Genomic DNA, 57,671 nt, shown 5'->3' on the forward strand with positions numbered 1-57,671 from the left:
TCACTTCTATAAACAGTCATCATAACGTCATATTGAATTGCTTCTTCCGCAGCTGCTACTGACGTATAGCCTAAAATTAAAATCGGCACGTTAATTCCTGCTTCTCTTAACTCTATCGCTTCATCTACAAACGCAACTGCAAGCTGATTTATTCCAGCTTCAATAGCAGCTTTCGCAACTTCAACTGCCCCATGACCATATCCATTCGCTTTTACAGCAGCCATCATTGCAATATTTTCATCATTCACTCGTTTTTTAAATTCTTTTACATTATGTTTTACTGCATTTAAGTCAACTTCAACAATTGTATCTCTTCCATATTTCAAACTCATTGGTCTAACTCCTAACTCAATAATTGCATTCCATTCTATTTCACGTTTCATATGACCTTTTACAATATAATACTTTTCAATATGCTAGTCAAACTACTAGAATTTTCGGAATTTTGAGTATGATATAATACCCTCAAGAAACTATTATATACGGAGAAGAGGAGAATTACAATGTTTGTACAATCTGCATTACACCAACTACAAGTTGCTGTTGATACTTCTATTCAAATGCTTAACCGATATAAAGAAGACGAATTAAAAATACAACCAATTCACTCGAAGCGATCATTATTTGAAATGTGTGCACATTTTTCTCTTATTTGCCATGCTGATTTACTCATTTTAAATGGTATTACAGAAAAAGAGCTACATACTTTCTATAAAGAACAAACACCCGAAACAATTGCGCAAATGCAAAAAACGATGATACAGGGCTACGATTTACTTTCTAAAACTTTTTTATCTTATTCCAATGAACAATTAGCAGAAATTAAGACTGCTTATTGGGGTATTTCTTATTCACGCTTTGAATGGTTGCTGGAAATTGTTACACACTTTTATCATCATCGTGGACAAGTTCATATTTTACTATGTGAGCATATAAAAGATCCTAACATACCTTTATTTCAATAAAGGTATGTTAGACGATATGAAACTTCTCTAAGGCAAATAAAATACCACCTTCACTCGCCTTCTTTGTAACGAAATCAGCTCTTGTTTTTAACTCTTCTCCAGCATTCCCCATCGCAATACCTAATTCTACATACTGCAACATCTCAATATCATTTCTACCGTCGCCGAAAGCAATGGCTTCTGATTTGCAAATGTTTAGGTGTTCTAATACCTTTTGAATTGCAGTTACCTTTGATACTTTATTATCTTCCAACACATTCATAACGTAACCGTGAAAACGTTCAAACGTAAGTACTGGATATCTTTCAAGAAATTTTTGAGCTTCTATTTCATCTGCATACAGACATAAACAATAGATTTCTTCTGACAAATCTCTGCTTTTTTCTGGATACTTCTCTAAATTCAACGTCTCGCTAAGCGCTTGCATTACACGCTCATTATCCGAGGCTATTCCGTTCATTGCAAAATCCTCGGTAAAATAAGAAATACCGTGACCATGTAATTCTGCAAACTCTGAGATATCATGTACGATTTCACTTGAAAGTACTGACTTATGTATAACTGATTCCCCACACTTGATATGTGCACCATTTGCAGAAATAAACGTATTTATGCCTAGTTTCTTAAATTGCGAACATAAGCTATATGGTCTCCCTGTTGTAACAACTACGTGAATCCCTTTTTCTATTAATCTTTGTATTGCTTCTTTTGTGCTCTCATGCATACTTCTATCAATTTCGCTTAAAAGCGTACCGTCAACATCAAAAAATACTACTTTGTACATAGATCTTTACATCCCGTCCAAATGATTCGTATCATTAATGAAATGTACTGTTTTTTGTTCGCCATCCATTTCAATTAAGCTTATTCCCGTATCTCCCATTTTAAAATAATAGTCCATTGAAATGGGCATTTTGAAAAAAGCACGTAATAGACTATTTATTACACCACCATGTGCAACAATTGCAATTCGGTCATATGTATTCTCTGTCACGATTTTAGAAAAGATTCCTTCTATTCTCATTCTAAATTCAATAAATGATTCCCCGTTTTCAAAACGATCATGAAGGAACTTTGGCTCTGGGTATTTCTTTGCTTCTTCAAACGAAAGACCTGCTTGCACTCCATTATTAAACTCCATTAATTCCTCTTCTAATTGAATTGGGCATCCAATTCCTTCTGCTAACATTTCACCTGTTTCGCGAGCCCGTTTTAATGTACTTGCCCAAATGAAATCTGGCGGGAAATCTGCTTTCACTTTCTGTACAAGCCTTTGCACTTGCTGTCTTCCCTTTTCTGTCAATTCAAAATCAGCTCGTCCTTCATGTACGTTTAAGATATCAGCTTCTGATTCTCCGTGGCGTATTAGTAGTATTTGCATGTTTCTTCACTCCCCTTTTCTCCTTAAAACCAAGAATAAATTTTAACATATTATTAAAAATTTTCAAAACAACAAAAGCAACCCCCATTCATAAGAGAATGAAAATTGCTTTTATTACTAACTAAATTTCTTTTAAACACTCTTTAGACTTTCCTCCTACTCCCCAATGCGAACTTGGGATTTCATTCACTAAAACACGGACTCGTCCAACATCTACATCCAAATTTTTCGCGACTACTTCTGTAACATCAAATATTAGATTTTGAATTTGCTCTTGCTTTCTACCTTCTATTATTTGAATTTGTATAATGGGCATTTTTATCTCTCGCTTTACTATTTATTCACAAAACATCGCTACACTTCCCAAATCATCAAATTGTGCAATGATAGAATCTCCAGATTTAAATGCAATCGCTTCAGACAATGCTCCACTTAATACAATATCACCTTTTTTTAATCCTTCATTTTGTAAACCAAGTTTATTTACCGCCCAAGCGATTGCCTCTGCTGGATGTCCCAGCACAGCTGCTCCTGTCCCAGTCGTAGCAATCTTACCGTTCTTTGACATAACCATTCCTACATTTGCTAAATCTATATTCTTAACATCAATCCATTTGCTTCCTAACAAAAATTTTGAAGAGGAACAATTATCTGCTATTACATCAGGTAATGTAAATTTAAAATTCAAATATCTACTATCAATCACCTCTAAAGCTGGCGCAACATATTTTGTTGCCTTTAATACATCATCAGCTGTCACATTCGTTCCCTGTAAATCCTCACCTATTAAAAAAGCAATCTCTGGCTCTACTTTCGGATGAATCAACGTTTCATATTGCAATGGCTCCCATTCGAATACAAGCATATCGTGCAACAAATATCCGTAAATCGCTTCATCAATCCCCATCATTTGTTGTTTTGCCTTACTCGTTAATCCAAGTTTCACACCAACTCTTTTAGAACCTTCGCTCATTTTTTGTTCAATTAAACGTTTTTGCAGTTTATAAGCATCCTCTACTGTTAAATCAGGATGCTTATCCGTTACTTTTACTACTTCTTTTCTTTCCTTTTCAGCTTGAAGTAAATAGTCAATAATTTCTAAATCTGCCCCTTTCACTAAAGCCATATGTTACACCTCCATTTTTATCTTTGCTAATTCTGCAGCTACATCTAAAATCATATCCTCTTGTCCTCCAACTACTTTTCTTTTCCCCAGTTCTATTAAAATATCACGTGTGTCTACCTTAAAGCGTTGTGCCGCCCTTTCAGCATGTAATAAAAAGCTAGAGTATACCCCTGCATATCCCATTACTAGACTACTTTTTTGAATTTCTTGTGGTACTGGTAATAAAGGGGCAACTATCTCCTCTGCGATATCCATCATCTTATATAAATCTATATCTAGCTTATATCCCATACGATCCAAAACAGCGAGCAATACTTCTGTTTGGGCATTTCCAGCTCCTGCGCCAAGACATCGTACACTTCCATCAATACGTGTCGCTCCTTCTTCAATTGCAGTAATTGTATTTGCTACTGCAACCGAAAGATTATTATGACCATGGAAACCAATTTCAATATTTAAAGATTGACGCAAAGCACGGATACGTTCACGTACTTCATGAGGCAATAAAGCTCCTGCAGAATCTGTTACATAAACTGCTTCTGCACCATAACTTTCCATAAGCTTTGCTTGTTCTACTAACTTTTCAACCGATGCAGAATGTGCCATCATTAAAAAACCGCACACTTCCATACCTAACTCACGCGCAAATTGAATATGCTGAGCGGAAACATCCGCTTCTGTTACATGTGTTGCTACACGAACTAGTTTCGCACCAATATTTGCAGCTTGCTTTAATTCATGAATCGTTCCAATACCAGGAATTAACAAGACAACTATTTGAGCTTGCTTACACTCATCTACCGCAGCTTCAATGAGCTTCATTTCATTAACTAATGACTTCCCATATTGTAAAGTAGAGCCACCTAAACCATCTCCATGGCTCACTTCGATATAATGCATACCTGCCTCATCTAATGCCCTTGTTACAGATCGAACTTGCTCTTCTGTAAATTGATGTTTCATTACATGACTTCCATCACGTAAACAAACTTCCGTTATTCTCACTGGTCTTTCACTATTTCGCCTCATTCATTACACCTCTTTTCTTCTCTGAAATGATTTGCGTTGCAAATTCTTCACCTACTTTTAATGCTGCAGCTGTCATAATATCTAAATTACCGGCATAAGGAGGAAAATAATCTCCAGCTCCTTCAACTTCTAAAAATACAGTTACACGATTCCCATCAAACATTGGTTCTTGTTTCAAAGAGTAAGCAGGAACATACGTCCTAACCCGTTCTACCATTTTATGAATTGCTTCATAGATAGAAACCTCATCCATATCCTTAACTTCACAATAAATCGTATCTCTCATTAATATAGGTGGCTCTGCAGGGTTTAATATAATTATCGCCTTCCCCTTATCAGCCCCACCAACTTCTTCAATTCCACGCTTTGTCGTAATTGTAAATTCATCAATATTTGCTCTTGTACCTGGACCTGCACTTAAACTGGAAATTGTAGCAACGATTTCTGCATATGTAACATTCGCCACCTCATTAATAGCATGAACAATCGGGATTGTTGCTTGTCCCCCGCACGTAATCATATTAACGTTTTTCTTATCTAAAAAATTATTATTTCGAATAGCAGGACAAACAAATGGCCCATATGCAGCCGGTGTTAAGTCAATTACTATTTTTTCAAGCTCTTCTAACGTTTTCGCATGATAACTATGTGCTTTAGCTGAAGTTGCATCAAATACAATATCAGCTAAACTCGGATTATCAATAATCGCCTGTATTCCATTATCAAAAACCTCGTATCCGGCTTCTTTCGCCCTCTTTAAACCATCCGATTCTACATCTATTCCAATCATGGCATTGAGGTCTATGACTTCACTTTTTCTTAATTTATACATTAAATCCGTACCAATATTACCTGATCCAATTATGGCCGCCTTTACTTTCTGCACATCTATCCCACCTTTTCATAACATTTTAACCTATATGAATGTAACTGAAACCGAGCCTAGTGAACCGAAGTCAGCTTGAATGCTATCTTTACTATTCACTGAGACTGCGCCAGATAACGCCCCTGGTAAAATTAACTCTCCTGCTTTTAATTCAATATTAAATTCATGTAGTTTATTAACTAGCCAAGCAATAGCTTGTGCAGGATGCCCTAATGCAGCAGCACCAGCCCCCGTGGCAATTAAACTATTATTTTTATAAAGTGTCATTCCAGTTGTACGTAAATCTACTTTATCGATGCTAGAAAATCTGTTCCCAATTACAACTTTTGCTGACGAGCCATTATCCGCTACTGTATCGACCAATTTTATTTTCCAATCGGAAATACGACTATCAATTATTTCAAGTGTAGGTACAACATACTTCGTTGCCATCAGTACATCAATATATGTAATATTAGGCCCTTTTAAATCTTTCTCTAAAACAAATCCTATTTCTGCTTCTATTTTCGGAGATACAAAAGAACTTATTGCGATTGTACTTCCATTTTCTATTTTCATGTCATCTAACAAATGTCCATAATCTGGTTCATTTACCCCAAGCATCTGCTGCATCGCAACACTCGTAAGTCCAACTTTCTTTCCGATTACATAACGCCCTTTCTCCAACTTTCTTTCTACTACTTCAAGTTGAATATTATATGCATCCTCAATAGATAAATTAGCATATCTCTCAGTAAAAGGAGGTATTCCTACACGTGAATCTTCAGCCTTTAATAGTTCATTAGCTAATTCTTTAATTAACAATTGCTCTCACCTCATTTTTAAAAATTTATATATATGTCCAATCCACTACATTGTAACTAGCCCCCACCCATCGACTTATTTTCATAAACATTAAATGAGGGCTCTTTGTAATTAAGTTAAAATATTATCCTTATAATTTCATCGTTACCGTTTTAGCTTCCGTATAAAATTCGAAACTATGACGCCCACCTTCTCTACCAATTCCACTTGCCTTCGAACCTCCAAATGGCGTACGTAAATCTCGGACATACCAGCAATTAATCCATAGTAAGCCTGAATCAATTTGTGAAACCACTCGTTGTGCTCGTCTAAGATCATTTGTCCAAACAACTCCAGCTAGTCCATAAATAGAATCATTCGCAATACGAATGGCATCCTCCTCCGTTTTAAACGGAATAACAACTAAAACTGGACCAAATATCTCTTCCTGCGCTACACGCATACTGTTATCAACATCGTACAAAATAGTAGGTTCATAAAAGTTTCCTTCTACTAGACTCTCTACTCTTTTTCCACCATAGGCTAATTTTGCCCCTTCTGAAGTTCCTATTTCTACATAACGATTAACTGTTTCTAAATGAGATTTTGATACAAGCGCTCCCATATCTGTCTCTTCAGAAAGAGGATCTCCAACTTTTATTCTTTTTACAGCCTCTACAAATTTCTCTAAAAACTGTTCATATACACTTTCTTGCACTAGTAATCTTGAACCAGCTAAACAAATTTCTCCTTGATTCCGATAAATAGCTTCAATTGAGCCTTGTACTGCTTCATCTAAATCCGCATCTTCAAATACGATATTCGCTGATTTACCTCCTAGTTCTAATGAAACAGGTATTAAGTTCTCTGATGCATTACGCATAATTGTCTTGCCTGTATTACTTTCTCCAACAAATGAAATTCTTCTAACAGCTGGATGTGTTGTCATTTTTGTCCCAACAGTATTTCCCGGACCTGTAATAATATTAAGTACACCTGGTGGTAGTCCTGCATCATTTGCAATTTCACCAAGCATAATTGCACTTAATGGAGTATAAGAGGCCGGTTTGACAACAACAGTATTACCAGAAGCAAGTGCCGCTGATGCTTTCCATGTCATTTGCATAAATGGCAAATTCCAAGGAATGATTAAACTTGTCACTCCCGCAGGAGCATACTTTGCATATGACATAAAATTATGTTTGTCATAGTGCTCGTGCACCATATATTTAGCCATTTCAGCAAAGAAGCGAAAATTATGAGCCGAACGTGGTATATCGAATCCTTTACTTTCTTTAATTGGCTTTCCCACATCCAGAGTTTCTATATAAGCTAGCTCATCCACTCTTTCCATAATCAAATCCGACATTTTGCATAAAATATTTGATCGCTCTTCCACAGGCATTTTACTCCAAATGCCGCTTTTAAATGTGCGTTCTGCCACATCAATTGCTCTTTTGGTGTCCTCTTCATTTGCCTTTGCAATAGATGCAAGCTTTCTATTCGTTGCTGGATTGAACGTATCAAACGTTTCACCACATACAGAATCCACATACTGTCCATCAATAAACAATTTCGCATCTTTCACTTTCAGTTTGTCCGCTAATAATTCTTTGTTCACCTTCTTTACCTCCTACTCCTCAATTTCTAAAACCATCTCAATTTCAATTGTTGTATTATTAGGTAACTGAGCCATACCGACTGCTGAACGAGCATGTTTCCCCTTTTCTCCAAATATATCTACTAATACATCCGATGCACCGTTCATTACTTTTGGCTGATTAATAAAGTCTTCCGTACTATTTACAAAACCAAGTATTTTTACAATTCGTTTTACCTTATTTAAATCACCTAGTTCATTTCTCACAACACTTAACAAATTCAACATCGATTGCCTTGCCGCTTTATACCCTTCATCAATTGAAATATCTTTTCCTAATTTCCCGTGATACTCATCTACACCTTGTCCAGCAGTAAATAATAAGTTACCTACTCTTACACAACTAACATAATTTCCAACTGCCGGGCGAATAGCTGGTAGTGTAATTCCCAACTCACTTAGTTTATCCTCAGGTGTTTGTACTCTCTGCATATGCTACACCTCGTTTTTTTATATCAATATTTAAAAATTCCGCAGCATTTCCCCCAAGCATTGCTGCTTTTTGTTCCTCTGATAAACTGGCTGTTTCATCAATCACTTTACCCGGATCAACTTCTCGCAATAAAAACGGATAATCTGAACCCATGAAAATTTTTTCATGTCCAAATCTTTCAATCATATATTTCAAATTAATAGGATCATAATTTAAAGAATCAAAATAAAATTTCTTTGCATAATAACTAGGAGGATGCGTAGTCAATCGTAAATGCGGCCATACTTTCCAGCCTTGATCTAACCTTGGCAAAATATATGGGAAAGAGCCGCCGCCATGCGCAAAACAAACCTTTAGCAGTGGAAACTTCTCCATTATTCCACTCCATACTAATGTAGCTGCCGCAAGTGCCGTTTCACTCGGCATCCCAACTGTATACATAAAATTATGATGTGGCATTCTATCACGCCCTAATGTTTCCCATGGATGAATAAAAATCGGAACTTGCCATTTTTCAGCCATTCGAAAAAATTCAATAAACGATGGGTCATCTAAATTTTTACCATTTACGTTTGTGCCAATTTCAATACCGTGTAAATGTAATTCCGTTATACAACGCTCCATTTCACGAATCGCAGTTTCTCCATCTTGCATCGGAACCGTTCCTAACCCTACAAAACGATCTGGATATGCTAAAACTGTTTCTGCAATAAAATCATTTTGAATACGTGCCATACTTTCGGCTTCCTCTGGTTTTGCCCAATACGAAAATGTAACAGGGATTGGTGATAGAACTTGAATATCAACACCTTCACGATCCATATCTTCAATTCTTTTCTTAGGACACCATACTTGGTCTGTCACGTCTCGAAAATTTTTACCTCCAACCATAATACTTGCACCACATGTACAAGTCCGATTTAATATCGGCCAACGACCGCCACCAAACTTCTCTTCAAAATCTGGAAAAGTTTCAGGAATAATATGTGTATGAAAATCTATTCGCACTTCCATTCCTCCACTTCCTCTGGCATAATATGACCGCAGTTTTTACACGCTCGAATTTCTTTATTTGAATTAAAACTATGAATTGCTTCTTTTACTTGTTTTTCAATATCACTTAATTGGACGCGTACACGATGCATTTCATGATTACACTCATCACAGAACCAAACGAAATCCTCAAGTTCTCCTTGGCTACGTTTTCTTTCAATTACGAGCCCATATGTGTTAGCAACGCGATGTGGTGAATGCGGTACCATAGCTGGGAGCATAAATACATCCCCTTCTTTTACTGTGACGACTTCCCGCTTCCCTTCTTCTGTAATACATTCCACATAACATTCACCTTTAATTTGATAGAAAAATTCATCTGAAGGATCTACGTGGAAATCACGTCTTCTATTTGGACCACCTAATATCATGGCGATAAACTCTGAATCTTGCCAAATAACTTTGTTATTTACTGGTGGTTTCAATAACTCCTTATTCTCATCAATCCATTTTAGTAAATTAAAAGATTGCAATGTTTTAGACATACTATTTCCTCCTTATAATTCCTTTTTATTTATATCGTTTTAAAAGACCAACCGAGTAAAGAACTAGACTTTTGCAAATCCCCATGATAGACATAATCTCTAATTCTCGTTGAAGATATTCGCTCACCTTCATCACAGCAAATATCTTTCACTATAGAAATATTGAAGTGCTCTCTTAGCAAATCTATATTGCCCTCCCGATTTTTTCCAAACTTAAAATCTTGGCCAACAAAAATTTCTACAGGGCTTAGTCTTTTTATATCTTGAATAAAACAACTCGCACTTTTTGTTATATAAGACCGATCAAACCGAATTACAATCACATGTTCAACACCAAGACTTTGAATACGTTTCACCTTCTCATCAATGGGTGTTAATACTTTCGCCCCTTGAAAGTATGAGCGTGGTGGTGGATCAAATGTATACACAACATTTGTTATCCTTAATACCTTTGCCTTCTCAACTGCATTTTTAATTACAGCTTGATGACCTTTATGCACACCATCAAATGCTCCAATTGAAACAATAGATTTCGTTAATTCAGGTATACACTGCTCATGTATATAAATGATACTCATCTCTTTTCTTCTAAAATTAAATTTCTAAATAACCAAATTCCTTGGAAATCAAATTTGCTGTATTCATCACACTTTGAATTATGATTTCACGATTACTTCCCTGCATATACGATATAGGTCCAACAATATTAAGCGCCGCAATAGTTCTCCCAGTATAAGATCGAATAGGAGCTGCAATTCCATATAGTCCATGCTCATTTTCGTTATCACTAATTGAATAACCTTGCTTACGAATTTTCTGTAACTCTGTTTGGAATTGTTTGACACATGTAATGGTATTGGGTGCTCGTCGTAAAAGCCCTTTTTCTGAAGTATATTCTAAAGGTGATGAATGAAATGAAAGCAGCACTTTCCCTGTGCTCGTACAATATGCAGGTTCTCTTGATCCAACATGTGTTGAAATTTGAACGGACTCCTTCGATGAAACTTTCAATATAAATACAACATCACCACGATCAAACATACCGATATGCACAGTACCGCTAAAATTTCTTACTAGCTCTTCAACAAGCGGAATTGCTCCACTATAAATCTCTTGCTGAAACATGACTTGATTTCCCCACTCTAACAACTTCCAACCTAATCTATATTTTCTTTGCTCATCTTGTATGAGCATTCCTTCTGCACACAACGTACGAACAAGATGGTGAACCGTACTTGCATTCATCTTTAGCTTTTCCGCTATTTCCGAATTACCTAGCACAGGCTCATCACTCGTGAAACAATTTAGAATTTTGCAAATTTTACTGATAGAAGCGATCAAATCATATACCTCCCCTATTCCAGTTACAGTTCTCAAGTTCTAGATATTGTTAAAATTATAAGAAGAATTACATCCTAACAGTAAAATTCTTTTTATCATCTATTGCTCCTTCCTCTTCCAAATAAAAATGTAAGCGCAAACATTTTTATTTAACTTAAGGCCCCTTCAGATGAACTCGATTGCAACGCATTGTTCACAAGTGAAAAAGTTTGTTGTTTTTTGTACGCATTATAAAACATTCCCATTTTACGCACCGGATCTCCAGAATAATAACGCTCATATTGTAATAATCGTTGCCCAAAAGCTTCACCGCATAAATCCCACGCTAATTTAAACAAGCGAACTCGTTCCTCAGAGGATACGCCTTCACGCCCGATATAATACTTTTGCATATCATCATGAATCTCGGGATTCATAAAATCAGCACCTGTCGGTGACATTAATAATCCACCAGCACCTATAGTTTGAATAATCTCAATAGCCCGCGGATACATTTTAGGTAATAAACTGCGGATCGTATCAAGCGGCAACCTCGCAGGAATAACTTCTCCATATGAATTCGTTTCATACTCATATTCAGCTACTTGCAGGAGAGCGCGTATCGTTTCGACATCTTGCATAAGCTCTGCTAACTGGTTTTGTACATTTAAAAACCCATCTACGCCAATCGAATCTGCTACTTTCATAGCTACTTCAGCTGCAAAAGATAGTTTTACTAACCCTCTTACTCCAGATTGATGGGCTGGTTGATGACCAATTCCGGTTTTAGGATACAATTGATTCCCAGCTTCCACACTTTGATAAATAAATACTTTATCCCACGGGATAAACACATTATGAAATACTAGTAATGCGTCCATTTCCTCAAACCTTGATGCAAGTGGATGATCAAATAAAGAACGTTTCCCATCTTGCATTGGCTCACGACATAAAATTCTTAGACCTGGTGCATCAATTGGAACTGCAAAAGAAATTGCATGACGTTCATCACCTGGTTTAAAGCTTGGATAGGAATATATTATTACCTCATCCGTAATCGGCGCCAGTGTCGCTAACATTTTAGCACCACTCACATACATCCCTTCCGCTGTTTCACTTACTACCCCTAAATGCATTGTTTCATCTTCTTGTTGATGGGAGGCCTTACTCCGATCATTTTGCGGATTAATAATTGCGTGTGTTAAAAACAAATCATTATCCCTTATATGTTTATAATAATTTTTTATATTCGCTCCCCATTCTGGATTAAACTTCTCAAAAAACCACGAATTACTTGCCATTGAAGTAACCGTTACATTTAAAAAATCAGGCGTTCTACCCATTAAACCATAAGTAGCTTTTGCCCATACTTCAAATAATTCACGGCGTGCCTTTAAGTCCTCATAATTTTTAGGAACTAAAAATGCATTTGATATTCTTTCCCCTGTCTCTTCGCATATATGAGTAATTTTATCTTGATATTCTGGATGGTGCTGCATATCATATAAATTCGCAATTTGTAAAATCGGTTCACGAAAAACATCTTCATTTACTACATCCGTTACTTTTCTCCCGCCAATCCAAATTTCAGGATTTCTTTTTCTCAATCCTTCAATATACTGTTCCCCTGTTCTAATGCCCATTCTTTTCCCTCCAATTTCCCATAATAATATACTAAAAAGTTTAGAAACACCATTAGATGACTGAATTTTCAATCATTATACCAATTTTATTTCTTACACATTCTCCTTGATTTCATATTATGAAATCTTAAAAATTTTTTAGCGAATATAAGTAAGGAACGGTTTCCCGTCCCTTACTCATTTAATTTATAAATTAAAACAATGATAAAAAATAAAAAGAGAAATGCCACCCCATTTCTCTTTTCACTCCTATTATTCTTTTGGTGTATCTGAAGAAGGTAATCTCTTTGCCTGTTTTTCTTTAAAAATTTCACCAATTGCCCCGAGAGTACCAAGTGTTTCAATTGCATTAGACGGAATAAAGACTTTATTTGCTGGCCCTTTCGCAACTTCAGCTAATGATTCAAATGATTTGTAAGCAAGTATACGCTCATCTAAATTTGCTTCACGAAGTAATTCAATTCGATTTTGTTCTGCTTTCGCAATTTCCTCAATCGCTCTTGCTTCCCCTTGCGCTTCTAATTCTTTTGCTTCTTTAATACCTTCCGCTTCTCGAATACGTGCTTCTTTATCCCCTTCAGCCATTAAGATTTTACTTTGCTTCTCCCCTTCAGCACGAAGGACTTTATCTTGTTTTGCAGCTTCAGCTTCTAATATGATCGCACGTTTATTACGCTCTGCTTTCATTTGTTTTTCCATTGATGCTTGCACATCTTTCGGCGGATTAATATCGACAACTTCAACACGTTCAATGCGAACGCCCCATTTTTCTGTAGCTTCATCAAGTGCTAAGCGAATTTCTGTTGAAATTTTTTCACGACCAGATAACGTTTCATCCAGTTCCATTTTACCAATGATTTGGCGCATCGTTGCTGAAGTAATGTTACGAACACCATATTCATAGTTTGAAATACCATATGTCGCAAGTTCCGGTTCAACGACTTGATAGAAAATAATTGTATCAATTTCTACTTGTACATTATCTTTCGTAATTACCTTTTGCGGTGGTACATTCGTTTGTTGAATACGTAAGTCATGATATACACGAACGCGATCTACAATCGGGATTAATAAATTTAGTCCTGGCTGCATAACACGTTGAAACTTACCAAATCTTTCAACGACTCCAACTTTTTGCTGTGGAATAATTTTGATTGTTAATGCGATAAATGTAACAACAATTAATGCGAAAATAATCGTTAACGTTAATGCTACCATATTTATTCACTCTCCTTTTTTACTTGTAATATAGTACTATGCCTCTTTATAACAATAACTTTTTCTCCGGCATCAATTGGATCATCTGCAATAGCTGTCCAAGTATCTCCATCCACTTTCACAATACCGTTCGCTTCATTTGTAATCGCTTGCATAACAATCCCTTTTTTACCTGCAAGCATATCTACTGTATCAGTAAAACCTTTTGCTTCCTGAAAGTTTTTTGATATTCTTTTCGTAAAGAAAGTCAATGTTAAACTTACAATCGCGCCAGCAACAACTTGTAACAGTAGTGCTTCAGGAACAAACAAAGCAATAAGACCTCCGACAACAGCTCCAATTCCAAGCCAAAGCATGTAAAATGTAATCGACAGCATTTCCGCAATAAATAAAATACCAGCTATTATAAACCAAATTACCCAAGCAGCCATATGCAACCCTCACTTTCTTTCTCATTTTCTATATGTATATGAAGAAAAGAATGGTTTATCCGCCCTTTCTCATACGTGGGCGCTTACTACGAGCTATTGTACATATTCACTGTTATAATGAGTATTATTAAAATACTATATTAATATATTCTTCATTATACATGAATTTCCCTTTCAAAAAGTGACAAAAAATTTAATTCTTTCAAAATTTATTTTTTAAATTATAATTATTATAACTACTTTCATATTTTCCCAGAAAGGTTGTGTGCTTATTGCAAAAACGCTCATTGACTTACTATTTAGGATCGAAAATATGCATTACTCTAGCTGACATCGTATACGTAATGATTATTACAACTCATATGTATATCACAACGAAATCAGCTACATTAACTGCTCTTTTTCCATTATTACAAGTTATAACTAATCTTATAACAAATACATCTGCACCACTTATAATGAATCGTTTTCCATCTTATTCATTACTTTTTACACTGCAGTGGATAAAAACTGCTCTATTATTTTTATTAATGATATTATTCCCGATCCTTTCCACAAACATTGTAGTACTATTCATTTTCATTTTTTTCATTTCATTATGTAGTGGCTGGAGCGCTCCATTACTATACGGTATTCTTCCGCGCCTTACACCGAAAGAAAAATTAGTAAAAGTAAATAGCATTTTTTCCTTTTCCACACAAATTGCACAAGCCGCTGCTTATTCATTTACAAGTGTTATTGTGCTTCTTATCGGTGCTTCTTCTACACTCATGATGAATAATATTTTGATGATTTTCGGATGTGTTGCACTACACTTTTCATTACGTTCCATACATACTGAACGAGTAATAGAGCCTTCTTCTTCAAAAGGTGATACTTTATTGGAAGGTTGGAAGCTCTTATTTCAAAACCCTTCTCTCCGTACTGTTACATGTATGGACTTAATTGAAACTTTTGCAGGGACGATATGGATGGGTGCTATTACGATGGCTTATGTAACAACTGTCCTTCATAAAGGAGAAGAATGGTGGGGATTTATTAATACAAGTTATTATGTTGGGACGTTAATTGGCGGTCTATTAGCGTGGAAAATGAGTACATACATTCAAAACAATTTAATACGCTCTATGGCGGTAGGCTCTCTTCTGTTTAGTATTCTTACATTTTTATATGGTATGACAAGTAGCGGCTTTATTGCGCTTTTTCTGTGCGTTCTAATGGGACCATGTTATCAAATTAGAGATATTTCTCAAACAACAGTTCTACAATCAAGTGTCGCTCCTTCTTTACTATCAAAAATGTATACAGCTCATGGTGCTCTTCTTTCGACAGCTTCTGGTCTTTCTATGCTGAGTGTTGGCATTATTACCGACTTGTTCGGTGTTCGTACGATTTATATTCTCGCTTCAATCCTTATATTGTGCTCTGCTTGTTTATCATTTAACTTATTAAAATATGATAAGACAAAGCAAAAAAACATGTCACTTTAATGAACAAAATAAATAGGACAGGATTTCCTGCCCTATTTATTTTATTTATGATAAGTTAGGAGATTTCCGATGCTTTGTCGCTTGTTCAAAAGCGTATGCGAGTTTAATTAAAGTCCCCTCACGAAAAGCAGTGCTTGCAAGCGTAATTCCAAATGGTCTCCCGTTATCCATATATCCCGCAGGTATTGCTATAGACGGATAACCTGCTTTCGCACATATAGTGGAGCCTATATAAGAAGGGAACAGAATCGCATCAAGATTATATTTTTTCAGTGCAAAATCAATGCCTTGTTCTTGTGAAAAATATATATCTTCTAATCTTGCATTTAAATATTGTGGATTTCTTAACGTATTAGGAAAATCTTTTCTTCTTTCTAACTTAGTTTGTCCATATTTCAGAGCTCTTTCTGCTATGTTTTCATTAAACTCCATTAACTCTGAAATAGAATGGACTGGTATAGTAGAAGGCAATTTCGAAAGATAGTTATCTAAACTATGCTTTAATTCATAGAGCGATACACCCCAGCTCCATTCTCTATGAAAAGACGGAATATTAATATCCTCTACTACTGTCGCACCCTTACTACGTAATACTTCAATTGTTTCCTTAAACAAATTCTCATCATACTCACCAGATTTATAATAATCTTTTGGTGCGTTGTTATATACACCAATCTTTGTTCCATTTAAACCGTTAACCTCCAAATACTTTGTATAATCATGTTCTGCTATCCCTTCACTTTTACGAGTAGCTACATCTTTCTCATCTATCCCTGTTAAACTCCCTAGCAAAATAGCGGCATCTGTTACTGTTCTAGCAAATGGCCCCGCTGTATCTTGCGAATACGTAAACGGAATAATGCCTCTACGACTAATTAAACCAACAGTCGGTTTAATACCGACTACAGAGTTTTGAACAGCTGGACTCAAAATAGAACCATCCGTTTCTGTTCCAACCGATATTACTGTAAAGTTAGCAGCAACTGCTATGGCAGATCCTGTACTTGAGCCACCAACAAACATATCATCCTCACCCGTACCGTAAGGGTTTATTGTTTGCCCACCTCTCGCACTATATCCAGCCCACATTTCAAATGACATTGCATTTGCTAATTCTGTCATATTTGTTTTCCCTATTATCACTGCTCCTGCTTCTCGCAGCTTCGTAACGAGAAATGCATCTTCACTACTTATATTTTGTTCTAACGCAATCGTACCTGCACTTGTATGCATAGAGTCATTCGTTTCAATATTATCCTTAAGTAAAACCGGTATACCATGTAATGGACCTCTTATACCTTTAATCTTTCTTTCATAATCTAACGCTTCAGCAATAAAGATGGCATCTGGATTGATTTCTAAAATAGAATTAATTTCCGGTCCATCTTGATCATACTTTGCGATTCTATGAAGGTAATACATAACTAGTTCTTTTGAAGTTAACTTTCCATCTTCCATCGCTCTTTGTATATCATGAATTGTTAATTCTTTTTGTAGTAGTGTATTGAACTGAATCTCCATTTTCATTCTCCTTCTATAAACCTTTATTGATAGCATGTCTCTATTACTTTTTCATTTTCTCCGCTCCTCACATATACAACTACAATCCCTCTATAAGAATTCAACTTACCGATGTAAAAACCTTTTATTTCCTGAAAAATAAAAAAAGTCTGAAACGAATTAACTTCCGCTTCAGACTCTTTTATTATTTTACATATACCTTATCTAACAAATGTAAAAACTCACCTTGTTTCCCCGCTAATTCAGGGCATTTTGCAATATCAATCCATTCGTAGCAAAATACTAAGCCTTCATCTTCCTCACCGGCACTGACAATATGTTCCCAACTATCTTTTACATCTGTTAGTAATGTTACGTGGAAGAAATGACGTTTTTGATATTCCTTTTTTTCTTTCACATGTATGATGTAATCAGCTAGGAATCGTTCTATGCATAAATGACGTAACCCAGACTCTTCTTGTACTTCACGTAAAATCGCTGCTTCTAGCGTTTCCCCTTCGTCAACTGTTCCCCCTGGCACTTGTATACCAGCTTCAGGTGTATCACGATGTTTAAAAACAAGCAGTTGCATAGCTCCTTCTTTTTCTCTTGTCACATATGCGTGTACTTTCTTCTTATATAACACCGCCATAATCCTTCTCTCCCCTCAATTGTTCACTGCGCTACTTCTTCAAGTGTCAGTTGATTTTCATATAAATATGTAGCTTGTGGATTTCCCACATACCTCACGTGCCATGGTTCAAATCGATAGCCCGTAATCGATTCTTTCTCTTTTGTATATCGAATGACAAAACCAAATTTATGGGCATTTTCAGAAAGCCACTGCCCTTCTTTCGTTTCACCAAAAATTGTCTCTAACTGAAACTTAGCAGATTGTGATGTGATATCCATAGCTAGTCCTGTTTGATGTTCACTCGTTCCAGGAACTGCACTCGACATTGCCGTTTTGGCTTCTCCATCTTGTTTTTTATACATTGTATTTAACGCTTTTTGCCGATCAAAAGATCTAAATCCAGAGACTGCAAATAAGAAAACACGCTCTTTATCCGCTTGCTGAAACATCTCCTCAAGCGCACCGGCTGCCTCTTTCCTCATTTTTTTCTTTTCTTGATCACCTTCACTAGAGTAGCGCACTTTCGGAATAACTAAATCTGGCGGTCTATACCCATCTGGTAAACGCCTACTTTTATTCACAAGCACAAGCATTGAATTCGGATTACTAATTACCGCAATATCTCCATCCATATTCGCAATCGTTTCTTTCGCTTTCGGAAATATGTTATTTACATTCACCTCGCGCGCTTGCTTATCCTTATACATTTTATAATTGATTCCCGCTACTCCAACAATGAGTATCGCCGCTACGATACCAAGTAGTATCCATCTTTTTTTCATATAACGACCTCTTATTTTAATAATTTGGCCATTTCATACTCATCGATGTTCTCTCCATCGATAATAAGAGCAGCTCTTTTGACACCTTCCTTCTCAAATCCAGCTTTTTTATATAGTGCCTGAGCTCTTGTATTGTGGGCCATTACCGTTAATTCTAAACGCCATACATCATGTAATCTTGCCCACTTCTCGACCTCTTTAAACAATCTAGTCCCAATACCTTGCCCACTATACTCTTGCAAAATCCCAATTACAATACTTGCTACATGTCTCTTTCTTTGAATATGATTTCCATTCACTAAAATAAACCCTACTATTCTCTCTTCTTCAACTGCTACCAATATTGTTGCATATTTATTTTCTACAAAGCGCTGAATCATTTGCTCTTGTTGCTCGGCTGTGAATTTCCTTTCTCCTGGTTCATACAACATAAATTTTGTTTCTTCATCTAATTGCTTACTTAATTGCAAAAATGATGCTGCATCTTCTACTTTGATTTCCCTAATCACTTCAATCACCCTACCAATTTCATAATAAAAAGCTTTCCTTGTAAAAAGATTTTCTCTACTTTCCCGAAAATCCCTTTGTAAATCTCCCAGTATAATTTGACAAATTTCGATATTACTATAACATCGACAAATTATGTCTATTCTGTGACGCATCATTAATTACAAAAAAACGCAAGCATTACACTCACGTTTTTTCAGACTCTCGCATTCATTTCTGTTTCACTTTATCCATTCACTTTTTCTGCTTGCCAGAAATATTCACCAAACGCTTTAGCTAGCGCATCAATCGATCGATTTAGTTCTTCCTCTGTATTATCTACGCCACCAACTTCAATTAATATCGCTTGTCCTGACAAATCTTGATTGTAGACACCATTTCCTGTTTGAAATCCTTTTTGAATGACACCACGACTAACGCCTGGATATTTTTTACTAATCGTCTCATGTAAAGCCGTTGCTAATTGCAAGTTTTTTTCATAGTTTTTGTTACCTTTCCCTACTACAAACGCAAGCTTCGCATATGATTTATCACCGATTATTTTTGTCGTGACATTTTTCCGAGCACTATCACGATGTAAATCAAAGAAGTATTGTAATTCTTTATTGCCGGCCATTGCTTCTTGTACAATTTCCCGTGAGATTTTATAAGAACTATTACTATTTAACCCTTTACTAATCAACTTTTGACCAACATCAGTCTTGTCGTTAGTTGCTCCGATTCCTTCATTTGCTAATTGTTCACGAAATCGGTCGCCGACTATTGAAATATTCGTTACGGAACTTGTGGCTTTATTCGGATTTGGATCATTTGTTAAATTCAATAATGGCAAATAAGATTCCCAGCTATGCGAATGATAAATAAATGCAACTTGTCGTTTTCCTGTCGTTTGAGCTGGTTGCTTTTTCTCTTTATTCGTATCCGGCTTTTGAGCCTGTCCACCTTCTCCAGTCCGTTCTTTTACTACTTCTTCAAGTGGAACGCTCGACTCTATAGGCAAGTTAGAATAATTTGTTCCTTCCCCCGCAATAACAATTTCTGTATCGTACTTACCGAAACCAGGTAGCTCTTTGCCGACAAAACTGCGTACATCGTTAAAACGAATATTCGTAGCCATAGAAAAGAGAAACGAAGATATTGAAAAATCTTGATTTAAATTTCGATATTCCTGTGTAAAATAATGATTCTCTTTCCCAAGAACGTACATGTAACCATTCATTGATAACTCATTTAACCAATTATATAAATACGTTGACTTCGTCTCTTTCATAGAGGTTACCATCATACTAATAAGAAAAAAAGTCGCTAGTACTGTAGCAATAATAAATAATACTAACTTACGTACACTCGTGAATTTCACATAAAAAAAGCCTCGATTCATACTATCACCTCTCTATTTCAAGTTATGTACAAGCTCTAGAGAATAGACCGTCTAAATTCAGGCTATATTGTTAATGAGGTGAAATGAATTGAAACTACTAATAGGAACACTACCCGTTGTACTATCATTTATTTTTTATTGGCTTGCTAAGCATCCTACCATCCGTGTTGCGTTACATATTTCAGCATATCTAGCACTTTATGTACTCGGTACAATCATTTCTATTCATATATATGATGTTTTAATACAAGACTTAGTTTTTATGACAAGTATTCATGGGATTTTACTAAATCCATTTTTTCTTATATCAGGAGCGTATATAGGGATATACACTTTGTACCTACTTTTGTCCTACATTATTACAAATATAGAAAATGGAGCGTAATGAAATGCAACCACCGTTCATCTGTCATACATGCAAAAAAAGAATTACGCGAAAGAAAGATCTTATTACTACCACATGGTACTTCCGCTTTTATGTATTTCATAGTGATTGTTTTAAACGACAGCAAGTTTTTATCTCACGATTTATCCCTGTGAATACACTTATTAATTTCTTTCTTATTATATATGGGCTGATTGTTGGTAGCATTCTTATGACTGCAGAGCCATCTATCATTTGGCTTGTTTTCTTACTTCCAATTTTATATCGGTTTCTTTCCTATTATTATGTTGAACGCTTTTTCTCTAAATGAAAGTTAGACTTTCCTCTAGGAATACTTAAACATTCCCACTCATTTTCTTTTAACATTTTACCGATGTAAATCATTTGTCCAATATGCAAAGCATAATGAGAAATTTGTCTTTCAATTGCTTGCATGACAGTATGTGCTTCACCGCGAATATATACCGTCTGCAATAAATGTTCTGGCGTTAGCGCATTCATCGTTTTAAAAACATATTCCCAACCTTCATTCCATGCTGCGAGTACCTCTTTCTTAGAAGAATAACCACCTTCAAATTCAGCATCTCGGTTACGATCTATTTTTTCACCGTCAGATGTTAAAAAATCCGTCCATCTAGAACGCATATTACCGTGCAGATGCTTAATTATAATTGCTATGCTATTTGTTGCTTCATGAGAAGACCATTCAATCTGTTCATATGATAATTGTGAAAGCACCCGTTCCCCTTGTTTCTTTGTTGCTTCAAAATTCGAAATGGCACACTGTACGTATTCGCATCCAATATCCATGTTCCCCCGCCTTTACATTAACTAATTTTTGTTCCATTTGGTAATTCCATATTAGGCTGCAGTAATACAACATCACCCGCTTCAGGTACTCCTCCTAAAACAAGCACTTCTGATTTAAATCCAGCTACACGTTTTGGCGGGAAATTTACAACAGCAACGATTTGCTGACCGATTAAATCTTCTGGGTTATATCTCTTCGTAATTTGAGCACTTGACTGCTTCATTCCAAGCTCTCCAAAATCAATTTCTAGTTTAATCGCTGGAACTCTCGCTTCTTTAAATTCCTCTGCATGTGTTACAGTCCCAATCCGTAAATCCAAAGTTAAAAAATCTTCAAAATTAGCCATTTTATCACTCCTTTCATTTATTACTTAGACAAAACAAAAAAATCCCCTTTAAAAAAAGAAAGGCGCCTAAGCACCTTTCTTTTGTAGTTCACTTGATTCATTTGATTTATAGAAGAAGAAACCGAGGATCCCGCCAATACATGATGGGATTAACCATCCTATTCCTTCTTTATATAATGGTAACATTTGTAGTACGTTAGAAATCGCGTCAATTTTAATCTTCGCACTTTCTAAACCGTTAAAGAAACTAATTAACAACGCACCTAAAATAGCTCCAATATAAATGGTATTACGCTTCCCAATCCATTTATGGAAGTAAGAAAGTACAATTAATACGATTGCAACTGGATAAATGATCATTAATACTGGTAAAGTAACTGCGATTAATTGCGTTAAACCTAGGTTAGATACAATTAAACTAAATACACATACCATTGTTACAATCGTTTTATGCGAAAGTTTTGGGAATAAGTTTGTAAAGAAGCCAGCACAAGCTGATGTTAATCCAACAGAAGTTGTTAAACAAGCAAGTACAATAACAAGTCCTAATAAAATTTTACCACTTGTTCCATATAACTCATTTACAACATTCGTTAAAATAAGTCCACCATTCTCTGATACCCCAAGTGATGTACTTGTTGAACCAAGATAAGCAAGTGATAAATAGATTAACGTTAAACCAAGTACAGCGATAATACCTGATACTACTGTTATTTTTGCAATTTGATTACTCTCTTTTATTCCTTTAGAGCGGATAACTTGTACAACTACAATTCCAAATACAAGCGCACTAATTGCATCCATCGTTAAATATCCTTGAATAAATCCACCAAAGAAAGCATTTTCCTTGTATGCCTCTAGCGGTGCAGCTGGTTCTCCAATCGGATCAACAATTGCCTTTCCGACAATTACAGCAACAATTAATACTAACAATGGTGTAAGAAATTTCCCGAACCAATCCACTAATTTTGATGGATTTAAAGATAAATACCAAGTTATTCCGAAGAAAATTATAGTGAAAAGAAATAGCATGTACCATTCGGAAACTAATGCCTCTGATAAAAATGGCTTCATACCCATTTCAAATGAAACGGCTCCCGTACGCGGAATCGCGAAAAAAGGTCCAATCGCTAAATAACTAATCAATGGGAAAACAAACGCAAATATAGGGTGAACTCTAGAAGATAGCGCTTTCAAGTCCCCCTCTACAAACGCGACAGCTGTTACAGCTAATAGGGGTAATCCGACTCCCGTTACGAGGAATCCAATTGTAGCAACCCAAACATTCTCTCCAGCTTGTTGCCCTAAAACTGGTGGGAAAATTAAATTTCCTGCTCCTAAAAATAGTGCAAATAACATTAATCCAATTGCTACCGTATCACCTGGCCTTAAACGTCCCTTCATGCTTTTCATTTGCATAGCACTTTTTCATTGTTTATCTCTATTTTCACAATATGCTATGCATCCTCCTCTCTGTTCAAGCTGATAAAATATGCCCCTTACAAAGCAGTGTCTTTCTCCATAATTTCTCCAGTCCCCTTACTTTTACTCTAATTATTAATTTTTGATTTTTTTGAATTTTTAAATCATTAGAGTGGTATTGCGTGGAGTATAGTTGTCAGACCTCTTTGTTTTTATCACACATATAGTAACATATTTAGTTGAAAAATAAAAACATATTTTCAAATTGACTTTTTTGAAAATCAAAATTATCTACATTTTTTATTCTTTTGCACAAATATTGTTTCAGACTCACTTATTATCCTATCGTTATTTTCAAATAATTTTATACACGTAACATAACAAAAGCCATCCAACATAATTAGACGGCTTTTGCATATTATTCTATCGTTTCAACTTCACGTGGATTTTTCATCTCTTCCACATACACCACTCTAAATCCGTGATCTTCTAAATCTTTCAATAACGTCTCTAATTCACCATCGTTAAACTCTTCTCCTAATGTAAACATAATTCTACGAACTAATAAGGCATCGTTATCAAAAGTCATTAAACTTTGGATACCTGTATATTTTTTTAATACTGTCGATAATTTTTGAATAGCCCCATTATAATCTTGTGTCCCAATCATGACAGAATATTTACTAGAATGAACGCCCCAGGCATCTTCTAATAGCTCAAAAACCTTTTTATGCGTTAAAATCCCAAGAAAGACTCCTTTTTCATCAACTACTGATAAATAAGGTAATTTTTTTATTGTAAAAAATACTTTAAAGAACGAAGAATCTTCTCTGACATATCCTTCTTTATCGTTTAATAATCGTAATACATTTTCTTCCAGAGAACCTTTATATTCTAAAATATCTACTTTATATATATTCCCTAAATATTTCTCTTTTTTTTCATCTAAAACTGGTACACAACGATAACCAGTTTTATTTAAATGTTCTAGTGCTTCCCCTATCGTAATTGAACTTGAGCAAAATAAAACTTCCCTTTTCGGCACATAATTCCCTTTAATCCTCATAAACAGCCTCCTTATGTTAAAATACTTTCTGTGCCATAACTATATTATATTTTCAGAAAAAAATAAATGATTTATTTTATTTTTCTGAAAATTATTCATTTTCTTGTCATAATTTATTCACCTTTCATTCAATTCTATCCACTACAATACTAAACTTCTTTAAGAAAAATATATTGTAACTTACTCCGAAAAAAGCTAAAATAAGAATAAGAATTTTCTGAATATTCAAAGAGTAGGTGGTTACATGTCTTTATTGCGCTCACATATATATAAATTTATCGTTGGTGTTCTCATTATATTTATCATTAGTCCTATTCCAGCTTTATTCATTACACATAAATACTCATACATCACCGGCTTTATAAGCATTTTCCATAACTTCGCACAACTTTCTTCGATGACAATTCCAAAGATTGATTGGATGCACGAATCTATCTTTTTCTCAGCAAATCAGATGGTACATACTGCTAATCAATCAACACCGTTATTCCCTTACATGTGGGAAATATATTTTTTATCGATTGTTCGTTTTACCTTTACTCTTGCAATCGGATTCTTCATCAGCTTAGGGATTGGCCATTTATTTTTTAAAGCACCTCAATCGGTTAAAAAGTTCACTTCTTTATTAAGATGGATTCCTTATTCTTTATGTACTGTATTATTACAATGCGCAGTCTTATTACTACTCCTATACATCACAAAATTTATAAAGATTCCTTACTACTCATCTTTTATCATCGTTTGTAGTACTTCCATGATTATCGTTATGCAAGCAATAAAAAAATGGATTCCTTTCTTAAGTAATACAAATGAATATGAAATAAAACAAGCTTCTTTCCTTGTAGATACATTGTTTTTAGCGCTTACTTCGAATCATAAATCTATTTTAGGTTCCATTATTCTTTCATTCGTTTTTATGGAATGCGTTTTTCACGCAAGTGGACTATTGCAATTTATCGTTCAATTCGGCGGAAATGCACCTATTATTGTTACAATTAGCTTATTACTTTTGTATATCCCGTATTGTATACTCTCATTCCTTCAAACGCTATGGACGACAAACCACTTTAAACAACAATCATACGCTTTAACGAGAAGTATTCCAAAACCTTAATTTGAAATAACCCTCTAGAATCTGAAAGTAGAGGGTTATTCCTTTTGTATAGCGGACAAAATAACAGCAAATTCAAAAACCATTGCAGAAACATACCAATATTTACCCTTTTTCTTTGACTATTCTTTTCATTTGGATTTATTATAAAAGTATAACATAATTGCAGGAGGTGACATCTTTATTCCAAACGACGGAATAGAGAATACACTTGGACATATTAAATATTTTTCTCATCTTTATACTTATCCTTATTTCCGGCTTTTTCGTTGCATCAGAATTCGCTGTTGTAAAAGTACGAAAAAGTCGAATTGATCAGCTTGCAAATGAAGGAAATAAACAAGCCTTAGCTGCAAGAAGTGTCATATCCAATTTAGACGTTTATTTATCAGCTTGTCAGCTCGGGATTACAATTACTTCTTTAGGGCTTGGTTGGCTTGGTGAACCGACTGTGGAACATTTACTACGACCACTCTTTGAAAAAATTAATATTACTGGAACAATGGCAAATACTTTATCCTTTATTATTGCTTTTAGTGTGATTACATTTTTCCATGTTGTATTAGGTGAATTAGTTCCAAAGTCTTTTGCAATTCAAAAAGCAGAAGCAATCACACTTAAGTTTGCACGACCACTTATTTTATTTGATAAAATTATGTACCCGTTCATTTGGTTACTTAATAGTACTGCTATCTTTTTCACAAAACTACTCGGTTTAGAACCTGCGAAAGAAAATGAACTTGCCCATTCTGAAGAGGAACTACGACTCATTTTAGGTGAAAGTTTCAAAAGCGGCGAAATAAATCAAACCGAATATAAATATGTAAATAATATTTTTGAATTTGACGACCGAGTTGCGAAAGAAATTATGGTCCCTCGTACAGAAATGATTTGCTTATCTACTGAAAATACGTTAGAAGAAAATATGGATATCGTCGCAACTGAAAAGTATACACGCTACCCTATCATCGAAAAAGATAAAGATGATATTATCGGTATGATCAATACGAAAGAAGTATTTCATGATCAAACAAAAGGCATTCATAAGCCACTTGAATCTTACATACATCCAGTACTAACTGTATTTGAAACTGTTCCAATTCGCAAAACGTTAGTTCATCTACAAAAAAATCGCGTTCAGATGGCAATCGTTATGGATGAATATGGTGGTACTGCTGGACTTTTAACAATGGAAGATATTCTTGAAGAAATCATTGGGGAAATTCAAGATGAGTTTGATGCGGATGAATCACCTATGATTGAAAAGCGTACGCCTAAACTTACTGTTTTAGATGGAAAAGTACTTATTTCTGAAGTAAATGATATGTTTGGCTTACATATTGATGAGAGCGACTTAGATACAATCGGAGGCTGGCTATTATCGCAAGCCGTTGACGTAAATATTGAAGCTGGCTACTCCATCGAATATGCCGGTTTTCAATTTAAGGCATTAGAACTTGATGGACATCAAGTCAAAAAAATTGCTGTACATAAATTAGATATAAAAAAGGAGCTATAAAGTGACAGTATTATTAACAATCTGTATCATTGCCTGTTTCATTGTTTCATTTCTCGCCTTTATTTATCCTATCATTCCAGGCATCCTCGCTGTCTGGGCTGGATATTTCATTTACCATTTCGGTATAAATGGCGGAGAACTAACAACTTCCTTTTGGATTATTCAAGTCATTTTCACACTATTCATTTTCGTTGCTGATTTTATTGCAAATGGATATTTCTTAAAAAAATACGGAAGTTCTAAATGGGGAGAACGTGTCGGTATGATTTCTATCATCGTCGGATCTTTCTTTTTCCCACCATTCGGTTTAATTATCATACCGTTCTTATCCGTATTTATTACAGAACTCATGCATAAAAAAGCGCCAAAAGACGCCTTTCTAGTAGGAGTTGCTACTGTAGTTGGTTTTTTAAGCAGTACAGTAGCGAAAGCCATTCTCCAAATCATTATGATTATTATATTTGTATGTTATATCGTCTTTTAACCATCCCAATTTCGGGATGGTTTTTTAATAGGAAATACCTACTCGGCTATTCTCATATTTGTTTTCACTACACAGATTCCACGTAAATTGCGCTGTATCACCAACTGTTATTTTTGCTCCTCCTTCTGGTAATACATCTTTTTCAGTTCGATATATACCTGTCACATCACCGTCAATTAAATGCGTCGGACAAACGACCGTCCAGCATAAATTACTACTACTAAGTATCTTATATGCAGCTAAATGATCTTCTGCTGCTGTTGTCGACTTTCTCTTTGATTCCGTTGATTGAAAACGATATAAATTTAGATTTGTTCTTGCTTGTAAAATACCGGCTGTTCCTATTGTAATGATTTTACGAACTCCTTCTTCTTCCATTTTCTTTATAATTTGTGGCATACTCTTCGCTAACGTCCCATTTTGATCCGTTCCAAGTGCACTAATTACTATATCGCTTCCTTCTATCGCTTTCTTTATATCATTTTCATTTAATACATTACCTTCTATAACTCGTAATCTTTCATGATTTATTTCTACTCTACTTGAATCACGCGCTAATGCATTCACTTCTGCTGAATCTTTTAATGCTAATTTAATTATGTTTGAACCTACTCGCCCTGTTCCTCCCAATATACATACTTTCATTTGTTTTCCCCCTCTTTCATTCTTTCTCTATTTTTCAATAATCTCAATCAATTTACAACAAAAAAGCTTCCTCACATAAAAGAGGAAGCTCTATTATTACATTATTTCTTTTCTTTAGAATCCGTAGACTTCTCAGTTCCACTTGTTTCTTTATCCTTTTTATCCTCTTGTTGTGTTGTTGTATCGTCTTCTTTCTTCTTGTCCTCACCTTTACTACAACCTACCATTAATAAAGAACTTGCAAGTGCCATAGCAGTTAATGATTTAACCCATTTGTTCATTTGCGTTTCCTCCTTTTGATAGAATATGTACAATCCCATATTACTCTCTATTTTTAAAGGAAAGATTGAAAAATAGTAAATAAACGGTAAATATTTGTAAATTTTCTGATAATAGATATGTACATATAGTCATTTTTTCTCCACAAAAAGTAAAAAACTAAGGCGCCTATCTTTCCGCCTTAGTTTCTTATGCAAACTTCTCCTTTTCATATACATGTTTAATCTTATACTCTTTCTTCACGACATATTGCCATACACTATAGGCATAACGATTCATTTTCAGGAAGCAGTTTTCTAAAAACGAGCGAAATTCTGGATTTGCAACTTCAACTGCCACTTGAGCAAACTTTAACGCTAACCGTTTCAAATGCGAAATATAACAAGTTGCAATATAAATATCACCTGTATATTTACTATCAGTTTCCTTTTCCATTTCATGAAAATGAAATGAAATTGGTTCACAAGTTATATGCTGTACGTTCTCTCCTTCTTGAAAATTCACTTGTTCATTATATGCTTGCAACATATATGGTAAATGATGCTGTAATAGCTCCTTTAATTCTTCGTCTCTTACCTGTCCTGTATACTCCCCAACCTTATATATAAGCATATAACTATACCTCATCAATTCTTTCATACAATCCATGAAAGTGCCTCCCTACTTTTTGTCTATATGCTATAAATATGATGCTATAACATTTGCTATTCTTGCTAAAAACCAATCCCATTTACTAATTTTCTCAAAATCTTCTTCCGAAAATCTTTTTGATTTATGGAAGTCTTCTTTTAGTCGATCCCATACGTCAGCAACAACTGTTTTATCATATACGACACAATTAGATTCACAATTTAAATAAAAACTTCTATTATCAAAATTCGCTGTACCTATATCAACAATTTCTCCATCAATGATTGTTACTTTCCCATGAAAAAAACCATTCCGATATTGATAAATCTCCGCTCCAGCATGGTTCATCTCTCTCAAATACGGGTAGGCAGCTTGTTTTAACAATACTGCATCACTTTTAAATGGTACGAGAATTTTCACATTGACACCGCGGTTTAATGCACCTTTTAACTCTTTCATCATTTCTTTACTTGGTACAAAATATGGTGTAGCAATAATTAAAGACTTTTTAGCCTGCTTTAAAAGCGCTCCATATTTTTCCCATAACCCTTTTCCGTCTGAAAATAAATATTGATATTTTACATTCCCTATTGCAGGTAAACTTTCATGTACAGACATTTTTTCTCCCGTATCTTCTTTCCAGTCATCAGCGAATTTTCTTTCCATATCCGTGGCACCATTCCCCTTGACTCGTACATGATAATCACGCCATGGACCAAATTTCGGATCTTGTCCAAGGTATTCCTTTCCGATGTTAAAGCCGCCGATATATGATAATTTTCCGTCTATCGTAACAATTCGTCTATGATTTCGTTGATGCAACGAATAGAATATGTGTTTTAGTTTAGGCTTTTTACTAAACGTAAACTGGACACCATTGCTTTTTAGTTGACGAATTATCTTTTTCTTCAGCTTATATCCACCTATTCGATCGACTGACAATTTCACTTCTACTCCACTCGCTGCCTTTTTCTCAAGCAACTGCAAAAACTCTTTGCTTATTCCATCTTTACCTACAATATAAAAATGGATATATATGTATTTTTCCGCATTGCGTATATCCTCAAATAATTTTGTATATAATTCTTCACCGTTCGTATACAGTTGAAATTCACCCAATCGAACTTGTCCTAATTCATATTCACTAGCCATTTTTTTCCCCATTTCCACATCGATGTTCATCCAAATGAATACACCTATTACACAAAAGATTACAACGGAAAAGTGTTTCATGGATATTTTCCTTTCTCCACTTACTGTTATTTCTATATCTTCCCTTTTTTAATACAATATCATTCAAGAAAATATGTCATTGCATGATATATGTCCATATCAAACGATAGCTCATTTGCATATTGTATGTTGTATCTTAAAATAAAAGGAGGAAATAACAATGGGCTTCGCACATGGTAATGGATTCGCGCTATTAGTCGTATTATTTATCCTCTTAATCATCGTCGGTGCTGCTTGCTTCTGCTAAGTAGTTACAGTCATATGATATGTGGATGAAAAAACTATAAAAGCGGACACCTATTGTTAGGTGTCCGCTTTTCATATGAAAAACATTTCAGTCCGTTATAATACCTTTAACGACTTAATATTCAACTTAAAAAGTTAGTAATGTGGCTACTTTCTTACTCTCCGCCTTACGTATATGACGTTGTTCTGCACGCAATACCGCAATGCGATGTAATTCTTTCTCTTCTTCTGTTTCAGGAATTACTCGAGGAACTGGAACTGGATTGTTCTCCTTACTAAGTGCAACAAAAGTAACAAATGACGTTGCTGCGATGCGCTTCTCACCTGAAATTAAATCTTCTGCTACTACCTTCACAAATACTTCCATAGACGTTCTACCCGTCCAAATTACAAAGGATTCATAACTCACACAATCGGTAGAACGAACAGGATGTAAAAAATCTACCCAATCCATAGATGCTGTGACGCATTCTTTTCTTGCATGCCTCGTCGCTGAAATAGAAGCAACCATATCCATCTCGGCTAATATCTTTCCACCAAATAACGTATTATGATCATTTAAATCTGTTGGAAATACTCGGCTCGTTTTGAACACCCTTGATTCATTGGCTGTTTTCCCCTTTACTTCTGTCATTGTTATCACCCCTTTAATGATGTATCCCTAATATCTCAATAATCACTATACTAAATGAACTACACGTTTAATATTAACAACATTCAGAACTCTTAGTCCATAAAAAAGAACCGATGTTATCAATCGGCTCCTCTAAATACATATTGCTCTTTCGGTTGTTCAACTTTATTCCATTTCGTTACTTCTAAAACAGGAATGTTCGCATGGAATGGCTGATAAAATTCCGTTGATATTTCTCCTTCAACTTGAATCCAATCATCATTGGTCCATTCTACCCCTTCTGGCTTTTTCACTAACATACCATATACACCAGAATCCGCTACACAATGTATAATACCGAAACGGAATAAGAAATATTGTTCTTTTTTAGAAGAATCATCTTTGAAAACAAACCCTTTAAAAGATAATTTCTTCCCAGTAAACTCGCCAGGATAATTATAAATTGTTTCCATCCCTTTTAAGAAATCTTCATCTTTTAAAGCAATACTATCTTTCGTAACAAACTCTTTTTTCCCTTTTTCCATTACACCACGATATCCTTCTTTCCCGTAATAAATGCTCGTATCAGGTCTTAGAAATTGCCTTGTCATAAATGGATCTTTACTTTCCGCTTGTGCTACTGGAAAATGAAACCCTTTTGCCTTAACAATATCTGAATCTAACGTTGCAATCGGGAAAAATAAACCTGAGACTATCGGAAAACAAAACAATGTGTACGAAAATGCTTTTTTCCACCAAGTATTTTCATCTTTCGAATGATCATGCCCACAATGGCTATGATCACAACCACAATTATGCTGTTCTCTTTCTTTTTGATGTTCTTTTTGGAAAACGATTATAATTTGAACAACAGTTAAAAAACCTAATATAATAGCTGCTGTTTTTGATAAGTAGGCATACTTCATATTAATATACTTCGTAATATTACCTGAAATATGAAGCTGCGCGATTAAGATTGTAAAACCTAATAATATATATGCTCGAAACATAACCTACCACCCCATCGCATAAATGAGTAGTGAGCTTGCATAAACAACAAGTGTAACTGTAACTGTAACGACAATTACAAATTTTGTTTTAAATGTCGCAAGCATCATAAACATATTTTTAATATCCACCATCGGTCCATATACGAGGAACGCGACAAGTGATGCTGTTGAAAATGTACTTTGGAATGACGAAGCAATAAATGCATCTGCTTCTGAACAAAGTGATAAAATGTAAGCAAGTCCCATCATAACAGCTGGTGAAGAAAACGGACCTTGTCCTATAGCAAGAAGTGTTGAAGTTTGTACGAACGTTTGAACTGCTGCTGCAATTAACGCACCTAATACTAAATATTTCCCCATCGAGAAAAATTCCTCAACAGCATGCGTACATACATCCCACATTTTTTTACGTAATGGACGCTTATGATTCACTTCTGGGAAGTGATCATCTCGTAATTGATGTTCTTTAAACATAAATGATAATATAATTCCAACGATAATTGCTACGATAATCGCTACAATAGAACGATACCATACCATGTGCATACTACTTCCAAAGGCAACGTATGTTGCAAATAATACGACTGGATTAATGATTGGTCCAGTTAACATAAATGCAATCCCGGCATATGGCGGAACCCCTTTTCCGATTAATCGTCTTACAATCGGAACAATTCCACATTCACAGCCCGGAAACATCATCCCTAAAAAAGTAGCCATTAAAACAGACAGAAATCGGTTTTTCGGCATCCATTTTGCTACCATATCTTCTGTAACAAACATTTGAATGAATCCTGAAATAAATACACCAATGAGCACAAAAGGAAGTGCTTCGATCAATATGGAGATAAAGATTGTATTCATTTGCAGGAATGCTTTCGGTAATTGAAACAATTCCATGATGTATTTCCTCCAACTTTTCATTAACAATATGTAATTTTAACCCTATTTCATTAATTGAACAAGACTTATGCGAAATTCCCCTCTATCATATACATTACATTTCATAAGCTATATTCTATTCAAAACTTTCGATTTCATAGCAAAAAAGCTGCTCTAGCGCAGTTATATAACTATGCTAGAGCAGCTTTCTTATCGTTAAAAGTAACGTTTCTTCCAAAAAACAAATGCTAATGTGAAAGATAGTGTTACACATATTATAAGTACAATTACAAAACCGTGCGCTTCCCCTTCAAACGGAACTTTTACGTTCATTCCAAAGAAACTAGAAACCATCGTTGGTAACGATAAAATGATTGTAATAGACGTTAACAGTTTCATAACACTATTTAAGTTATTTGATATAACGGAACTAAAAGTATTCATCATTCCACTTAAAATGTGACTATATATTTCCGCCATTTCAATAGCCTGTTTATTTTCAATTAATACATCTTCTAATAAATCTTGATCGTCTTCATACATTTTTAAAAATGTACTGTTACGCATTAACTTTTGAATTACGATTTTATTCGCCTTTAATGATGTTGTAAAGTAAACTAAACTTTTTTCAAGACCTAGCAATGTGAAAATCTCTTTATTTTTCATCGACTGATTTAATTGATGCTCTAAATCAATTGTTTTTCTGTTAATTTGCTTTAAGTATCTTAAATAATAAGTAGAAATCGTATATAAGAGCTGAAGTGCAAATCGTGTCTTTTTAAACGTATAAAATTCTTTAATACGTTGATTAATAAAACGTTCAAATATTGGGTTTTCCTCTAAACAAATTGTCACAAAACAATCTGGCATAACAATCATACCTATTGGAATCGTGTCATAAATCGAATTTCCTTCTTCATCATGTCTAACTGTTGGAATATCCACGATTATTAAAGTATTACTGTCTTCCTTTTCAATACGAGAACGTTCTTCGTCATCTAAAGGGTCTTTAATGAAATCTAAGTCTACATTTAAAGTTTGTACTAGATATTGAATTTCTTCTTCCGTTGGATGAAGTACATTAATCCAGCAACCCTTTTGCATTTCCTCAATCTCTTGTAGTTTTCCGTTTCGGTCTGTTAAATAAATATTTAACATACTATCACCCCGATTCTTTTTACATGTAGGAATCTACCTCTCTTACATAACAGTTTTTGAACCGCCATTCTCAGCATATGAAACATACGTTTAAATTTCAATAGAAAAATTATTTTGAAAACGTTTTTACAAGAAAAATATTTTAAACAAAGAAAAAGACAGAGCGCTCTCTGCCTTAAAAAGCTTATGTTGCCTTTATAACATATTTAGAAAGCATCCACAAGTTAAAACCAACTGAAATCGTGTAACCAGCGTATGTTGAAATAATAAAACTTACATAATCGAAATACGGAAGCAATACAATATTTAAAACTATCTTTACAATAATGCCAATCACTAACCCTAGCACCGTTTTCTGTTGCTGATTGATTCCTTGCAGCATCGCAGCTGTTACTGTAAAAAGCGAAAATAGTATACAGGCAGGAGCGTAATACTGTAAAATAATACTCCCCATCTCTGGATCATTTCCGGCACCGAATAAAAGAGTATATACTGGTTTTGCTAACATCATCATTCCAATCGCCGCTGGTACCGTAATACCTACCACTAATAGATTCGTCCTCGTAAAATGTTTGTACAGTAACTTCACATTTCCTGCTGTATAAGCTTTTGTCATCTCAGGTACGAGTGACATACTAAAAGCAGTCGCAACGGAAACTGGGATAAGTACAACCATCTGAACAAGTCCAATTATTGCATTAATCTTCTCTGCTTCTCCTTGCATATATCCCATTTGTATAAGCAATTTATTAATTGTAAATGTGTCAATCGTCTGATACAACGGAATTGCTAAACCAACCACAACAAATGGTATTGAATATGTAAAGAGCTCCTTATAGAGTGAGAAAAAAGATTTCGTTGTTTGTGGTATACTTGCCATTTCTTTTTTCTTTAAGTGCTTTCTCCTCCTTATGTAATACGCACTTAAAACAGTTAGTCCACCTATCGCTCCCATAAAAGCACCGAATGTTGAAATACCAACAGCTAGTGAGATAGAAGCTTTTAAAATATATATAACGACAAAGCTTCCTATCAAGATGGTTAATACCCGAAAAAATTGCTCTACAACTACACTTAGAGCAGAAGGCCCCATCGATTGGAACCCTTGAAAAAAGCCCCTTAATAAACTCATGACTGGTACAAGTATTAACGCAAAACTTACAATTTGAATATTAGTAGTGACCGCCGCTATACTATTCCCCGTTTGATCATTTCCATCGATTACAAGTTTAGCCAAATGCGGAGCTAGCATATACAACGTAAAACTCGAAATAATTCCCATTATAAACATAAAAACAATTCCACTTTTCAGCACTCTCTTAACCGTATGATAATCATTTAGTTGATCATATTTTGATACCATCTTTGAAACTGCAAGTGGTAGTCCCATCGTCGCAATGCTGAGCATAATTGTATATGGACGATAAGCATACGTGTATAAAACGTATCCACTCGTACCGACCATAGCTGTAAATGGTATAACATATATAAACCCTAACATTTTAGATATCATCGTTGCCATTGTTAAAAATATCGTTCCACGTATAAACGGTGACCCTTTCATCACATTCCCCCGCTACACTTTATTATTACACATTATGGACAACTCTTTTTTTTTAGAACCGAAACAAGTAAAAAAAGCCAATGAAAAATCATTGACTTTAACGCGCTGCTTTTTTCTTTTTGAAATACTTTAAACCGAAGTATAGAGCAATAAAGAGAATCGCTCCTATAATTATGTAATGTGTGTAATCAGATGCATATTCTTTAATATGTCGCCAATTTCCACCAAGCTTTTCACCTAAATATATAAATAGTATTGACCACGGAATAATCGCAACTACTGTATACAGTGTGAATAGTTTTAATGGCATCTTAGCTAATCCTGCTGGAATAGAAATTGCATGACGTACGACTGGGATAAAACGTGCCGAAAAGATTACTCCTGCTCCGTAACGCTTAAACCAATTTTCTGCTATGTCTAAATGGTGTTTATTAATAAGCAGATATTTCCCATATTTCTCTACAACTGGACGTCCTCCGTAGTATCCAAGCCAGTATAAAAAAATCTGTGCTAGCGTACCACCGATCGTTCCTGCAATAACAGCACCAACAAAACTAATTTTCTCTTCTGCCACTAAAAAACCGGCATATGAAAGTACAATTTCACTTGGGATAATTTCAATCATTAAACCGAGCGCTACCCCAAAATAACCTAAGCTTGCAAAGAACTGCAATAACTGTTCTATTATATTTGCTAACATTTTATTTTCTATCTCCTTTTTTCTTCACATACCATCCCATTATTACATAAAGGTTGCATTCTGCCAATATCTTCATTCCAACATTATTATTGGCATAAGCATTATTAATCTATTACTATTTCTTTCTGAGGTTCTTTTATGTAGGCAAACATTTGTTTAATTTGCTCTTCTGTATTTCTAGCAATCGATAAATTAGGCAATTCATTTTCACCAAAAAACTCCACATCATCTGTTTCAATACTAGTTTTCTTTTCACCACCAATAATTTTACAGCCAATAAAAATTTTATATACATGCGTTGCTGAAGGCGATGGTTGATGTTTTTCTTTATCAAATATAGCGAGTAGCTTAAAATCATCTACTTCAAACCCTGTCTCCTCTAAAACTTCTTTTGCTGCTACTTCTGTCGGCGTATAACCGATATCAGCCCATCCACCTGGCAATGCCCATTTCCCATCACTTTTTTCTTTCACAAATAATAACTTTTCATTTTCAAAAACGACTGCTCTTATATCGACTTTAGGTGTTTGATAGCCTGTCTCACTTGCAAATAACTTCTCTACAACTTCCCAATCTGTCTTTGTATAATGTGACATCATCGAAATGGAAATATCCCGTAATTGTTGGAAACGTTCTATATCATACACATCCTTAGAATACGTTAAACCCGCTTGAGCTATAGATTGTATTTGTTTTACCCAATCAATCCATTTTACCGTCATGTTTCCACATCCCCATTCTTTATTAAGTACCTATTACGTCAATTCTACCAATACATCTTTATTATACAAAAAAAGAGATTGATAATGTTCCAATCTCTTTCAAAATTAATCCAATTCATGTAAATGATCTTGTATATACTTTCTTCTTTTATTTATATATTCCTCAATCATATCAGCTTCTTGATCAAATATTTCTAATTTTTCTTTCATATATGGATCTTGTAGTAAATAAGGACGAATCGACTCACACAAACTTTTTACTTTCGGCATCATAAATGAAACGGTAAATTGTTCTTCTAATATTTCTTCCAAAATACCTCGGTATTGCTTTCTAAATACAGGTATATCTAACAATCTTGCACTTAACGTGTTATAACCTTGAATACGAATATATTCATGATTAAGTGGTCTCCCTTGTACATCTCGCCCCCAAGTCGCATCATAATCCCACGGTATCACTTCAAATAAATTTGTTTCATCATTATGATATAGTGCATAGTTATGAACGAAACCATCAAAGTTTTGTGTAAAAATAACGCCAGCTAACCATCGTAAATATTTATCAACATGCAAAAACTTCCCAATTTCTTTTTCATAAGATTCCCTCGACAAAGCGTTCGCTTGAAATACAAATTCACTCAGCTGTTCTTCACTATTTTCATTCGAATATTTAAATTCATAACCTGCAAAAAGCTCGGTCTTAACATCTTTATCTCTCTCACTCATTAAAGAAAAATTCGCATCATCATCTATCGCATAATAAATAGAACCACTCGGTAATCCTCTATTTTTCAAAAAGTTTTCGTCAACTGATTCTAACTGTAAATATACACCTTGAATTTGACCATTAATTTTTATAAACACATGTTGTGATTTCGGTGAAAGTACACCAATATCATGAAAAAAGTCTAAAGATAATTTATTTCGTATGAGAGACGGATCCATAAACTCAGAATTTAAATGAATCTCTTTCGCACCTTGAAATTTTTTAGGCTTATAAAACATAACATGATAAGATTTTTTCTCAAATTCACGAATATGAGCACCACGGTATACGATATCAATATCATACTTCTTTTTTCCATAAGTTAATTTTGCTGGCACTGGACTGTCTGACCAAATGTCTTTTTTCAATTCCACTAAGTACATTGGATGAATAAAAAAATCATATGAAGGTAACATGTTTTCTCATCCCTTCTCAGTTCTCTTCATTCAATGTATGCAACTCGCCTTGTCCATACATCCGCTATCATCTATTTATATAAAATTACACTCTTGTCCTGTTCAGAAAGACGTCATATCTCATATCATGTTAAGGAAAAAGAATACCTTTTCACCTGAATACATGATAAGGAGGATTTCTATGAAACGTGATATTAGAAAAGCGGTTGAAGAAATCAAAAGTGCTGGGATGGAGGATTTCTTACACCAAGATCCAAGTACTTTTGAATGCGATGATGATTGTACTACAAAAATAGAATGTAGCGACGATTGTAAATGTCCAAGAACAAGATGTACTCGCGTGAAACATTGTACTTTCGTTACAAAATGTACGCATGTTAAAAAATGGACATTTGTTACGAAATGTACGCGTGTACGCGTTCAAAAATGGACGTTCGTTACGAAAGTAACACGTAGAAAAGAATGCGTTTTAGTTACAAAACGTACTCGTAGAAAACATTGTACTTTCGTTACAAAATGTGTACGCTTTGAAAAGAAATTTTACTGGACGAAACGATGTTACTGTAAAAAATGCGAATTCTTCCCGAATGGACACGGTGGCTCTTGCGACGATTCGTGTGATGATGGAAAGAAATGGAACGATTGCAAAGGTGGCGGACATAAATTCCCATCTTGCAAAAACAAGAAATTCGATCACTTCTGGTATAAAAAACGCAATTGCTAGTTTTTCATACAAAAAAGGCCGTTTTCACGGCCTTTTTTGTATGCTTACTGAAAATGACTTATATCTGCAAATTGCTTCACTTCACCTTTATCTTCTTCAAATTCTATAATACTCAAACTAGCACTATGCATAAATGGATCATCCCACACATTTTCTATTTCAATACCTGCAAAATGTCCTACAAGTAGCTTTGCCGCTGCCGCATGAGAAACAATTAATATACTTTCTCCTTTATGCTTTTCTAAAAGAATCTGCATCCCCTCAATTACCCTTTTATGAACAGCCTCAAAATTTTCTCCTGATGTTGACTGAAAAAGATGTGGTTCATACCAAAATAACTGTATGTCGTCTGGGTATTGCCTTTCTATATCATCAATGGTCTGTCCTTCCCATATACCCATGCTAATTTCATAGAAATGCTCATCCGCGATTATTGGTATATCACGTTCTCCCTTTATTAACTCTGCAGTATGAAGGGTTCTTTCACTCGGACTACTATAGATCGCATGAATAGATAAATCTTTCATTCGCTCTCCTAATTGCTTAGCTTGCAGTATACCATTTTCAGTTAAAGCAGAATTTTTCCGTCCTTGCATTCGCTTCGCTACATTCCATTCCGTTTCACCATGCCTTGTTACATATACCGTTGTCTTCACTTCAATTCCCCCTTACCATGTTGGCCGCAATTCCCACGGTTCTACTCGTCCTACAATCCATTCATTACATTTACTTTCAATTCCTTTTATTACCCCATCCGATATTTCTTCATGAGTAAGCCATCTTGCGTATGTATCTTCTAATATAAAACCTAAAATTATTCTATGATAGCTACATCGCGTACCGCCTATTTTTTGTGAGGCTATTCTCGACGCTTTATTGCCTAAAATATGAAAAACTTCGTATGTTTCAGACGACAAGTCTAATTCTCTACAAATAAGTGATAACGCATCTTTTGCACTTGAGTGTATCCATGCGACAACTAATGTTATTGGGCCATTCCGCTCAATTGTGCTTTTAATAGCTACCTTTACATCGTCATCATTATGATAATCTAACGGAAGGCATGTGATATTTTCTGGTATAGCACTCTCTCGTTTAACATTTTCTAATTTCACTTCATCTCTTCCAATAATAGAAACATGAAACTCTTGCTCACAAAGCCACATAGACACCCTCTTTAGCATTCCTGTTCCACCAATTACTAGCGCATGCAACTTCTTTTCCTCCTTAGTAAAATGTCATATGAGGTTTATCTTCCCTATAATAATTAAGTCTGTCTTGCAATGTCCCTGAATGAAATTCAAACTTATGTCCGTCTGGGTCAACAAAATAGATAGATTCACAATCCCTTACATCACGTTCTCTTCCTTTTAAAATATGAACATCATTTTCTTCTAATCGCTGCAGTAGACTTTCAAAGTCTTTCTGTTCAACAGAAAACGCAATATGTGTATAAGATTGATAAATCTCATTTCTCGGAATATGTATTTCTTCATTAAGTGCTACCCATACTCCACATATATTAAAATATGCAAGTTTTCTTCCTCTAACTAATAATTCTCCTTCCAATACTTTTTCGTAAAATTCAATAGAATCTTCTAGATTAGATACTGAAAAACAAAGATGATTGATTCCGTTTAACAACTATAATTCCTCCTATACAAATAAAAGATGAGCGAAAATTCACTCATCTTTTATTATACTATTTTTTTGTAATATATGCCCACTTATAACTGAAGTCCCCACCAAACGTATGATTCGCAATACCTTTTACGTACGGTTTCTCTAAATATGCTGTACTTTGTTGATACGTAGGAGAAATGGCAGCATCTTGACCAATTAAGATTTTTTCCGCTTCTGCAAGTGCATTCCAGCGTGCTTTATCATCTTTTAATAGTTCTCCTTTTGACTTCGCTACTAACTCATCATACTTCGGATTAGAATAATCCATTTCATTAAATGAGCTTCCAGTAACAAACATATCAATATAAGTCATTGGATCTGGATAGTCTGGACTCCATGCAGATAAAGAGAATTCATATTCAAATTTCTTTTCTAAATCTAACTTCTGTTTATATGGCTGTTGTTTTAAATTCACTTTAATACCAGGTAAATTTTTCTCTAACTCTTCTTTAATAAAGTCTCCTACTTTTTTACGACTACCGTTATCATCATTTAGTAATTCGACTGTAATTGTATCTTGGCCAAGTTCTTTCTTTGCTTCTTCCCATAACTTTTTCGCTTTTGCTGCATTATCTTTACTGTCACGGAAATTTTTATTTACAGTACGGAAATCTTTCCCATCTGGTCCTGTCGTAAATTTTTCAGGTACTAAGAAATATGCTGGCAATGATCCGTCATTTAAAATAACATTTGCAATTCCTTTTTTATCATATGCTAGGTCAATTGCTTCACGAACTTTTTGATTTTTAAACGTTGCATTTTTTTGGTTAAATCGTAAGAAATACATACGTGGATCTAACTTCGTTTTAAATTCATCTGGCTTATTCTTTTTATATTTATCAACAAATTCAGAAGTTAAAATAACACGGTCCGCTTGATCACTATCATATAAATTTACTCCTGTGCTCGTTTCCTTCACAATATTCACATTAATTTCTTCTAACTTCACAGTATCTTTATCCCAATAATTAGGGTTTTTCTTTAACTGATAACTTCGTTCATGTTTCCATTCACTCATCGTAAACGGTCCATTATATAATAATTTATCTGCTTCTAATCCGTATTTATCTCCTTGTTCTTTCACATATTTTTCATTTAAAGGGAAGAATGTTGGGAATGAAGTAAGCTCAAGGAAATATGGTGCTGGTTGTTCTAATTCTACTACTAACGTTTTATCATCCTTCGCTTTCACTCCTAATTGATCTAACGGTAACTCTCCTTTATTTACTTTCTGTGCATTTTTCACATCAAATAAAATAAATGCATACTCAGCTGCCGTTGCTTTATCTAATGTACGTTGCCATGCATATACAAAATCTTGTGCTCGAACTGGATCACCATTTGACCATTTCGCATCACGTAATTCAAATGTATATGTCTTTTTATCTTCACTAATTTTCACGTCTTTTGCCATACCTGGAGTTGGTTTATTATCCTTATCCAAGCGATATAATCCTTCCATTGCATTTACAAAGGCACGGAATGATACAGAGTCTGTTGATTTTGACGTATCCATTGAAGGAATTTCTGCTGTTTCTAGTAAGTTTAATACTTGCTTATCTGCTACCCCCTTACCTGCTTCTTTCTTCGTTGTAGATGCCTTCTCCCCATTTCCGCAACCTGCAACTAATACGCTAGTCGATAATGCAACTGCAGCAATCGTTGTTGCCTTTCTCTTCATTGTTCCTTCCCCCAATCTATATGTATAAAGTGAAACTTTAATCAGTGGGGGGTTCTTCATCCCCCACTGATTATTAGTTGAACCAATCGGGCTTTTATGGGCAGTTGCCCCCCCACCTAACTTCTTTGCTTTCACTGAATTTTGAGGTGGGGGTCTTACTGCCCATTAAAGCGGGATAAATGAAAGCCAGTATAATACATATTATTATACAAAAGATTCAGATTATTTCAAATATTATTTTCGTATATACAAAAAAAGAAGCGGATAGAGAGCTCTACTATCCACTTCTTTTTCTATTTCTTTTACTTGTAATCCATCCTCTATGTCAAATGGATTTTGAACTTTAAATATTTCGTCCATTATCTTTAAAAATTCTTCCTCATTTTTAGATTCGCCATTAATCATAAGTGAGTATGGTTCGATCTCACCCAATTTATAATCAACAACAAATTGGATCGTAACCTTTTTCTTCGACATATCCGGACTATCCCCTTGGAACTCTACCAATTCTAATCCTTCAGTGCCACGATAATATGCCCAACCCGGATTTCTAAAATAATTTTCAAACGATTCACCAATTGAAAAGAATGGATATTCATATAGCGAGCTTGTACGAACTTTTTGAATAATATCTCGATCAGTCGGGAAAAAGAAATGGCTGATAAAAATACTAGCAACCGCTAAAATCGTAACAATTGTTGCTCCCATTTTACTCGTTCCACCACTATCACGAATGAGGTACTTTTCAACCGATTCATCTTGAATTTCTCGTGCTTTTATTCGATATATACGCCTTTCTGCAAATTGATAATATAATCCATTCGCAAAAATCGCCATTCCAAATAAAATAAAAACGAGTAATAGAAACGTAAGAGGCACCATATTAATGATCGGCAATGCTACGTTGAAGCCCATATAATAAGAAAACGCATCACACGCTAATAATAACAATACAAATAAAGCTGCAGGTAAATAATACTTACGATATCCGAGCCAACCTACATTGAAAATAGCTGCCCAACCATTCCAGCTCCACCTAGCAATCCGCTTTTCCTCAAGCTCCCATTTCCTTTTGTAATACGGATATTGTCTCCCTACATATACTTCTAATTCCTTGTCTATTAGCGAACTTCCTTCACTCTGTTCAGTATGCAAAGTCCGCTGGCAACTTTCACAATTTAACTGATTTCCCTCGCAAAGTTGCCCACAATTTATACATTTCAAAACAATCCCTCTTCCCATCCATACGTCATTTCAAAATACCTTCGTGTTTTAATAACCACTCTTTCCTCCATAAACCGCCCGCATACCCAACAAGTTTCCCGCTCTTTCCTATTACACGATGACACGGAACGATTATTGAAATCGGATTGCGACTATTTGCTCCTCCTATGGCTCGTACAGCTTTCGTATTTCCGACTTTCTCTGCAATATCTAAATATGAAGCACTTACGCCATAAGGAATCGTATAGAGCGCATCCCATACTTTTTTTTGAAATGCTGTTCCCTCAGCAGACAACGGGACTGTGAACTCTTTTCTATTCCCCTTAAAATATTCATCTAGCTCATTTATACATTGATCTATCATTTCATTTATATGTTCTTCTTGTCTCTCATCAACAAATATAACAGACGTAATTCCTTTATCATTCGCTGTAATTTCTAGCAAGCCTAATTCACTTTCATAATAAGCTTGGTACATATGTCATCCTCCAATTCAATTCATATTCATTATTGTAACACGAATAGACAAAATTTTTCGTATAAGCGTTTTATTCGAGAAACAAAAATGAGAATGATACAATGTAAGAAAATTCAATCTAGGAGGCTATTGGATGAATTACAAACTTTTTTCACCTTATACAATTAAGGATGTTACATTAAAAAACCGGATTGTTATGTCACCTATGTGCATGTATTCATCGGAAAACGGGGATGGCCAAGTAACGAATTTCCATCTCATTCATTATGGAACAAGAGCTGCCGGTCAAGTTGGTTTAGTTATGATTGAAGCAACAGCCGTGTTACCTGAAGGTCGAATTTCAAATAAAGACTTAGGCATTTGGGATGACAGTTTAATTGAAGGCTTACATAAAACGACAACTTTTATACACGATAATGGTGCAAAAGCTGCCATCCAACTCGCTCACGCTGGAAGAAAAGCAGAATTAGAAACAGATGCGTTAGCTCCTTCAGCCATTCCATTTAATGAAACAATGAAAATGCCAATAGAGATGAGCAAACACCAAATTAAAGATACTGTATTAGCTTTTCAGCAAGCTGCAGTACGATCCAAACAAGCTGGATTTGACGTTATTGAAATACACGGTGCTCACGGTTATCTTATTAATGAATTTCTTTCTCCACTTACCAATAAGCGGACTGATGAATATGGTGGTTCACCTGAAAACCGCTATCGTTTCTTACGCGAAATCATTGACTCCATAAATGAAGTTTGGAACGGACCGTTATTTGTCCGTATTTCAGCAAATGATTATCATCCTGACGGGTTAACAGTTCAAGATTATGTTCAGTATACGAAATGGATGAAAGAACAAGGAGTAGATTTAATCGATTGTAGCTCTGGGGCTGTTGTACCTGCACGCATCGATGTTTATCCTGGGTATCAAGTACAATATGCTAAACATATTAAAGAACATGCTAACATTGCAACTGGTGCAGTGGGATTGATTACGACTGGGGCACAAGCAGAGCAAATTTTAAATAATAACGAAGCAGATTTAATTTTTATCGGACGTGAGTTACTTCGCAATCCTTACTTCCCACGAATAGCCGCCAATGAACTTGGCTTTGAGTTAGAAGAACCCTATCAATACGAGCGAGCGCCTGGGAAAATCAGTACAAATAAATAAAACCGAGAAGCTTTTCTTCTCGGTTTTATTTATTCTATCGTTGTAATTTCATTCGAATTATAAATGTGGATACCTGATTCTTCTCGCAATGCAGTTATATACATCCCTTTTGCCACATCTTTAGCTGAAATTGGTTTATACTTTTTGAAGGCTCCTTTAAATATAAAAGGAATCATACGAGATAATTTTTCCGCCATTCGTTCACCAAAGCGAAATTCTTGTCGATTTCCTACTAATAAAGATGGCCTAAAAATGTGAATACCACCGATTACTAACTTTTGCAATTCCTCTTCCATTCTTCCTTTCACTTGTGAATAAAAGAAAAACGATTTAGGATTCGCTCCCATTGAGGACACAACAAGGAAATTTTGCACCCCTTGTTTTTCAGCTAAACAAGCCGCTCGTAACGTATATTCATAATCTACCTTTTTGAAATTAGCTTTCGTTTTTGCTTTTTTGATTGTTGTTCCTAGACAACTAAATACGTCATCTACAGCAAAGAACTCTTTATATTCCTCTAATGCCAAATAATCTACTTGCTTTTGCTGTAACTTTTCATGTTGCCATTGCATTGGTTCTCTTACAAAAATAGTAACCGAATCGTAGTAATCTGATTCAAGTAATAGACGCGTTATCTCTTGCCCAACTAAACCACTTGCACCAAGTACTAACGCTGTTCGTTTATTCATATATGCATATACCTCTTATTTTACTTTTCTCTCCTTTAGTAACATACAACTTTTAGGAGTTTCCTTCTCTCATTTTACCACAAGTAAAGCACTATGCGTACGCATAGTGCTTTACTCACTCTTTTTTCTCATCTTTCTCTCGTAATTTTGTTACGGTTGATGCATCTCCTAAATTACTTATTAATCTTCTTAAAAAAATCAAGACTACGGCTAATGGTAGTACTACCGCTAATATCAATAAAATAGCTTCCATTAAGTAACCCAAATACTCATCCCCCTCTACACCCTCCTTTCATATATATGAACACTACGTTGTCACATATGCATGTATTCGCAAAAATAACACATCTATATTTGACAACTTTATAACAAAATCAAATCGGAATGATTATTATTTATTGCAACTTTATAAAAGATGTATTATACTAAGTTCGCAAACTAAAACGTAATTATTCCGTTTTGTATTAAAATGATATTTTTCTTCTATAATTGGGGAAAATATATCCGTAAAAAAAGAAAAGAGGAGAACTTCATGCCTAAAAGATTGACTATACTTTCATTCTTACTTATTTTCACTTTAATTTTTACTGGCTGCTCAAATACAAAAGAAGGTAATGCCAAGAAAGACGGAAAGCTAACTGTTTATACAACTATTTTTCCTCTTGCAGATTTTGCAAAAAAAATTGGTGGTGACTATGTAACTGTTGAAGCAATTTACCCACCTGGTGCAGATTCTCATACATTTGAACCAAGTCAGAAACAAACAGTACAAGTTGCAAAAGCCGATTTATTCGTTTATAACGGCGCTGAATTAGAACCATTTGCTGAAAAAATGGAAAAAACATTACAAAAAGAAAACGTTAAAATTGTAAATGCATCAAAAGGTATTGAACTGCGTACTTCTACTGAAGAAGAGCATCATGATCACGGAGACGGCCATAAAGAGGATGAACATCATCACGATAAAGACCCACACATTTGGTTAGACCCTACTCTAGCAATGAAACAAGCAGAAAAAATTAAAAATGCACTTGTAGCATTACAACCTGACCATAAACAAGAGTTCGAAAAAAACTTTGCAGCACTTCAAACAAAATTTACTGATTTAGATGATCAATTTAAATCAGCAGTTGCGAATGCAAAAACGAAAGATATTTTAGTTTCTCATGCGGCTTATGGATACTGGGAACAACGCTATGGCCTGAAACAAATTGCTATCGCCGGTATTTCAGCTTCTGATGAACCATCTCAAAAACAACTTGCTGACATTACAAAAACAGTAAAAGAACATAATCTAAAATATATTTTATTTGAAACATTTTCTACTCCAAAAGTAGCATCCGTTATTCAAAAAGAAACAGGTACAAAGATTTTACGCTTAAATCACTTAGCTACTATTTCTGAAGACGATGCGAAAAATAATAAAGATTACTTCACTTTAATGGAAGAAAACGTAAACACATTGAAAGAAGCTACTAACTAACCAACTTTTGATAAGAAGCTGAATACGACATTCAGCTTCTTTTTTATGTGTTTCTGCTTGACTTGACCAAAATAACAAGTAAAATTATCCATATTAGCTTTCAAGCTATATCAATTTAGAAGGTGAGTTGGAATTATGACTCTTCACATTTGTGAAGTAACAGAAAAAAATTGGCGTTCGGTAGCTGCTTTAAACGTCGCAAAAGACCAGCAGCAATTTATTGAAAGCAATGCGTTTTCTTTAGCAGAATCATTATATGAGGGAAACGGAACGTCAGTAGGTTTATATGATGGAGAAACACTTGTAGGATATGCAATGTATGGATGGTATTGTGAAAAACGTAAAAGCGTATGGTTAGATCGCTTTATGATTGACCAACAATATCAAGGAAAAGGATACGCAAAACGTTTCCTTCGCTTGCTCATTCAATTCTTACAAAATAAATTTGAATGTAAAACAATTTATTTAAGTTTACATCCAGATAACAAACTTGCAATGGGATTATATGAATCATTTGGATTCCGTTTAAATGGCGATATTGATGATGAAGGCCCTGTTGTAGGTGTTGTAATGGAGTTACTTTTAGATGAACATACAAGCCTGTGAAAACAGGCTTTTTTATTATCCTTCATTTTTTGCAATCTAGCATTTTTCTACAAAGTGCTTAGTTAATCCAAAAATAAGCCTGCAATATGCGCAGACTTATTTCACACACTCCTCAAAATGTGCTTGGAACCATTCTTTATTAATATCTTTTCCGATGAAAACAACTTCACTTACTCGATCTTCGCCCTCTTGCCACTCTCTATCATACGAAGCAGCAAATAACGTATGTACGCCTTGGAAAACGATACGTTTATCCACTCCATCAATCGATAAAATTCCTTTGTAGCGATATAAATATTCTCCTAGTTCTTGAACGACAGCTGACATCCACTCATTTAGTTTTTGTAAATCTAACGGACGCTCTTCGCGTAGTACAAACGATTTTACACCTTCTAAATGATTATGCTCTGTATGAGGATAAATTTGTAACGTATCTTTCGTTTTAAACGTTTGAATTTGTAGTAACGATGGAATATCCACATCACAATTAGTCGACTGAATTAACTTTGCAGTCGGGTTTATTCCTTGAAGTTCATGTAAGAGATTTTCTTTTTCACTCTCTTCAATTAAATCTAACTTATTCACTAATACAACATCAGCAAATGCAATTTGTTCTTTTGCTTCTAGCCCTTTTTCAAAATGTTTATGTATATGATAACTGTCTACTACTGTTACAACACCGTTAATTTGGTATGCAGATTGAATAACAGGATCTAAAAAGAATGTTTGAATAATAGGACCTGGATTTGCAAGACCAGTCGTTTCAATTACTAATCCATCAAAGTCCATTTTCCCTTCTGCTTTTACGTCCAGTAATTGTTTTAACGCAACGAGTAAATCCTCACGTACAGTACAGCACAAACAGCCGTTTGTCATTTCCATAATTTCTTCTTCAACATTCATAATCAACTGATTATCAATACCAATTTGCCCGATTTCATTTACGATCACCGCTAATTTCTGACCGTGATTCTCTGATAAAATACGATTTAATAATGTCGTTTTCCCTGATCCAAGAAAACCAGTTAATATTGTTACTGGAATCATGCCTTACATCTCCTTATAGCTATATGTTTCTATATTATAGCACATAGAAAAAATCGTTTTTATAGCAAAACATATTTATTGTTTGTACGCCCCTCAAACTATATAATAATATGTAGTAAGAAAGCCTTTTCAAAATAATAATCATTCATCAAGGGGGTACTTATAATGGAACGAGTTCAAATGGCCGAAACGCTAGAATTTTCTCGTATTATTCAAGGGTTTTGGCGTTTAGCAGAATGGAATATGACGAAACAAGAGTTACTTTCTTTCATTGAAGATTGTATGGATATGGGAATTACTACTTTTGATCACGCTGATATTTATGGCGGTTATACGTGTGAAGGACTGTTCGGAGAGGCATTACAACTAAAGCCTTCCTTACGCGAAAACATGCAAATCATCACAAAATCTGGAATCGCTCCCCCATCACCGAAATTTCCAGAGCGTTATGTTGCTCACTACAACACTAGTGCAGAACATATTATTCAAAGCGCAGAAGCTTCACTTAAAAATTTACATACAGATTATATTGACGTATTACTTATCCATCGTCCTGATCCTTTCATGGATCCAAATGAGGTGGCAGAAGCGTTCTCTCGCTTAAGACAAGAAGGAAAAGTTCGTCATTTTGGTGTATCTAACTTTTTACCTTCCCAATTCAATATGTTAAGTTCATACTTAGATTTCCCGCTTATTACGAACCAAATTGAAGTATCAGCTCTGCAACTTGAGCATTTTGAAAAAGGAACAATTGATTTATGTCAGGAAAAACGAATCAATCCAATGATTTGGTCACCTCTTGCTGGCGGAGAAATCTTTACTGGTCAATCAGAACGTGCTGTACGTGTACGTGAAACTGTGCAAAAAGTCGCTACTGAGCTAGGTGTTTCTAGTATCGATACGGTTATGTATGCTTGGTTACTTGCACATCCAGCTAAAATGTTGCCAATCATCGGCTCAGGTAAATTAGATCGTGTTAAAACAGCCGCTCTTGCTACAAAAGTTAACTTAGACCGTCAACAATGGTTTACAATTTTCGAAAGCTCTAACGGACATCCTGTACCATAATGCACAAAAAGAAGAGCCGTTTCTCTACAGCTCTTCTTTTTCATATGTATTTCTAGTCATCGCAAATACACACATATCCCTTAATCCATTTCCATCTACTGCAACACTCGCACTTTCTAACGTACCTTCTAATTTAAAGCCCAATTTTTCAGGGATCGCTCTACTCTTCTTATTTAAAGCATCACAACGAATTTCTACGCGGTTTGCTTTCAGTTCAGAAAAAGCATAATCTTTTATCCCCTTTGCAGCCTCGACCATATAACCCTTTCCACTAAACCTCGAATCAATCCAATACCCGATTTCAAATTGTGGTATATCCCAATTAATGCGATGCAATCCGCTAGATGCGATAAACTCGCCTGTTTCTTTCGAAAATACTAGTAACCTTAAATCCTTACGCTGTAAAAATTGAATATGTGACTTTCTAATGCTCACTTCTACTTCTTCCTCTGTTTGCTCTTTTTGTGCAAAAACCATCCATGGTTTTAATTCTTTCATAGAAGCTTGAATGGCATCGTATACAGCTTTACCATCACCCGGTTTCGGCATTCGAATCAATAGCCTTTCAGTATAAAATTCAGAAGGAAAATCGAATAATAACGGATTCACTTTCAACACTCCCTATAATTCTTTTATATATAATAATATCCATCTCAAACTATACAGTAAAGAAATTTCTGAATTTTATACATTTAATTCATTTACATCTACCGCAACACGAACGCCAGATTCAATTGCCCCTTGTATCCATCCGTGATATAACGTTGTATGGTCTCCAGCAAAGAATATTCTTCCCTCTGGTTTGACAATCGCTGGTTGCAACTCTGATTCTTGACCTGCCTGAAATAGAGCAAACCCTCCAAGTGCATATGGATCCAACGTCCAACTTTTTGATATACCAGATAAGAATTCATCATATACTTGACCACCTAATATCGTTGCTAAGTTTTGTAATGTGTAATAAATACGATCTCCCTTTGATAATCCATCCCATAACAACGCATCATATGACCACGTATAGCTTCCTAGCATCATTGCTGGTCCCTTTCCTCCAATTCCATAGCTTGGATAATAGGCGTAACGAATTGGCAAATCCGTTATAATTCTGCCACCTAATTGTCCTTGTTCTTCCCAAAATCGACTTTTAAATTGAATTCCTATTTTTGTCGCAGGCATATAATGCAATTCACGAATTGCTTTCCATTTCTCATGCGATATAGAATCAAATGGATCTACTTCTACAAACCGCATTGTTGAAAATGGAATGGTCACAATAACTAAGTCCCCTGTAATACTACTATATTCAAACGTTTCTTCGTTTCGATAGAAAGCTGTCACACCATTATCATGCTGATGTAGCTTCATTAATTTTTGATTATATATAATATCTTCCTCTAATTGTGGTAAAAAAGATTTTGGCAATCTATCATTCCCGCCTATTATTTCACAAAATCCGCTCTCCTCTTGCATAATGTATAAAAAACGTAATGTCTCAACGAATGACCTTTCTAAAAACCCTTCTAAATCCAACAAAACGCCAATCATCTCAATTGTTACTGGTGAAAAGTAAGTATTATATTGATAAGGGTGATATTTTAAAAATTGTCCTGTAGAGTATCTCCCAAAATCCTTTACTACAACATCCCAATTTTTCTCTGGGTTCTTTTTAATAAAATTTATAATAGGCTGTACCGCTAACAATAATAGCTCCTCAGACGTTTTCCCCACTTCATTCATTTCTACAGGATACTTTAATATACTTGGATCTTTTTCATATTGTTTTAATGTCGTTTTCCGGCCATTTACGTAAATAATATCAGTCTCATTCCTATTAATAAAAGGGCTTACCTGTAGCCCAAATTTTCTTATATATGCCATCGTTAATGTATGAGAATACGGAATTCTCATTGCCCCTACATCCAAATATAAACCGGTATCTTCCATTCTAACTGTCTCTATGCGGCCACCTACCCGGTTGTTTGCCTCAAAAATCTTCACTTCATGTCCCGCAGCTTTTAATAAAGATGCCGAAACTAATCCAGCCATGCCAGCCCCTACTACAATAATTTGTTTCGGGCTCGTCGTCTCCTTTAATCCTTTATCTATAATTTTTAACGTTTCATCCATCTCCGTGTTATACATTATATCTTTCTGCACAATTCCACCCCTTACTTCATCAAATGGGCATTAGTCGTTTAGTGCATTTTATTCATAAATTTCTATAAACATAACAACAGAGCAAGTTAAATATTCACTAAAAATACATAAGAGATAGCTCTCACATCTCTTTACGCTTCGTATAATATAGCAACAGCAAATAAGGAGTGGTTGAATATGAAACCAACTTACGACTACAATGCTACAAAGAAGTATTTAGAAGAAAAGAAACAACAGCTATGCAACAAACTTAGTAATATGCATCTATCTAAAAAAGAACGTGAACAACTAAAACTTGAGATTGATAACTACGAATATATTCTAAATGTAGTCGAAATGAATCATTATGAACGAGGATTTTCACGTTAAAAGTGGATATGTAATTTATCCACTTTTTATTTTGAGCATTTCATTACGCATTTTTCGTAAGTAAATATATAATAGGATGTACATTAAGATTGAGAGGTATATTCTATGATCAAATTAAGTGTATTAGACCAATCCCCTATTTCAGATGGTAATACGGCAGCCCAAGCTTTTTCACATACAGTTACGCTTGCGCAAGAAGTTGAAAAACTCGGATATACACGCTTTTGGGTATCAGAACATCACAATTCTGTAAGCCTTGCTGGCTCAAGTCCAGAAATACTTATTTCTCATATTGCAGCGAAAACGGAGCGGATGAGAGTCGGTTCGGGTGGTGTCATGTTGCCACACTATAGTCCGTATAAAGTTGCTGAGAATTTCCGTGTTTTAGAAGCGCTTTATCCAAATCGTATTGACCTTGGTGTCGGCAGAGCACCTGGCGGTATGCCAATTGCAACTCGCGCGCTTCAAGAAGGAAAAATGGTCTCACTTGATCAATATCCAGAGCAAATTGCAGATGTTGCAATGTACTTACATGATCAAGTACCAGAAAACCATCATTATGCAAATTTAAAGGCTACTCCTGTAATTCCCACATCTCCTGACATGTGGTTGCTTGGCTCTAGCGGAGAGAGTGCAAAGATTGCCGCACAACAAGGTGCTTCTTTTGCATTCGCACAGTTCATAAACGGATACGGTGGACCCGAGGTAATGGAGGCCTATCAAAAACAATTCCAACCTTCCTATTTAGGAGATAAACCAAAATCAATCGTCGCTATTTTTGTTATTTGCGGTGAAACAACTGAAGAGGCGGAAAAAATTGCTTCTAGTTTAGATTTATCAATCTTATTACTAGAACAAGGAAAGCGTACAACTGGTACACCTTCTATTGAAACTGCACAAAATTATTCATACAGCGCCTATGATTTATTCCGTATAAAAGAAAATCGTCAACGTATGATCGTCGGTGATCCCTCTTCTGTGAAAGAACAAATCGTAAACTTAAGCAAAGCGTACAATACTGATGAATTTATGATTGTCACAATTACTCATCGATTTGAAGATAAATTAAATTCTTATCGCTTACTAGCGAATGCTTTTCATTTATAAGGATAAAAGGGAGATACATCCATTATGATGCATCTCCCTTTCTTACTACTTATTACTTTTGTCTTCTATATATTTAATAGCTTCTTTTAATAGTTCATCAAAATCCTCAGGATAATCATGTTTTAAATTAGGTACAACTTTAAACTCATGTTCTATATTCTTATCTTTTAATACTTGTACAAATTGCTGCGTACATTCGAAACAATCTTCATCTTGATCCCCGCACACTACATATCCCTTTATATTTTTATCTTGTAGCACTTCCAACAACTCATTCCATTCATCAATCTCTGGAAGCCACGGCGCCATAAAAATAAAACCATCTACATCTATATCTTTATGTAAAATTGTATACAAAGCTACTCTGGCACCAGCAGAAAAACCACCAATTATTACACTTTCTCCCCTATGATTTTCTATAAACTTAACGTAATGCTCTTTTAATTCTTCTTTCCCTCTCTGTATATCATCCCAAACAAACCCATCTGAAAACTGAATTTGCGAAGACTGTGGTAAAGCTAACGTATAATCTTGATCCAAAACAGATTTCCAATATGGTTCTACTATTGCTATATTTTCTTGATCACCATGCATTGCAATAAATAGTTTTTCTTTTTTCTTACTGTCTATATATTTCACATCTGCTCGTTCTGTTTTCTTTGCTAACTCTTCTCTTTCTTTACATAATTGAACCATTTGATGAAACTCTTCAAATTTATGTAGTGGTTTTAAATCGTCGTCCGAAATTAAATACTCATTTCCATACCAAAAACCCTTTTCTATAATAGCTTCCTTCATTACATGCATCGCTTCTTCTTCAAGTCCTGCTGCACTCGCTAATGCATATTTAAAATTATATATTTGAGCCTCATTCCCTACTATACCTTTCGCATGCTCCATTATATAAGTGTATGCTTCCAAACTTCCTTTACTTGCATAGCAATGTAACGTTTCATTTAATAATTGAATGTAAGTCATGCTATTTTTCATACACCCATTCCCCCATATTCTTTTATAATATGTATTTCTCAAACCTTTTTACTATTTTGTAATCACTATATATAACTCACGCTAATGGTACTTAATCATTACTCCTCTTCGTCCAATAAGTTTAGTATAAAGTTGAATAAACTGAAAAATCAATATTTTTATAAACAAAAAAAGACAACAATATATTTATTGTTGTTCTCAATACATCTACCCACTCTTTTGTTTTTTTCTATCTGGTTTACTTGAAACTAAATAATGTTTTTCTGAAATATATAAGTCTCTTTTTAATATACGATCTAAGTAAGGTCCTAGTTTCATTCCGCATATGAGGCGATCTTCACTACCTTCTACAATTGGAAACATTTCTTTTTCTGTTACATACTGATCTACTGCCTTTTGTACGATATCAATTTCTTTCACTAAGTTTAAGTTTTCTTCTGTATGTTCAAATACCTCAAGCGTTTCCTTCGTAATAAGAAAATGGTTTGTTGGAAATGCAGGTAAATACGGCTTTAACAAATCATAATTCACTGTATAATCATCATTTACTAATACTGTATAAACGATATTAGCATTCTTTTCTAAAAACTTGGCCATCGCTTGTTCCAATTCATCTTTCGTAATTTCACGCTCTTCTTTTCCAGTTTTGAAAAAGCGAAACATCGCATCGCCTCCTTTGTACTATATTATAGCATAAAAGAAAACTGAAAAATCACAAAAAAGTCATTGAAAGAATTTTTCAATGACTTTTTTCTTTATATTCTTATATTTATCCCACTTTAATGGGCAGTAAGCCCCCCACTGATTAAAGTTTCACTTTATTTTAAGAACGCACTTAGCATCCATACATGTTGTTCTAATGTTGTATGAATTGCTAACAACATGTCCGCTGATGTTTCATCGCCAGCTTCACCAGCAACTTCCATGCCTTCTTTTAATTCTTGAATCAATGCAGAGTAATCATTCACTAATGTTTGCACCATTTCTTCTGCAGATTCCTTGCTTGTCCCTTCATTCACACTAGATGTTGCCAAATATTCTTTCATTGTCGCTAACGGCTTACCTTCCAATGCTAAAATACGTTCTGCTAATTCATCAATATACGTTCCAGCTTCATTGTAAAACTCTTCAAATTTCTCATGTAATGTAAAGAAGTGTGGTCCTGTCACATACCAATGATAATTATGTAGTTTCACATATAACACATTCCAGTTTGCTACCTGCTTGTTTAATACTTCAACAACATTTGTTTTCGTACTCATACAATCCACTCCTCTTATCATTTCATAATGTTTGTCTTTTAAGAACCTAGTTACATATTACCATACTTTTCCTATCCTTTCGAACGATTGGCTCATATGTAACAAAGTTTTAACACCTTTAATACTTCCCTAATATCTTTTCATTCATGTATGTTTTCTAACAGTTCATACGTCTAATTGTCCAAGCTCATACATATGCATAATAGTAAATCAAGCTCATCGTAGTAGAAAGAGGGATAACATGGACAATCAACAATGGCAAGTAGCAAAGAAAGTGGCTGCTACTTATATTGGAACAGTCGTTGGAGCTGGATTTGCTACTGGACGAGAAATTGTTGAATTTTTTACAGTGAACGGATTTTATGGAACTATTGGTATATGTGTAAGTGGATTTTTTTTTATTTGGCTTGGCACAAAGATGATGTTACTCTCCTCACAAATCGGTGCATTTTCAGCGCAAGAATTTAACAAATACTTATTTGGGGATGTATTTGGAAATGTTGTAAATACACTATTATTACTCGTATTATTTGGTGTAACGAGCGTTATGTTATCAGGCGCTGGAGCGGTATTTGAAGAGCAACTTCGTTTACCAAGACAACTCGGTATTTTCATTACAGTAATCGCCTGTCTCATTATAGGTAGTCGCGGGTTACAAGGGGTTTTTGAAGTTAATACACTTGTCGTACCTATTATGATGATTTTCATTATCGGACTTGCTATTACAACGTTTTTTCACGGTACAACTCCTATTAGCAATACTATTCCTGCAGAAAGCTGGAATATGAAGTGGATAACTAGTCCTATTACATATGTCGCCTTAAATCTTTCTCTCGCCCAAAGCGTCCTCGTCCCGTTAGCCAGTGAAGTAAAAGATCGAAAGGCCATTTTATGGGGCGGTATTTTAGGTGGGGCAGGACTTTCTTTAATATTATTATGTAGCCATTTAGCTATCTTATCAGTCGACCAATTTTATCAATATAACATTCCAATGGCTGAAGTCATAAGAAAATTCAATGCCACTTTTCACTTTTTCTTTGTTCTTATCATTTTCGGTGAAGTATTCACAACTTTAGTTGGCAATGTGTTCGGAATGACAAAACAAATGCAATCCATCACTGGCTGGAAAAATAACAATATTATTTTCTTCATTTTACTAATAAGTTATTGCTTTAGTTACGTTGGTTACAGTGAATTACTCCACATTCTATATCCTA

Annotated in this window: 68 protein-coding genes (2 of these 68 only partly in view); 16 read left to right on the forward strand and 52 right to left on the reverse strand. The window is 34.9% G+C overall.

Translation table 11 applies throughout. From position 1 onward, the window contains the following. On the reverse strand, positions 1-332 hold the 5' portion of the coding sequence (gene alr / locus PDK19_RS06260) for an alanine racemase (RefSeq protein WP_011040256.1). It extends 844 nt beyond the left edge of the window; the window shows 332 of its 1,176 coding nt (coding positions 1-332); its start codon is at positions 330-332; its stop codon lies beyond the left edge, outside the window. A gap of 171 nt (positions 333-503) precedes the next feature. Between alr and PDK19_RS06265 the strand changes: the two genes are divergently transcribed. Further along, a complete protein-coding gene (locus PDK19_RS06265) occupies positions 504-965 on the forward strand; it encodes a DinB family protein (RefSeq protein ID WP_000498026.1) in 462 nt (153 codons plus the stop codon). Positions 966-972: 7 nt separating this feature from the next. Here the strand turns inward: PDK19_RS06265 and PDK19_RS06270 are convergent, their stop codons facing one another. The 16 genes from PDK19_RS06270 to PDK19_RS06345 all read right to left on the reverse strand — a co-directional run bounded on the left by PDK19_RS06270 (position 973) and on the right by PDK19_RS06345 (position 14,413). Beyond that, positions 973-1,749 (reverse strand): Cof-type HAD-IIB family hydrolase, encoded by a 777-nt coding sequence (locus PDK19_RS06270; RefSeq protein ID WP_000278958.1) that lies wholly within the window; start codon positions 1,747-1,749, stop codon positions 973-975. Positions 1,750-1,755: 6 nt separating this feature from the next. Then, positions 1,756-2,346, reverse strand: a complete 591-nt coding sequence (locus tag PDK19_RS06275) for a histidine phosphatase family protein (RefSeq protein ID WP_001166461.1) — start codon at positions 2,344-2,346, stop codon at positions 1,756-1,758. 121 nt (positions 2,347-2,467) lie between these two features. Continuing rightward, positions 2,468-2,668 (reverse strand): 4-oxalocrotonate tautomerase, encoded by a 201-nt coding sequence (locus PDK19_RS06280; protein WP_254916606.1) that lies wholly within the window; start codon positions 2,666-2,668, stop codon positions 2,468-2,470. A 15-nt stretch (positions 2,669-2,683) separates the two neighbouring features. Further along, positions 2,684-3,472, reverse strand: coding sequence for a 2-keto-4-pentenoate hydratase (locus PDK19_RS06285; protein WP_001229806.1), 789 nt, complete (start codon positions 3,470-3,472; stop codon positions 2,684-2,686). A 3-nt stretch (positions 3,473-3,475) separates the two neighbouring features. After that, positions 3,476-4,501 (reverse strand): 4-hydroxy-2-oxovalerate aldolase, encoded by a 1,026-nt coding sequence (gene dmpG / locus PDK19_RS06290; protein ID WP_001254090.1) that lies wholly within the window; start codon positions 4,499-4,501, stop codon positions 3,476-3,478. Then, positions 4,488-5,387, reverse strand: coding sequence for an acetaldehyde dehydrogenase (acetylating) (locus PDK19_RS06295; RefSeq protein ID WP_049113994.1), 900 nt, complete (start codon positions 5,385-5,387; stop codon positions 4,488-4,490). The genes dmpG and PDK19_RS06295 overlap by 14 nt, the downstream gene beginning before the upstream one ends. 30 nt (positions 5,388-5,417) lie before the next feature. Next, positions 5,418-6,191, reverse strand: coding sequence for a 2-keto-4-pentenoate hydratase (locus PDK19_RS06300; RefSeq protein ID WP_000905639.1), 774 nt, complete (start codon positions 6,189-6,191; stop codon positions 5,418-5,420). A gap of 130 nt (positions 6,192-6,321) precedes the next feature. Then, a complete protein-coding gene (locus tag PDK19_RS06305) occupies positions 6,322-7,791 on the reverse strand; it encodes an aldehyde dehydrogenase (protein ID WP_001031168.1) in 1,470 nt (489 codons plus the stop codon). A 12-nt stretch (positions 7,792-7,803) separates the two neighbouring features. Beyond that, positions 7,804-8,262 carry a RidA family protein gene (locus PDK19_RS06310; RefSeq protein WP_001190048.1) on the reverse strand — a complete coding sequence of 153 codons (459 nt, stop codon included), beginning with the start codon at positions 8,260-8,262 and terminating at the stop codon, positions 7,804-7,806. After that, a complete protein-coding gene (locus PDK19_RS06315) occupies positions 8,240-9,277 on the reverse strand; it encodes an amidohydrolase family protein (RefSeq protein ID WP_000453802.1) in 1,038 nt (345 codons plus the stop codon). Before PDK19_RS06315 ends, PDK19_RS06310 begins: the two co-directional genes overlap by 23 nt. Continuing rightward, on the reverse strand, positions 9,262-9,801 hold the full coding sequence (gene nbaC, locus PDK19_RS06320; protein WP_000047733.1) for a 3-hydroxyanthranilate 3,4-dioxygenase: 540 nt from the start codon (positions 9,799-9,801) through the stop codon (positions 9,262-9,264). The genes PDK19_RS06315 and nbaC overlap by 16 nt, the downstream gene beginning before the upstream one ends. A gap of 29 nt (positions 9,802-9,830) precedes the next feature. Next, a complete protein-coding gene (locus PDK19_RS06325; RefSeq protein WP_000022933.1) occupies positions 9,831-10,379 on the reverse strand; it encodes an FAD synthetase family protein in 549 nt (182 codons plus the stop codon). A gap of 16 nt (positions 10,380-10,395) precedes the next feature. Then, positions 10,396-11,142, reverse strand: coding sequence for an IclR family transcriptional regulator (locus PDK19_RS06330; RefSeq protein ID WP_000561972.1), 747 nt, complete (start codon positions 11,140-11,142; stop codon positions 10,396-10,398). A gap of 149 nt (positions 11,143-11,291) precedes the next feature. Then, positions 11,292-12,764: a 4-hydroxyphenylacetate 3-hydroxylase family protein gene (locus PDK19_RS06335; RefSeq protein WP_074615105.1), complete on the reverse strand. Its 1,473-nt coding sequence runs from the start codon at positions 12,762-12,764 to the stop codon at positions 11,292-11,294. 252 nt (positions 12,765-13,016) lie between these two features. Then, positions 13,017-13,982, reverse strand: coding sequence for an SPFH domain-containing protein (locus PDK19_RS06340; RefSeq protein ID WP_014893804.1), 966 nt, complete (start codon positions 13,980-13,982; stop codon positions 13,017-13,019). 2 nt (positions 13,983-13,984) lie between these two features. Beyond that, positions 13,985-14,413, reverse strand: a complete 429-nt coding sequence (locus tag PDK19_RS06345) for an NfeD family protein (protein WP_014893805.1) — start codon at positions 14,411-14,413, stop codon at positions 13,985-13,987. 263 nt (positions 14,414-14,676) lie between these two features. On the opposite strand from PDK19_RS06345, the gene PDK19_RS06350 reads away from it, so the two are divergent. Further along, entirely contained in the window at positions 14,677-15,903 is a 1,227-nt protein-coding gene (locus tag PDK19_RS06350; RefSeq protein WP_074615106.1) for an MFS transporter, read from the forward strand. A 45-nt stretch (positions 15,904-15,948) separates the two neighbouring features. Here PDK19_RS06350 and PDK19_RS06355 read toward each other — a convergent pair whose 3' ends face one another. The 5 genes from PDK19_RS06355 to spoIIP form a co-directional block, all read right to left on the reverse strand. After that, entirely contained in the window at positions 15,949-17,424 is a 1,476-nt protein-coding gene (locus tag PDK19_RS06355) for an amidase family protein (protein WP_270706764.1), read from the reverse strand. 184 nt (positions 17,425-17,608) lie between these two features. Next, positions 17,609-18,055, reverse strand: a complete 447-nt coding sequence (locus tag PDK19_RS06360; RefSeq protein WP_270706765.1) for an NUDIX hydrolase — start codon at positions 18,053-18,055, stop codon at positions 17,609-17,611. 23 nt (positions 18,056-18,078) lie between these two features. Continuing rightward, positions 18,079-18,819: a M15 family metallopeptidase gene (locus PDK19_RS06365; RefSeq protein ID WP_000747655.1), complete on the reverse strand. Its 741-nt coding sequence runs from the start codon at positions 18,817-18,819 to the stop codon at positions 18,079-18,081. An 11-nt stretch (positions 18,820-18,830) separates the two neighbouring features. Continuing rightward, complete coding sequence (locus tag PDK19_RS06370) at positions 18,831-19,328, reverse strand: GNAT family N-acetyltransferase (RefSeq protein ID WP_000617584.1); 498 nt, start codon at positions 19,326-19,328, stop codon at positions 18,831-18,833. Between the two features lie 224 nt (positions 19,329-19,552). Next, complete coding sequence (spoIIP, locus tag PDK19_RS06375) at positions 19,553-20,707, reverse strand: stage II sporulation protein SpoIIP (RefSeq protein ID WP_001079295.1); 1,155 nt, start codon at positions 20,705-20,707, stop codon at positions 19,553-19,555. A gap of 88 nt (positions 20,708-20,795) precedes the next feature. On the opposite strand from spoIIP, the gene PDK19_RS06380 reads away from it, so the two are divergent. Both PDK19_RS06380 and PDK19_RS06385 read left to right on the forward strand, forming a co-directional pair. Further along, complete coding sequence (locus PDK19_RS06380; protein ID WP_000770751.1) at positions 20,796-21,092, forward strand: hypothetical protein; 297 nt, start codon at positions 20,796-20,798, stop codon at positions 21,090-21,092. 4 nt (positions 21,093-21,096) lie between these two features. Beyond that, positions 21,097-21,402, forward strand: coding sequence for a hypothetical protein (locus tag PDK19_RS06385; protein ID WP_033677760.1), 306 nt, complete (start codon positions 21,097-21,099; stop codon positions 21,400-21,402). Here the strand turns inward: PDK19_RS06385 and PDK19_RS06390 are convergent. The 4 genes from PDK19_RS06390 to cbpA all read right to left on the reverse strand — a co-directional run bounded on the left by PDK19_RS06390 (position 21,375) and on the right by cbpA (position 24,737). Next, positions 21,375-21,902 carry a DUF1572 domain-containing protein gene (locus PDK19_RS06390; protein WP_014893806.1) on the reverse strand — a complete coding sequence of 176 codons (528 nt, stop codon included), beginning with the start codon at positions 21,900-21,902 and terminating at the stop codon, positions 21,375-21,377. The genes PDK19_RS06385 and PDK19_RS06390 overlap by 28 nt on opposite strands. 17 nt (positions 21,903-21,919) lie before the next feature. Beyond that, on the reverse strand, positions 21,920-22,249 hold the full coding sequence (gene csaA / locus PDK19_RS06395; protein WP_001263033.1) for a chaperone CsaA: 330 nt from the start codon (positions 22,247-22,249) through the stop codon (positions 21,920-21,922). 66 nt (positions 22,250-22,315) lie between these two features. After that, positions 22,316-23,653 carry a branched-chain amino acid transport system II carrier protein BrnQ4 gene (brnQ4, locus tag PDK19_RS06400; protein WP_073569329.1) on the reverse strand — a complete coding sequence of 446 codons (1,338 nt, stop codon included), beginning with the start codon at positions 23,651-23,653 and terminating at the stop codon, positions 22,316-22,318. A gap of 436 nt (positions 23,654-24,089) precedes the next feature. Next, positions 24,090-24,737 (reverse strand): cyclic di-AMP binding protein CbpA, encoded by a 648-nt coding sequence (gene cbpA, locus PDK19_RS06405; protein WP_049113683.1) that lies wholly within the window; start codon positions 24,735-24,737, stop codon positions 24,090-24,092. A 244-nt stretch (positions 24,738-24,981) separates the two neighbouring features. Between cbpA and PDK19_RS06410 the strand changes: the two genes are divergently transcribed. From PDK19_RS06410 to PDK19_RS06420, 3 genes are all read left to right on the forward strand, one after another. After that, entirely contained in the window at positions 24,982-25,851 is an 870-nt protein-coding gene (locus tag PDK19_RS06410) for a hypothetical protein (protein WP_000055298.1), read from the forward strand. 208 nt (positions 25,852-26,059) lie between these two features. Then, positions 26,060-27,367, forward strand: a complete 1,308-nt coding sequence (locus tag PDK19_RS06415) for a hemolysin family protein (protein ID WP_000353720.1) — start codon at positions 26,060-26,062, stop codon at positions 27,365-27,367. Between the two features lies 1 nt (position 27,368). Continuing rightward, positions 27,369-27,851, forward strand: a complete 483-nt coding sequence (locus PDK19_RS06420) for a DUF456 domain-containing protein (protein ID WP_000217327.1) — start codon at positions 27,369-27,371, stop codon at positions 27,849-27,851. Between the two features lie 24 nt (positions 27,852-27,875). On the opposite strand, the gene PDK19_RS06425 is transcribed toward PDK19_RS06420, so the two are convergent. From PDK19_RS06425 to cls, 4 genes are all read right to left on the reverse strand, one after another. Then, positions 27,876-28,496 (reverse strand): NAD(P)-dependent oxidoreductase, encoded by a 621-nt coding sequence (locus tag PDK19_RS06425; RefSeq protein ID WP_014893809.1) that lies wholly within the window; start codon positions 28,494-28,496, stop codon positions 27,876-27,878. 101 nt (positions 28,497-28,597) lie between these two features. Further along, positions 28,598-28,777, reverse strand: coding sequence for a hypothetical protein (locus PDK19_RS06430; RefSeq protein ID WP_001045960.1), 180 nt, complete (start codon positions 28,775-28,777; stop codon positions 28,598-28,600). Positions 28,778-28,964: 187 nt separating this feature from the next. Continuing rightward, entirely contained in the window at positions 28,965-29,423 is a 459-nt protein-coding gene (locus PDK19_RS06435; RefSeq protein ID WP_000340557.1) for a spore coat protein, read from the reverse strand. A 30-nt stretch (positions 29,424-29,453) separates the two neighbouring features. After that, positions 29,454-30,638 carry a cardiolipin synthase gene (cls, locus tag PDK19_RS06440; RefSeq protein WP_270706770.1) on the reverse strand — a complete coding sequence of 395 codons (1,185 nt, stop codon included), beginning with the start codon at positions 30,636-30,638 and terminating at the stop codon, positions 29,454-29,456. Between the two features lie 160 nt (positions 30,639-30,798). Here cls and PDK19_RS06445 point away from each other — a divergent pair, with 160 nt between their 5' ends. Further along, complete coding sequence (locus PDK19_RS06445; RefSeq protein ID WP_000505094.1) at positions 30,799-30,885, forward strand: YjcZ family sporulation protein; 87 nt, start codon at positions 30,799-30,801, stop codon at positions 30,883-30,885. Between the two features lie 126 nt (positions 30,886-31,011). On the opposite strand, the gene PDK19_RS06450 is transcribed toward PDK19_RS06445, so the two are convergent. The 8 genes from PDK19_RS06450 to cotH form a co-directional block, all read right to left on the reverse strand. Continuing rightward, a complete protein-coding gene (locus tag PDK19_RS06450; RefSeq protein ID WP_000141171.1) occupies positions 31,012-31,518 on the reverse strand; it encodes an acyl-CoA thioesterase in 507 nt (168 codons plus the stop codon). 119 nt (positions 31,519-31,637) lie between these two features. Beyond that, positions 31,638-32,507, reverse strand: a complete 870-nt coding sequence (locus tag PDK19_RS06455; protein WP_000488036.1) for a TIGR03943 family putative permease subunit — start codon at positions 32,505-32,507, stop codon at positions 31,638-31,640. Positions 32,508-32,510: 3 nt separating this feature from the next. Then, the gene (locus tag PDK19_RS06460) at positions 32,511-33,407 is read right to left on the reverse strand and encodes a permease (protein WP_000418724.1); all 897 of its coding nucleotides are present in this window, start codon (positions 33,405-33,407) and stop codon (positions 32,511-32,513) included. Positions 33,408-33,605: 198 nt separating this feature from the next. Then, a complete protein-coding gene (locus tag PDK19_RS06465) occupies positions 33,606-34,547 on the reverse strand; it encodes a magnesium transporter CorA family protein (RefSeq protein ID WP_000932390.1) in 942 nt (313 codons plus the stop codon). A 184-nt stretch (positions 34,548-34,731) separates the two neighbouring features. Further along, complete coding sequence (locus PDK19_RS06470; RefSeq protein WP_014893811.1) at positions 34,732-36,111, reverse strand: putative polysaccharide biosynthesis protein; 1,380 nt, start codon at positions 36,109-36,111, stop codon at positions 34,732-34,734. A gap of 97 nt (positions 36,112-36,208) precedes the next feature. Next, the gene (locus PDK19_RS06475; protein WP_049113522.1) at positions 36,209-36,811 is read right to left on the reverse strand and encodes a DedA family protein; all 603 of its coding nucleotides are present in this window, start codon (positions 36,809-36,811) and stop codon (positions 36,209-36,211) included. Between the two features lie 104 nt (positions 36,812-36,915). Next, a complete protein-coding gene (locus PDK19_RS06480; protein WP_049113521.1) occupies positions 36,916-37,533 on the reverse strand; it encodes an NUDIX hydrolase N-terminal domain-containing protein in 618 nt (205 codons plus the stop codon). Between the two features lie 105 nt (positions 37,534-37,638). Beyond that, a complete protein-coding gene (gene cotH, locus PDK19_RS06485) occupies positions 37,639-38,715 on the reverse strand; it encodes a spore coat protein CotH (RefSeq protein ID WP_000937985.1) in 1,077 nt (358 codons plus the stop codon). Positions 38,716-38,896: 181 nt separating this feature from the next. Here cotH and exsB point away from each other — a divergent pair, with 181 nt between their 5' ends. Further along, a complete protein-coding gene (gene exsB, locus PDK19_RS06490) occupies positions 38,897-39,439 on the forward strand; it encodes an exosporium protein ExsB (protein ID WP_000817487.1) in 543 nt (180 codons plus the stop codon). Between the two features lie 44 nt (positions 39,440-39,483). On the opposite strand, the gene PDK19_RS06495 is transcribed toward exsB, so the two are convergent. From PDK19_RS06495 to PDK19_RS06520, 6 genes are all read right to left on the reverse strand, one after another. After that, positions 39,484-40,095: a phosphoserine phosphatase 1 gene (locus PDK19_RS06495; protein ID WP_000859178.1), complete on the reverse strand. Its 612-nt coding sequence runs from the start codon at positions 40,093-40,095 to the stop codon at positions 39,484-39,486. Positions 40,096-40,107: 12 nt separating this feature from the next. Beyond that, positions 40,108-40,653, reverse strand: coding sequence for a short-chain dehydrogenase (locus PDK19_RS06500; protein ID WP_000543148.1), 546 nt, complete (start codon positions 40,651-40,653; stop codon positions 40,108-40,110). A 13-nt stretch (positions 40,654-40,666) separates the two neighbouring features. After that, positions 40,667-41,083: a FosBx1 family fosfomycin resistance bacillithiol transferase gene (fosB, locus tag PDK19_RS06505; protein ID WP_000931692.1), complete on the reverse strand. Its 417-nt coding sequence runs from the start codon at positions 41,081-41,083 to the stop codon at positions 40,667-40,669. A gap of 58 nt (positions 41,084-41,141) precedes the next feature. After that, a complete protein-coding gene (locus tag PDK19_RS06510) occupies positions 41,142-42,803 on the reverse strand; it encodes a peptide ABC transporter substrate-binding protein (RefSeq protein ID WP_000823005.1) in 1,662 nt (553 codons plus the stop codon). Between the two features lie 234 nt (positions 42,804-43,037). Further along, positions 43,038-44,027, reverse strand: coding sequence for a DUF2628 domain-containing protein (locus PDK19_RS06515; protein WP_014893812.1), 990 nt, complete (start codon positions 44,025-44,027; stop codon positions 43,038-43,040). A gap of 25 nt (positions 44,028-44,052) precedes the next feature. Next, on the reverse strand, positions 44,053-44,505 hold the full coding sequence (locus PDK19_RS06520; RefSeq protein WP_000283887.1) for a methylated-DNA--[protein]-cysteine S-methyltransferase: 453 nt from the start codon (positions 44,503-44,505) through the stop codon (positions 44,053-44,055). Positions 44,506-44,638: 133 nt separating this feature from the next. Here PDK19_RS06520 and namA point away from each other — a divergent pair, with 133 nt between their 5' ends. Continuing rightward, positions 44,639-45,676 (forward strand): NADPH dehydrogenase NamA, encoded by a 1,038-nt coding sequence (namA, locus tag PDK19_RS06525; protein WP_001107020.1) that lies wholly within the window; start codon positions 44,639-44,641, stop codon positions 45,674-45,676. A 29-nt stretch (positions 45,677-45,705) separates the two neighbouring features. Here the strand turns inward: namA and PDK19_RS06530 are convergent, their stop codons facing one another. Together PDK19_RS06530 and PDK19_RS06535 are read right to left on the reverse strand one after the other, a co-directional pair. Continuing rightward, positions 45,706-46,365 (reverse strand): oxidoreductase, encoded by a 660-nt coding sequence (locus PDK19_RS06530; protein WP_001042754.1) that lies wholly within the window; start codon positions 46,363-46,365, stop codon positions 45,706-45,708. Between the two features lie 115 nt (positions 46,366-46,480). Next, a complete protein-coding gene (locus PDK19_RS06535; protein ID WP_000540927.1) occupies positions 46,481-46,630 on the reverse strand; it encodes a hypothetical protein in 150 nt (49 codons plus the stop codon). A 267-nt stretch (positions 46,631-46,897) separates the two neighbouring features. On the opposite strand from PDK19_RS06535, the gene PDK19_RS06540 reads away from it, so the two are divergent. Together PDK19_RS06540 and PDK19_RS06545 are read left to right on the forward strand one after the other, a co-directional pair. Next, the gene (locus tag PDK19_RS06540; protein WP_001126184.1) at positions 46,898-47,848 is read left to right on the forward strand and encodes a metal ABC transporter substrate-binding protein; all 951 of its coding nucleotides are present in this window, start codon (positions 46,898-46,900) and stop codon (positions 47,846-47,848) included. A gap of 135 nt (positions 47,849-47,983) precedes the next feature. After that, on the forward strand, positions 47,984-48,454 hold the full coding sequence (locus PDK19_RS06545) for a GNAT family N-acetyltransferase (protein ID WP_000172424.1): 471 nt from the start codon (positions 47,984-47,986) through the stop codon (positions 48,452-48,454). Between the two features lie 96 nt (positions 48,455-48,550). Here PDK19_RS06545 and PDK19_RS06550 read toward each other — a convergent pair whose 3' ends face one another. After that, the gene (locus tag PDK19_RS06550; protein ID WP_000613439.1) at positions 48,551-49,501 is read right to left on the reverse strand and encodes a CobW family GTP-binding protein; all 951 of its coding nucleotides are present in this window, start codon (positions 49,499-49,501) and stop codon (positions 48,551-48,553) included. Between the two features lie 165 nt (positions 49,502-49,666). Between PDK19_RS06550 and PDK19_RS06555 the strand changes: the two genes are divergently transcribed. Continuing rightward, entirely contained in the window at positions 49,667-50,569 is a 903-nt protein-coding gene (locus PDK19_RS06555; RefSeq protein ID WP_000442801.1) for an aldo/keto reductase, read from the forward strand. A 24-nt stretch (positions 50,570-50,593) separates the two neighbouring features. Here the strand turns inward: PDK19_RS06555 and PDK19_RS06560 are convergent, their stop codons facing one another. Further along, positions 50,594-51,178: a GNAT family N-acetyltransferase gene (locus PDK19_RS06560; protein ID WP_270706775.1), complete on the reverse strand. Its 585-nt coding sequence runs from the start codon at positions 51,176-51,178 to the stop codon at positions 50,594-50,596. A gap of 75 nt (positions 51,179-51,253) precedes the next feature. After that, complete coding sequence (locus tag PDK19_RS06565; protein WP_001168131.1) at positions 51,254-52,726, reverse strand: flavin monoamine oxidase family protein; 1,473 nt, start codon at positions 52,724-52,726, stop codon at positions 51,254-51,256. A 177-nt stretch (positions 52,727-52,903) separates the two neighbouring features. Here PDK19_RS06565 and PDK19_RS06570 point away from each other — a divergent pair, with 177 nt between their 5' ends. Together PDK19_RS06570 and PDK19_RS06575 are read left to right on the forward strand one after the other, a co-directional pair. Continuing rightward, positions 52,904-53,095, forward strand: coding sequence for a DUF3896 domain-containing protein (locus tag PDK19_RS06570; protein WP_000805517.1), 192 nt, complete (start codon positions 52,904-52,906; stop codon positions 53,093-53,095). A 105-nt stretch (positions 53,096-53,200) separates the two neighbouring features. Continuing rightward, positions 53,201-54,202 (forward strand): LLM class flavin-dependent oxidoreductase, encoded by a 1,002-nt coding sequence (locus PDK19_RS06575; RefSeq protein WP_270706776.1) that lies wholly within the window; start codon positions 53,201-53,203, stop codon positions 54,200-54,202. A gap of 45 nt (positions 54,203-54,247) precedes the next feature. Here PDK19_RS06575 and PDK19_RS06580 read toward each other — a convergent pair whose 3' ends face one another. The 3 genes from PDK19_RS06580 to PDK19_RS06590 all read right to left on the reverse strand — a co-directional run bounded on the left by PDK19_RS06580 (position 54,248) and on the right by PDK19_RS06590 (position 56,454). Continuing rightward, entirely contained in the window at positions 54,248-55,192 is a 945-nt protein-coding gene (locus PDK19_RS06580; RefSeq protein ID WP_000798305.1) for an alpha/beta hydrolase, read from the reverse strand. Positions 55,193-55,399: 207 nt separating this feature from the next. Continuing rightward, positions 55,400-55,855, reverse strand: a complete 456-nt coding sequence (locus PDK19_RS06585) for a DUF3939 domain-containing protein (protein ID WP_000488187.1) — start codon at positions 55,853-55,855, stop codon at positions 55,400-55,402. 155 nt (positions 55,856-56,010) lie between these two features. After that, positions 56,011-56,454: a Dps family protein gene (locus PDK19_RS06590; protein ID WP_000105198.1), complete on the reverse strand. Its 444-nt coding sequence runs from the start codon at positions 56,452-56,454 to the stop codon at positions 56,011-56,013. A 241-nt stretch (positions 56,455-56,695) separates the two neighbouring features. On the opposite strand from PDK19_RS06590, the gene PDK19_RS06595 reads away from it, so the two are divergent. Beyond that, positions 56,696-57,671, forward strand: partial view of a YkvI family membrane protein gene (locus tag PDK19_RS06595; protein ID WP_000370194.1) — the 5' portion only. 65 nt of this gene lie beyond the right edge of the window; 976 of the gene's 1,041 nt are visible here — the first part of the coding sequence; the start codon lies at positions 56,696-56,698; its stop codon lies beyond the right edge, outside the window.

The organism is Bacillus cereus group sp. BcHK124, assembly GCF_027712065.1.
Taxonomy (GTDB): Bacteria; Bacillota; Bacilli; order Bacillales; family Bacillaceae_G; genus Bacillus_A; species Bacillus_A pacificus.

Bases quoted from the DNA above. Each gene is read 5' to 3' on its own strand.
- PDK19_RS06265 (WP_000498026.1), top strand. From the start codon at position 504: ATGTTTGTACAATCTGCATTACACCAACTACAAGTTGCTGTTGATACT.
- PDK19_RS06270 (WP_000278958.1), bottom strand. From the start codon at position 1,749: ATGTACAAAGTAGTATTTTTTGATGTTGACGGTACGCTTTTAAGCGAA.
- PDK19_RS06275 (WP_001166461.1), bottom strand. From the start codon at position 2,346: ATGCAAATACTACTAATACGCCACGGAGAATCAGAAGCTGATATCTTA.
- PDK19_RS06285 (WP_001229806.1), bottom strand. From the start codon at position 3,472: ATGGCTTTAGTGAAAGGGGCAGATTTAGAAATTATTGACTATTTACTT.
- dmpG (WP_001254090.1), bottom strand. From the start codon at position 4,501: ATGAGGCGAAATAGTGAAAGACCAGTGAGAATAACGGAAGTTTGTTTA.
- PDK19_RS06310 (WP_001190048.1), bottom strand. From the start codon at position 8,262: ATGCAGAGAGTACAAACACCTGAGGATAAACTAAGTGAGTTGGGAATT.
- PDK19_RS06315 (WP_000453802.1), bottom strand. From the start codon at position 9,277: ATGGAAGTGCGAATAGATTTTCATACACATATTATTCCTGAAACTTTT.
- nbaC (WP_000047733.1), bottom strand. From the start codon at position 9,801: ATGTCTAAAACATTGCAATCTTTTAATTTACTAAAATGGATTGATGAG.
- PDK19_RS06325 (WP_000022933.1), bottom strand. From the start codon at position 10,379: ATGAGTATCATTTATATACATGAGCAGTGTATACCTGAATTAACGAAA.
- PDK19_RS06335 (WP_074615105.1), bottom strand. From the start codon at position 12,764: ATGGGCATTAGAACAGGGGAACAGTATATTGAAGGATTGAGAAAAAGA.
- PDK19_RS06340 (WP_014893804.1), bottom strand. From the start codon at position 13,982: ATGGTAGCATTAACGTTAACGATTATTTTCGCATTAATTGTTGTTACA.
- PDK19_RS06345 (WP_014893805.1), bottom strand. From the start codon at position 14,413: ATGGCTGCTTGGGTAATTTGGTTTATAATAGCTGGTATTTTATTTATT.
- PDK19_RS06355 (WP_270706764.1), bottom strand. From the start codon at position 17,424: ATGGAGATTCAGTTCAATACACTACTACAAAAAGAATTAACAATTCAT.
- PDK19_RS06360 (WP_270706765.1), bottom strand. From the start codon at position 18,055: ATGGCGGTGTTATATAAGAAGAAAGTACACGCATATGTGACAAGAGAA.
- PDK19_RS06365 (WP_000747655.1), bottom strand. From the start codon at position 18,819: ATGAAAAAAAGATGGATACTACTTGGTATCGTAGCGGCGATACTCATT.
- spoIIP (WP_001079295.1), bottom strand. From the start codon at position 20,707: ATGAATCGAGGCTTTTTTTATGTGAAATTCACGAGTGTACGTAAGTTA.
- PDK19_RS06385 (WP_033677760.1), top strand. From the start codon at position 21,097: ATGCAACCACCGTTCATCTGTCATACATGCAAAAAAAGAATTACGCGA.
- PDK19_RS06390 (WP_014893806.1), bottom strand. From the start codon at position 21,902: ATGGATATTGGATGCGAATACGTACAGTGTGCCATTTCGAATTTTGAA.
- csaA (WP_001263033.1), bottom strand. From the start codon at position 22,249: ATGGCTAATTTTGAAGATTTTTTAACTTTGGATTTACGGATTGGGACT.
- brnQ4 (WP_073569329.1), bottom strand. From the start codon at position 23,653: ATGAAGGGACGTTTAAGGCCAGGTGATACGGTAGCAATTGGATTAATG.
- cbpA (WP_049113683.1), bottom strand. From the start codon at position 24,737: ATGAGGATTAAAGGGAATTATGTGCCGAAAAGGGAAGTTTTATTTTGC.
- PDK19_RS06410 (WP_000055298.1), top strand. From the start codon at position 24,982: ATGTCTTTATTGCGCTCACATATATATAAATTTATCGTTGGTGTTCTC.
- PDK19_RS06425 (WP_014893809.1), bottom strand. From the start codon at position 28,496: ATGAAAGTATGTATATTGGGAGGAACAGGGCGAGTAGGTTCAAACATA.
- PDK19_RS06430 (WP_001045960.1), bottom strand. From the start codon at position 28,777: ATGAACAAATGGGTTAAATCATTAACTGCTATGGCACTTGCAAGTTCT.
- PDK19_RS06435 (WP_000340557.1), bottom strand. From the start codon at position 29,423: ATGGATTGTATGAAAGAATTGATGAGGTATAGTTATATGCTTATATAT.
- cls (WP_270706770.1), bottom strand. From the start codon at position 30,638: ATGAAACACTTTTCCGTTGTAATCTTTTGTGTAATAGGTGTATTCATT.
- PDK19_RS06445 (WP_000505094.1), top strand. From the start codon at position 30,799: ATGGGCTTCGCACATGGTAATGGATTCGCGCTATTAGTCGTATTATTT.
- PDK19_RS06450 (WP_000141171.1), bottom strand. From the start codon at position 31,518: ATGACAGAAGTAAAGGGGAAAACAGCCAATGAATCAAGGGTGTTCAAA.
- PDK19_RS06455 (WP_000488036.1), bottom strand. From the start codon at position 32,507: ATGTTTCGAGCATATATATTATTAGGTTTTACAATCTTAATCGCGCAG.
- PDK19_RS06460 (WP_000418724.1), bottom strand. From the start codon at position 33,407: ATGGAATTGTTTCAATTACCGAAAGCATTCCTGCAAATGAATACAATC.
- PDK19_RS06465 (WP_000932390.1), bottom strand. From the start codon at position 34,547: ATGTTAAATATTTATTTAACAGACCGAAACGGAAAACTACAAGAGATT.
- PDK19_RS06470 (WP_014893811.1), bottom strand. From the start codon at position 36,111: ATGAAAGGGTCACCGTTTATACGTGGAACGATATTTTTAACAATGGCA.
- PDK19_RS06475 (WP_049113522.1), bottom strand. From the start codon at position 36,811: ATGTTAGCAAATATAATAGAACAGTTATTGCAGTTCTTTGCAAGCTTA.
- PDK19_RS06480 (WP_049113521.1), bottom strand. From the start codon at position 37,533: ATGACGGTAAAATGGATTGATTGGGTAAAACAAATACAATCTATAGCT.
- cotH (WP_000937985.1), bottom strand. From the start codon at position 38,715: ATGTTACCTTCATATGATTTTTTTATTCATCCAATGTACTTAGTGGAA.
- exsB (WP_000817487.1), top strand. From the start codon at position 38,897: ATGAAACGTGATATTAGAAAAGCGGTTGAAGAAATCAAAAGTGCTGGG.
- PDK19_RS06510 (WP_000823005.1), bottom strand. From the start codon at position 42,803: ATGAAGAGAAAGGCAACAACGATTGCTGCAGTTGCATTATCGACTAGC.
- PDK19_RS06520 (WP_000283887.1), bottom strand. From the start codon at position 44,505: ATGTACCAAGCTTATTATGAAAGTGAATTAGGCTTGCTAGAAATTACA.
- namA (WP_001107020.1), top strand. From the start codon at position 44,639: ATGAATTACAAACTTTTTTCACCTTATACAATTAAGGATGTTACATTA.
- PDK19_RS06530 (WP_001042754.1), bottom strand. From the start codon at position 46,365: ATGAATAAACGAACAGCGTTAGTACTTGGTGCAAGTGGTTTAGTTGGG.
- PDK19_RS06540 (WP_001126184.1), top strand. From the start codon at position 46,898: ATGCCTAAAAGATTGACTATACTTTCATTCTTACTTATTTTCACTTTA.
- PDK19_RS06545 (WP_000172424.1), top strand. From the start codon at position 47,984: ATGACTCTTCACATTTGTGAAGTAACAGAAAAAAATTGGCGTTCGGTA.
- PDK19_RS06550 (WP_000613439.1), bottom strand. From the start codon at position 49,501: ATGATTCCAGTAACAATATTAACTGGTTTTCTTGGATCAGGGAAAACG.
- PDK19_RS06555 (WP_000442801.1), top strand. From the start codon at position 49,667: ATGGAACGAGTTCAAATGGCCGAAACGCTAGAATTTTCTCGTATTATT.
- PDK19_RS06570 (WP_000805517.1), top strand. From the start codon at position 52,904: ATGAAACCAACTTACGACTACAATGCTACAAAGAAGTATTTAGAAGAA.
- PDK19_RS06575 (WP_270706776.1), top strand. From the start codon at position 53,201: ATGATCAAATTAAGTGTATTAGACCAATCCCCTATTTCAGATGGTAAT.
- PDK19_RS06580 (WP_000798305.1), bottom strand. From the start codon at position 55,192: ATGAAAAATAGCATGACTTACATTCAATTATTAAATGAAACGTTACAT.
- PDK19_RS06585 (WP_000488187.1), bottom strand. From the start codon at position 55,855: ATGTTTCGCTTTTTCAAAACTGGAAAAGAAGAGCGTGAAATTACGAAA.
- PDK19_RS06590 (WP_000105198.1), bottom strand. From the start codon at position 56,454: ATGAGTACGAAAACAAATGTTGTTGAAGTATTAAACAAGCAGGTAGCA.